Origin of the sequence: Pseudoalteromonas sp. S3178, assembly GCF_005886985.1 — a bacterium.
In the GTDB taxonomy this organism is placed as follows: domain Bacteria; phylum Pseudomonadota; class Gammaproteobacteria; order Enterobacterales; family Alteromonadaceae; genus Pseudoalteromonas; species Pseudoalteromonas carrageenovora.
The window spans coordinates 173,015-229,989 of record NZ_PNCW01000027.1 but is presented as its reverse complement, the minus strand read 5'-3'; the positions used below and the strand labels follow the sequence as shown (position 1 = coordinate 229,989).

Annotated in this window: 48 protein-coding genes and 2 tRNA genes (1 of these 50 cut by a window edge); 29 read left to right on the top strand and 21 right to left on the bottom strand. The window is 38.3% G+C overall.

Annotation, left to right across the window (positions count from 1 at the left end; genetic code table 11):
• Nucleotides 1-204: 204 nt before the first annotated feature.
• A complete protein-coding gene (locus tag CWC11_RS09145; protein ID WP_138682440.1) occupies nucleotides 205-1,257 on the bottom strand; it encodes a hypothetical protein in 1,053 nt (350 codons plus the stop codon).
• Between the two features lie 383 nt (nucleotides 1,258-1,640).
• Nucleotides 1,641-2,828, bottom strand: coding sequence for a PQQ-dependent sugar dehydrogenase (locus tag CWC11_RS09140; RefSeq protein WP_138682439.1), 1,188 nt, complete (start codon nucleotides 2,826-2,828; stop codon nucleotides 1,641-1,643).
• Between CWC11_RS09140 and CWC11_RS09135 the strand changes: the two genes are divergently transcribed.
• A complete protein-coding gene (locus tag CWC11_RS09135) occupies nucleotides 2,813-3,271 on the top strand; it encodes a hypothetical protein (RefSeq protein WP_138682438.1) in 459 nt (152 codons plus the stop codon). The genes CWC11_RS09140 and CWC11_RS09135 overlap by 16 nt on opposite strands.
• A 90-nt stretch (nucleotides 3,272-3,361) precedes the next feature.
• On the opposite strand, the gene CWC11_RS09130 is transcribed toward CWC11_RS09135, so the two are convergent.
• The 4 genes from CWC11_RS09130 to CWC11_RS09110 all read right to left on the bottom strand — a co-directional run bounded on the left by CWC11_RS09130 (nucleotide 3,362) and on the right by CWC11_RS09110 (nucleotide 9,300).
• Nucleotides 3,362-4,564: an Nramp family divalent metal transporter gene (locus tag CWC11_RS09130; RefSeq protein ID WP_138682437.1), complete on the bottom strand. Its 1,203-nt coding sequence runs from the start codon at nucleotides 4,562-4,564 to the stop codon at nucleotides 3,362-3,364.
• 433 nt (nucleotides 4,565-4,997) lie between these two features.
• Nucleotides 4,998-6,260 (bottom strand): valine--pyruvate transaminase, encoded by a 1,263-nt coding sequence (locus CWC11_RS09120; protein WP_138682435.1) that lies wholly within the window; start codon nucleotides 6,258-6,260, stop codon nucleotides 4,998-5,000.
• Nucleotides 6,261-6,339: 79 nt separating this feature from the next.
• Nucleotides 6,340-6,999, bottom strand: a complete 660-nt coding sequence (locus CWC11_RS09115) for a glutathione S-transferase (protein ID WP_138682434.1) — start codon at nucleotides 6,997-6,999, stop codon at nucleotides 6,340-6,342.
• Between the two features lie 9 nt (nucleotides 7,000-7,008).
• The gene (locus CWC11_RS09110; RefSeq protein ID WP_138682433.1) at nucleotides 7,009-9,300 is read right to left on the bottom strand and encodes a peptidase U32 family protein; all 2,292 of its coding nucleotides are present in this window, start codon (nucleotides 9,298-9,300) and stop codon (nucleotides 7,009-7,011) included.
• Between the two features lie 284 nt (nucleotides 9,301-9,584).
• Here CWC11_RS09110 and CWC11_RS09105 point away from each other — a divergent pair, with 284 nt between their 5' ends.
• The 3 genes from CWC11_RS09105 (at nucleotide 9,585) to CWC11_RS09095 (ending at nucleotide 13,819) form a co-directional block, all read left to right on the top strand.
• Nucleotides 9,585-10,664: an endonuclease/exonuclease/phosphatase family protein gene (locus CWC11_RS09105; RefSeq protein ID WP_138682443.1), complete on the top strand. Its 1,080-nt coding sequence runs from the start codon at nucleotides 9,585-9,587 to the stop codon at nucleotides 10,662-10,664.
• Between the two features lie 174 nt (nucleotides 10,665-10,838).
• Complete coding sequence (locus CWC11_RS09100; protein ID WP_138682432.1) at nucleotides 10,839-13,226, top strand: tetratricopeptide repeat-containing diguanylate cyclase; 2,388 nt, start codon at nucleotides 10,839-10,841, stop codon at nucleotides 13,224-13,226.
• Between the two features lie 173 nt (nucleotides 13,227-13,399).
• A complete protein-coding gene (locus CWC11_RS09095; protein WP_138682431.1) occupies nucleotides 13,400-13,819 on the top strand; it encodes an MAPEG family protein in 420 nt (139 codons plus the stop codon).
• 106 nt (nucleotides 13,820-13,925) lie between these two features.
• Here CWC11_RS09095 and CWC11_RS09090 read toward each other — a convergent pair whose 3' ends face one another.
• On the bottom strand, nucleotides 13,926-15,773 hold the full coding sequence (locus CWC11_RS09090; protein WP_138682430.1) for an ABC transporter ATP-binding protein: 1,848 nt from the start codon (nucleotides 15,771-15,773) through the stop codon (nucleotides 13,926-13,928).
• An 86-nt stretch (nucleotides 15,774-15,859) separates the two neighbouring features.
• Nucleotides 15,860-16,696, bottom strand: a complete 837-nt coding sequence (locus CWC11_RS09085) for a hypothetical protein (protein WP_138682429.1) — start codon at nucleotides 16,694-16,696, stop codon at nucleotides 15,860-15,862.
• A gap of 212 nt (nucleotides 16,697-16,908) precedes the next feature.
• Here CWC11_RS09085 and CWC11_RS09080 point away from each other — a divergent pair, with 212 nt between their 5' ends.
• Complete coding sequence (locus CWC11_RS09080) at nucleotides 16,909-17,313, top strand: GFA family protein (protein WP_138682428.1); 405 nt, start codon at nucleotides 16,909-16,911, stop codon at nucleotides 17,311-17,313.
• Nucleotides 17,314-17,316: 3 nt separating this feature from the next.
• On the opposite strand, the gene CWC11_RS09075 is transcribed toward CWC11_RS09080, so the two are convergent.
• Nucleotides 17,317-18,117 carry a class I SAM-dependent methyltransferase gene (locus CWC11_RS09075; RefSeq protein WP_138682427.1) on the bottom strand — a complete coding sequence of 267 codons (801 nt, stop codon included), beginning with the start codon at nucleotides 18,115-18,117 and terminating at the stop codon, nucleotides 17,317-17,319.
• 196 nt (nucleotides 18,118-18,313) lie between these two features.
• On the opposite strand from CWC11_RS09075, the gene CWC11_RS09070 reads away from it, so the two are divergent.
• The gene (locus tag CWC11_RS09070) at nucleotides 18,314-19,717 is read left to right on the top strand and encodes a M28 family metallopeptidase (protein ID WP_138682426.1); all 1,404 of its coding nucleotides are present in this window, start codon (nucleotides 18,314-18,316) and stop codon (nucleotides 19,715-19,717) included.
• A gap of 114 nt (nucleotides 19,718-19,831) precedes the next feature.
• Nucleotides 19,832-20,278 (top strand): DUF4826 family protein, encoded by a 447-nt coding sequence (locus CWC11_RS09065; protein ID WP_138682425.1) that lies wholly within the window; start codon nucleotides 19,832-19,834, stop codon nucleotides 20,276-20,278.
• Between the two features lie 53 nt (nucleotides 20,279-20,331).
• Here CWC11_RS09065 and CWC11_RS09060 read toward each other — a convergent pair whose 3' ends face one another.
• The 5 genes from CWC11_RS09060 to mnmA all read right to left on the bottom strand — a co-directional run bounded on the left by CWC11_RS09060 (nucleotide 20,332) and on the right by mnmA (nucleotide 25,126).
• On the bottom strand, nucleotides 20,332-20,790 hold the full coding sequence (locus CWC11_RS09060; protein WP_138682424.1) for a GNAT family N-acetyltransferase: 459 nt from the start codon (nucleotides 20,788-20,790) through the stop codon (nucleotides 20,332-20,334).
• A 9-nt stretch (nucleotides 20,791-20,799) separates the two neighbouring features.
• Nucleotides 20,800-21,945 carry a ribosomal protein uL16 3-hydroxylase gene (locus tag CWC11_RS09055; RefSeq protein WP_138682423.1) on the bottom strand — a complete coding sequence of 382 codons (1,146 nt, stop codon included), beginning with the start codon at nucleotides 21,943-21,945 and terminating at the stop codon, nucleotides 20,800-20,802.
• A 76-nt stretch (nucleotides 21,946-22,021) separates the two neighbouring features.
• Nucleotides 22,022-23,392: an adenylosuccinate lyase gene (purB, locus tag CWC11_RS09050; protein ID WP_138682422.1), complete on the bottom strand. Its 1,371-nt coding sequence runs from the start codon at nucleotides 23,390-23,392 to the stop codon at nucleotides 22,022-22,024.
• Nucleotides 23,393-23,423: 31 nt separating this feature from the next.
• On the bottom strand, nucleotides 23,424-24,026 hold the full coding sequence (hflD, locus tag CWC11_RS09045; protein ID WP_058550173.1) for a high frequency lysogenization protein HflD: 603 nt from the start codon (nucleotides 24,024-24,026) through the stop codon (nucleotides 23,424-23,426).
• Nucleotides 24,026-25,126 carry a tRNA 2-thiouridine(34) synthase MnmA gene (gene mnmA, locus CWC11_RS09040; protein ID WP_138682421.1) on the bottom strand — a complete coding sequence of 367 codons (1,101 nt, stop codon included), beginning with the start codon at nucleotides 25,124-25,126 and terminating at the stop codon, nucleotides 24,026-24,028. The genes hflD and mnmA overlap by 1 nt, the downstream gene beginning before the upstream one ends.
• Before the next feature lie 345 nt (nucleotides 25,127-25,471).
• On the opposite strand from mnmA, the gene CWC11_RS09035 reads away from it, so the two are divergent.
• The gene (locus tag CWC11_RS09035) at nucleotides 25,472-26,755 is read left to right on the top strand and encodes a sensor domain-containing diguanylate cyclase (RefSeq protein ID WP_138682420.1); all 1,284 of its coding nucleotides are present in this window, start codon (nucleotides 25,472-25,474) and stop codon (nucleotides 26,753-26,755) included.
• Here CWC11_RS09035 and CWC11_RS09030 read toward each other — a convergent pair.
• From CWC11_RS09030 to CWC11_RS09000, 7 genes are read right to left on the bottom strand one after another with little or no spacing between them, the layout of a single operon-like run.
• Entirely contained in the window at nucleotides 26,752-27,192 is a 441-nt protein-coding gene (locus CWC11_RS09030; protein WP_138682419.1) for an NUDIX domain-containing protein, read from the bottom strand. The genes CWC11_RS09035 and CWC11_RS09030 overlap by 4 nt on opposite strands.
• On the bottom strand, nucleotides 27,185-27,868 hold the full coding sequence (locus CWC11_RS09025; protein WP_138682418.1) for a pseudouridine synthase: 684 nt from the start codon (nucleotides 27,866-27,868) through the stop codon (nucleotides 27,185-27,187). Before CWC11_RS09025 ends, CWC11_RS09030 begins: the two co-directional genes overlap by 8 nt.
• The gene (locus CWC11_RS09020; protein ID WP_138682417.1) at nucleotides 27,868-28,197 is read right to left on the bottom strand and encodes a TusE/DsrC/DsvC family sulfur relay protein; all 330 of its coding nucleotides are present in this window, start codon (nucleotides 28,195-28,197) and stop codon (nucleotides 27,868-27,870) included. The genes CWC11_RS09025 and CWC11_RS09020 overlap by 1 nt, the downstream gene beginning before the upstream one ends.
• Before the next feature lie 3 nt (nucleotides 28,198-28,200).
• Nucleotides 28,201-28,467, bottom strand: a complete 267-nt coding sequence (locus CWC11_RS09015) for a DsrH/TusB family sulfur metabolism protein (protein WP_138682416.1) — start codon at nucleotides 28,465-28,467, stop codon at nucleotides 28,201-28,203.
• Nucleotides 28,464-28,820, bottom strand: a complete 357-nt coding sequence (gene tusC, locus CWC11_RS09010; RefSeq protein WP_058550166.1) for a sulfurtransferase complex subunit TusC — start codon at nucleotides 28,818-28,820, stop codon at nucleotides 28,464-28,466. Before tusC ends, CWC11_RS09015 begins: the two co-directional genes overlap by 4 nt.
• Nucleotides 28,817-29,170: a sulfurtransferase complex subunit TusD gene (tusD, locus tag CWC11_RS09005; RefSeq protein ID WP_138682415.1), complete on the bottom strand. Its 354-nt coding sequence runs from the start codon at nucleotides 29,168-29,170 to the stop codon at nucleotides 28,817-28,819. The genes tusC and tusD overlap by 4 nt, the downstream gene beginning before the upstream one ends.
• Nucleotides 29,171-29,225: 55 nt before the next feature.
• Nucleotides 29,226-29,891: a Bax inhibitor-1/YccA family protein gene (locus CWC11_RS09000; RefSeq protein ID WP_058550164.1), complete on the bottom strand. Its 666-nt coding sequence runs from the start codon at nucleotides 29,889-29,891 to the stop codon at nucleotides 29,226-29,228.
• A gap of 251 nt (nucleotides 29,892-30,142) precedes the next feature.
• Between CWC11_RS09000 and CWC11_RS08995 the strand changes: the two genes are divergently transcribed.
• From CWC11_RS08995 to rlmKL, 21 genes are all read left to right on the top strand, one after another.
• A tRNA-Ser gene (locus CWC11_RS08995) sits at nucleotides 30,143-30,233 on the top strand.
• Nucleotides 30,234-30,320: 87 nt separating this feature from the next.
• A tRNA-Ser gene (locus tag CWC11_RS08990) sits at nucleotides 30,321-30,411 on the top strand.
• A 271-nt stretch (nucleotides 30,412-30,682) separates the two neighbouring features.
• A complete protein-coding gene (locus CWC11_RS08985) occupies nucleotides 30,683-31,522 on the top strand; it encodes a LytR/AlgR family response regulator transcription factor (protein ID WP_138682414.1) in 840 nt (279 codons plus the stop codon).
• A 118-nt stretch (nucleotides 31,523-31,640) separates the two neighbouring features.
• Complete coding sequence (locus CWC11_RS08980) at nucleotides 31,641-32,444, top strand: CPBP family intramembrane glutamic endopeptidase (RefSeq protein ID WP_138682413.1); 804 nt, start codon at nucleotides 31,641-31,643, stop codon at nucleotides 32,442-32,444.
• Between the two features lie 20 nt (nucleotides 32,445-32,464).
• Nucleotides 32,465-32,713, top strand: coding sequence for a hypothetical protein (locus CWC11_RS08975; protein WP_138682412.1), 249 nt, complete (start codon nucleotides 32,465-32,467; stop codon nucleotides 32,711-32,713).
• Nucleotides 32,714-32,884: 171 nt separating this feature from the next.
• Nucleotides 32,885-33,265, top strand: coding sequence for a hypothetical protein (locus CWC11_RS08970; protein ID WP_058550163.1), 381 nt, complete (start codon nucleotides 32,885-32,887; stop codon nucleotides 33,263-33,265).
• 128 nt (nucleotides 33,266-33,393) lie between these two features.
• Nucleotides 33,394-33,852: a free L-methionine (R)-S-oxide reductase MsrC gene (gene msrC, locus CWC11_RS08965; protein ID WP_138682411.1), complete on the top strand. Its 459-nt coding sequence runs from the start codon at nucleotides 33,394-33,396 to the stop codon at nucleotides 33,850-33,852.
• Nucleotides 33,852-34,130 (top strand): hypothetical protein, encoded by a 279-nt coding sequence (locus CWC11_RS08960; RefSeq protein WP_058550161.1) that lies wholly within the window; start codon nucleotides 33,852-33,854, stop codon nucleotides 34,128-34,130. Before msrC ends, CWC11_RS08960 begins: the two co-directional genes overlap by 1 nt.
• Nucleotides 34,131-34,145: 15 nt before the next feature.
• Nucleotides 34,146-34,793: an RNA chaperone ProQ gene (proQ, locus tag CWC11_RS08955; protein ID WP_138682410.1), complete on the top strand. Its 648-nt coding sequence runs from the start codon at nucleotides 34,146-34,148 to the stop codon at nucleotides 34,791-34,793.
• A 26-nt stretch (nucleotides 34,794-34,819) separates the two neighbouring features.
• Entirely contained in the window at nucleotides 34,820-36,844 is a 2,025-nt protein-coding gene (gene prc, locus CWC11_RS08950) for a carboxy terminal-processing peptidase (RefSeq protein ID WP_138682409.1), read from the top strand.
• A gap of 179 nt (nucleotides 36,845-37,023) precedes the next feature.
• Nucleotides 37,024-38,487 carry a Na+/H+ antiporter NhaC gene (gene nhaC, locus CWC11_RS08945; protein WP_171038409.1) on the top strand — a complete coding sequence of 488 codons (1,464 nt, stop codon included), beginning with the start codon at nucleotides 37,024-37,026 and terminating at the stop codon, nucleotides 38,485-38,487.
• A 44-nt stretch (nucleotides 38,488-38,531) separates the two neighbouring features.
• Nucleotides 38,532-41,138 (top strand): aminopeptidase N, encoded by a 2,607-nt coding sequence (pepN, locus tag CWC11_RS08940; protein ID WP_138682408.1) that lies wholly within the window; start codon nucleotides 38,532-38,534, stop codon nucleotides 41,136-41,138.
• Nucleotides 41,139-41,360, top strand: a complete 222-nt coding sequence (locus CWC11_RS08935; protein WP_104642746.1) for a DUF2835 family protein — start codon at nucleotides 41,139-41,141, stop codon at nucleotides 41,358-41,360. It begins immediately after the preceding gene.
• Nucleotides 41,361-41,610: 250 nt separating this feature from the next.
• Complete coding sequence (locus CWC11_RS08930) at nucleotides 41,611-43,710, top strand: DUF1302 domain-containing protein (RefSeq protein WP_138682407.1); 2,100 nt, start codon at nucleotides 41,611-41,613, stop codon at nucleotides 43,708-43,710.
• A gap of 13 nt (nucleotides 43,711-43,723) precedes the next feature.
• Nucleotides 43,724-45,088, top strand: a complete 1,365-nt coding sequence (locus CWC11_RS08925) for a DUF1329 domain-containing protein (RefSeq protein ID WP_138682406.1) — start codon at nucleotides 43,724-43,726, stop codon at nucleotides 45,086-45,088.
• Nucleotides 45,089-45,220: 132 nt separating this feature from the next.
• Complete coding sequence (locus CWC11_RS08920) at nucleotides 45,221-46,216, top strand: WD40/YVTN/BNR-like repeat-containing protein (RefSeq protein ID WP_138682405.1); 996 nt, start codon at nucleotides 45,221-45,223, stop codon at nucleotides 46,214-46,216.
• A complete protein-coding gene (locus CWC11_RS08915) occupies nucleotides 46,216-48,537 on the top strand; it encodes an efflux RND transporter permease subunit (protein ID WP_058550153.1) in 2,322 nt (773 codons plus the stop codon). The genes CWC11_RS08920 and CWC11_RS08915 overlap by 1 nt, the downstream gene beginning before the upstream one ends.
• 209 nt (nucleotides 48,538-48,746) lie before the next feature.
• Nucleotides 48,747-53,588 (top strand): NAD-glutamate dehydrogenase, encoded by a 4,842-nt coding sequence (locus tag CWC11_RS08910; RefSeq protein WP_138682404.1) that lies wholly within the window; start codon nucleotides 48,747-48,749, stop codon nucleotides 53,586-53,588.
• Between the two features lie 118 nt (nucleotides 53,589-53,706).
• Nucleotides 53,707-54,717: a quinone-dependent dihydroorotate dehydrogenase gene (gene pyrD, locus CWC11_RS08905; RefSeq protein WP_138682403.1), complete on the top strand. Its 1,011-nt coding sequence runs from the start codon at nucleotides 53,707-53,709 to the stop codon at nucleotides 54,715-54,717.
• A gap of 127 nt (nucleotides 54,718-54,844) precedes the next feature.
• A complete protein-coding gene (locus CWC11_RS08900; RefSeq protein WP_138682402.1) occupies nucleotides 54,845-55,375 on the top strand; it encodes a cell division protein ZapC domain-containing protein in 531 nt (176 codons plus the stop codon).
• A 91-nt stretch (nucleotides 55,376-55,466) separates the two neighbouring features.
• A protein-coding gene (rlmKL, locus tag CWC11_RS08895) for a bifunctional 23S rRNA (guanine(2069)-N(7))-methyltransferase RlmK/23S rRNA (guanine(2445)-N(2))-methyltransferase RlmL (protein ID WP_138682401.1) crosses the window boundary here: on the top strand, nucleotides 55,467-56,975 show its 5' portion. 609 nt of this gene lie beyond the right edge of the window; only the first 1,509 of its 2,118 coding nucleotides appear in the window; it begins with the start codon at nucleotides 55,467-55,469; its stop codon lies off the right edge, out of view.

Below are 56,975 nucleotides of genomic sequence, written 5' to 3'. Positions count from 1 at the left end.
ATTACGCCCGTACATGGGTGGACTTGAAGTGATTGGTAAAGCGTAAAATACTAGCTGTCAGTTTTTAGTCATAAGCTTTAAGTAGAAAAGCCGCTGTTTGAAACGAACAGCGGCTTTTTTATTGAGTAAAAATTTATATCGGTACTAATTTTTACCGACACATATAAATTTTACTTAAGTGCCGTACTTTTAATGGCTAAGAGGTTACGAGCGATTTATTAATTTAAAATCTTTAGGTACTGCAAATTTACTATCGCGAACGTCTTTCATTTCAACAGACTTTATTTCGTAAACATAGCGCACTACAGGATCTTTACGCCAGTGATCCATTACCATTTCTTTACCCTTATCCATTAGCCCACCAAGCAGTTGTGAACCAACTTCATCTAATCCTGCGCTATAATCAACAGGTTCACGTGCAGTTTTACAGGCTTTTAGTTGTTGTTTCCATTCCAGTTTGATTGAAATTGGATAGCCTTTAATAGTTGCTAGTTTTTTACCAATTTCACCACCGAACTGACTATCTTCATTACTTATATCGCCTGTAAAACCTGCAATAGCCTTATAAGCTTGTGCACCTAGTAGGTTCATTAATGCATTGTCATCGCCAATAGCTTTAAGGTAACTATCTTGAAACTTCTCATGAACTTGTAATGCACGTTTGGTTTGAGCATTTTGTGGTGTTGTCCAAAAATCAAAAGTTACGATGTTTTTATCTTCTGCACCCGTGGTATCGTGGTAGCGAGTAGTCCAGTTAACAACGTACTGCTCTGTATCGAACCCATTAATTATTCGGCTTTTCCCTGTTTTTTCTACATCAAATGAATTTTCTTTCAAATCAACACTGCAACCAACTTCTTCGTATGTTTGATATTCTTCAGCATCTTCATCTTTCTCAAACATGCTGTCAGTAAAACTTACTTCATCACAACCTGCCATAGGGCATTCGCTATATGTCTCGTCATCATAATCGATGTAATAGCTTTTATTCTTAGGAGAATCAGCAACACGAGACTTATCAGAATTTGCCCAGCGCATTAGCCAGCTATCAAATGTATTTATTTCGTGGATAACTCGCTTTGATTCACGGGTTAGTACAGTCTGCTTTCCTGTGTAGTCAGGTACATATAAACCATTAATTGCATACTCAGCCTTGAGTACAGAAGTTGTATTTAGTGGAGTTGTATCTTCTACTTTAGTACTGGCACAACCGGCAACAGCTAAAGCAGCTATGGTAAGTGTAAATGATTGTTTCATTTTCAGTTTCTTCCTTATTAAACTTGTACGAATTGTAAACTAATTGGTTTGTTTGTAAATAAAGGACACTGCAAAAATGTAATTATTTTGGGAACGGTTGCTTAAGTATATTTACGAGCTTTATATTAAAAATTAAAAGGAACTGTTAATAATGGACTTAAGAAATAAATATAGAGATTGCTAGATAGGCAACAGGCTATAACAAATTCAGGGTGATGAGCTTATTAAATAAATTAAAATTATAAAAATTATTTTTTAAGGTTGAAGAGAAATATAGACTTCATACATTATAACTTTAATGACTAAAGCGGTTTACTAAAAACCGCTTTATTTAAACTGTTATGACTTTCTAGAAGCGAAGCGCCTCTAACCCTATTTGTAAACTACTTTGGCTTTATCAACATCAGCTTCGCATCTTTGCCATCGGTTAATATTGCTACATTACCTTCAGTGGTTACATACACGTCTCTTAATCGTCCTGTTGCTTCAGGAAATATATGGGACTGAGTGAACTCGCCATTAGCTAAATTAACGCTGTAGAGCTTTTTATCAACGAGTGTGGTGATGAGCGCATGTTTTTGAAGTGAAGGGAATGCAGTGTGTTTAGAGCCGTAATACGCCATGCCTGATGGGGCGATTGAGGGCGTCCAATCTACGCTAGGTTTTTGCATACCTTTATATTCGGTAAAAGGTGATATACGTGCTTGCGAGTAATCTTTGCCGTAGGTGATCACAGGCCACCCATAATTAGTGCCAGCGGTTAAATAGTTTAGCTCGTCGCCACCTGCGGGGCCGTGCTCGTGGCTAACAATTTGCTGCGTATCGTAATCATACACTAAGCCTTGCGGGTTACGGTGACCGAGCGAATAAACAGCGTGTGCATTTGGGTTTTTGTGATTAATAAATGGGTTATCTTTAGGAATGGTGCCATCTAGGTTTATACGTAATAGTTTACCAAGTTGGCTGGTTATCACTTGTGCTTGCTCTCTAAAATCAAAGCCATCACCGGTTGAAAAAAGTAGGGTGTTATCGGGTAAAATAAGGGCGCGGCCAGCGTAGTGCTGTGGGGTGTTTTTATCAGTGGCCACGGTGTAAATAATTACGGGCTTTGAAAATCCGCTGCCATTAAAGTTGGCTTTGGCAATTACAAGGCGATTAGCTTCAGCAGTGCCTTGTGCATAGGTAAATATGACTTCTTTGGTGCTGTTAAAATTAGGCGACAGCACTATATCAAGTAAGCCGCCTTGGCCTGCAACGTATAAGCCTTCAAGGTTTACATTTACTTTTGATTGCTGATTGTTATTTACAATAACAACGTGGCCGTCGCGCTCTGTAATTAGCCATGTGTTATTTGGCAGTTTAACCATGCTCCACGGCGAATTTAATTTTGTAGCGAGTGTGTGAGTGCTGTACTGCTCTTTAGGTAATGTAGCAGCGCTGGCCGTGGACGTAAAAAGCCCTACAAACAACCATAGCGCTAATTGAGAGAGTCGTTGTTTACATTGCAAGCCTTTGCTACTGTAAGAAAAAAGCTTTATTTTAAGTTGAGATAACCATGCCATTTTTAACACGTATACTCCCTTTATTTTTAGTTTCTTGGTTACTTACCTTTACACTTGCTAGCTTGTTTCATAGCCAATACGTTGTCAATCAATTAGTTAATGTAGGTGTAGTGGTGGGCTTTAGTGATCGTGCTAGTTTAACGCTTGATGATTGGCTCGGTTTATTACCTACCTACGGTGCTATTATTGCTGTTGCACTTGCCATTGCGTTTTTTGTTACCGTAAAGCTTAATAAAAAGATTCAAAAATACAGCACTCAACTATTTGTTATTGCTGGCATAGTCGCATTTGCTATTGTGTTAATTGCCATTGAATCGATTATGAATATTCATATTATAGCGGGCGCTCGAGGTTGGGGCTTTTATATGCAGTTACTTGCAGGTGCGGTTGGGGGTTATACGTTCTCACAATTAATTAAGACAGCTAGCAACTCGAAAAAGTTAGATGTGTGAATATAAATACGGCTCATACGTTATTTACTGATTAATCAATAAAGGCCGCTGTTTATAGTAAACATCGGCCTTTAAATATGATTTTAGAATTTAACTAAAAATCAAACTAATGAGTTTGTAGCTACTTAGCCCAAAAATTAGGATTAAAACGGGTAGAGTTACTAGGTTTAAAACCAAAGAGTTTGTGTAGTTTCCCATAACGCCTTTTTGATTAACCAGCCAAACAAGGTAGGTGCTTACAATTGGAAGTAATAACCCGTTAGCCGCCTGTGCGAATATAATGACCGCGAGAGGGTCTAAACCGAGAGACGCTACGCCTGCACCAAACAATAAGATAACAATAGCAACGCCTTTAAAGCGTGCGTTACTCATATTGTTAGACCAACCTAACATGCCACACACAGCATAAGCACCAGCAAGTGGCGCTGTAATGGCGCTTGTTAAGCCTGCTGCAAACAAGCCAATAGCAAAAAAGTAATGAGCTGCATCACCAAGCAACGGCTCTAATTGTACGGCCATGTTTGCTGCGCTGATTTGCCCCGCATCTGTACCATAAAAGGCGACCGATGCGGTAGATAAAATAGCGAGCGTGATCACACCGCCTAAGGTGATTGATAGGCCTGTATCAACATTTGTTTGTTTGATCACCTTTTTCATATCGCTATTACTGTCGTGCCTAGCAGCGAGTACGCCGGAGTGTAAAAATAAGTTGTACGGCACAATGGTAGTGCCAACTAAAGCGAGTATGGTTGTAATAGAACCCTCAGGCATACTAGGGATAAAACCAGCAAATACATCGCCCAGTGAAGGCGATGCCATTACAAGTGTGGAAATAAACACCAAGCTCATTAAGATAACGAGTAAAATCAGCGCATTTTCAACCACTTTATGTTTACCGCTATACAGTAATACAGCACTTAAAAATGCGATAAGAGGGGTCCATATTTGAGCGTTCACCTGCGGGAATATTTCAATTAATCCCATGCTAGCGCCACTTAAATTACCGGCTTCATAGGCTGCACTGCCCACGCCAATGGCGCTAATAACTAAAAATATAGCCAAAGATTTAAATAAAGGTGTTTGAATATTTGCTCTGAGTGCTTGAGCTAAATCTTGCCCGGTAGCAACGCCAAGGCGCGCCGCCATAGATTGTAATAATATAGTGGCAATTACTGAAAACAGTAATGTCCATATAAGTGCAAAACCAAAGTTTGCACCTGCCACACTTGCCGTAGTAATGGTTCCTGGCCCAATGAAGGCAGCGGTGACTAGTAGTCCTGGTCCTAATCGCATAATTGACCTTAATAGTGCTATTGCATGTTGCTATTTAAAGTTACATCTAACGTTTAAAACCAATAATTATACGCGATGCCTGTTGTGTTATTGCTGCCACTTAAAATAAGTGCCCTGCAGCGATAGTCGCTCCTTGACTGGTTCTTTTATAAGCATATGTTATACCAATCCGCAATAATACTTAATCAATTTGAGGGACTAAATCTGACGCTAACTGCGTTAAAAATTTCTGATATAGGACAACTAAATAACGAAATTTTTGCCTGGTTATCGACACGATTTTCTCACCTCAGAATAGATCACTTAATTAAGCGAATTGCTATTAAAAAAGGTCGCGTAGGATACCAATTTATATATAAATTTAAAGGGGATAGAATGCGTTTGCGTAAATTTCAAACGAATATATAAGCCCACCTAATGCTAATATGCATATTTACATTACAAGCGCTTTAATTGCCTCAAGCCCTTTTTTAAGTGTTGCTTCATCGTTGGCGTAGTTAATACGCACGCACTGGTGTTTGTGCTCCCAGCTATCTTCAATACCTATAAAAAAGTTATGACCAGGAATGATATACACGTCTTGCTCTTTAAGTTTTTCATAAAGCATTTCGCTGGTTATTTTTGAACCTTTAAACCATAGCCACATAAAAAATGCGCCTTCGAGTTTATGTAAATACACAGGAAGATCTGCAAAAATTTCATCAAACAAATTAATCGCTGTTTGGGCTTTATTTTTATAAAAAGGCAGCACAGTATTTTTACACAGAGGCAGTAGTTCGCCATCGTTAATTAAGCGCGTTACCAAGCTTGGGCCAATAGCATTAGGTGATAACACCATAGAGCCATTAACTCGTCCAATGGCTTTAATAATCTCGTTATTAGCAACTACAATACCGGTGCGCAGGCCTGGCAAGCCCAGTTTTGAAAGCGACATACATAATATAATGTTTGAGTTCCACGTTAGGTTTGCATCGGTGTAAATACAACCTGGGAATGGGTCGCCATAGGCGTTATCGATAATTAGGGGAATATTGTATTTGTGTGCAAGGGCGTCTAGGTGGCGTACTTCTTCATCGGTGATTACATTTCCAGTTGGGTTGGTAGGGCGCGATACGCACAGCGCACTTATGCTGCTGTCGTCGGCCAGTACTTTTTCAACCGCGTCAAAATCAATCACGTATTTAAATTGCTTTGAGCCATTAGAGGTATTTAAAATTTCGATGTCGGGCTTTATAGCCACAAACATATCATCTGTTAAACCTTGGTCGGCATAGCCGACGTACTCTGGCGCAAGTGGGAACAATATACGCTTGGTACTGCCATCGCTCATTTTACCTGCTAGCATATTAAACAATACAAAAAAGTTAGCTTGGCTGCCGTTACCTAGCGCTACATTATCGGCGGTTAATCCCCATGCAAACTCGCTATTAAGTTGTTTGGCAAGGGCTGTTCTAAATTCATCGTTACCGGTTGGGCCATCGTATAAGCCAAACACTTGCGACACTTTATTACTGGCTACTAACTTTTGTAATTCATCTAAAAATACGGCATTAACCTCTGGTACGTGTGCAGGGTTACCCCCGCCAAGCATAACAATGTTTGGGTTATTGCTGCTGTTGGCGCTGCCTAAATCTTCCATAAGCTGCGTTATACCATTGGGTTGTGTAAATTTAGTGCCAAAATTTGAGTAGTTCATAATACCTGTATTACGTTAATAACGGGGCAGGCAGTATAGCGTAAATAATGGGCCTAAATTGCATGATGAGAATAATTCATTAGCGCTTTTTAGAGCCATATAAATGCTCATTACCGGTGTCCATATATAGGTCGTATTTTGTCATTACTTTGGTAAACATAGGCGCTTGTAAAAAGTGGTTTAGCCATGCGCGCACCTTGGTATATTCGCTTTGAGCAAACCAGTGTTTATCTACGCGGGCAAATTGCCTAATAAACGGTAGTAATGCGTAATCGGCTAAACTTTTATTGTCGCTTATTAGGTATTTATGCGCAGTGAGTTTAGCTTCAAATTGCTTTATAAATTCTTCACATGCTTTGCGGAAATATAACTGCGCCATGTCTTTTGTGCGTGCGTAAAATTTATATTTTTCAAGGACGGGCTTAAATTGTGTGTCGTTTAATTTAATTAACTCAAGCATACGCCTAAGCGCTAACGGCTCATGAGTATGCAATAAATTATGCGGATCGTGCTCTTTAAGCGCCCAGAGCATTATATCTAGGCTTTCATCTATTACCTGGTGATTAGGTAATAATAAAACGGGTACTGTGCCTTTAGGCGATATGTGCAAAAGATGCGGTGGTTTGTTTTTGGTTTTTATAGCGCGCAGTAAAACGTGTTGCTCTGCCATTAAAATACCCATTCGCGCACGCATAGCGTAAGGACAGTGTTGTAATGAGTATAATAATGGCAGTTTCATTAAGTTACCTTAGCTATTTAGGCCTTCAACATATTGCTGGCGGGTTTGTACTTTAACCATGCTATTTAAGTGATCAACCGCGTGAGTTTGCCCACTAATTAAATCTTGAAAGTGCGCGAGTAATTCGGCTTTATCGAGTTTTTCTTTTGAGCCTGAGCCTATATCGGTTAAATCAATCATAAACTCGTCAAACTTATCGGCAAAGTCGCTCACAATATCCATGTTTAAAAATTGCTCGTGATTATAAATACTCGGATAGCCGCCTTTTTGTTTATCAATGGCAAAGCTAATGCCTTTTACATTAGTAACGGTTGTTTCTTTTTTACAGCTGAGCATACAACTAGCGTCAATACGTGGTTTTTTACAGCCAACGGTTTGCTGGAAAAAGCACTGGCGGCTGGTCATCATAAGTATTGGGTGATAAATGCTGTACATCAATTTAAAGTTATTAGGGCGTTTAATGTTACGCATTTGTGGTTTGTTTATTTCGTTGGAAATAAAGGCCCCTTTGGCGTTTAAATCTTCTTGTAGCGTAAGTAACGCATAAGAGTTTGTTGTATTAAGCAGTGGACCTGCTATCCACTCAATACCCATTTGCACAGCTTTATACGCTACGCCTGTGTTGTTACTAATTATAAGCTTAGGTTTTGCCACTTCTAGTAAACGCACAGCTTCGTCAAAATCTTTACCAATGAGCACAGCCGGAAACCACGGAATTAAATGTGGGTGCTCTAAAAATACATTTATGTATTTATCGTTATCGGTTCTAAAGCTTTCAGGTAATTTAAAGTAAACATCGCCCTTTGTTAAATCACATAAATGAACATCTTTTATGTCCGATATTAAAACAGACAGCGTTATGTCGTTATTGGCTTTAGGGTGGTTAACGAGTTTTGGTAATTCTACTGGTGCTATTACGTCTTTACCTTCGTTTAATAAAAACGCGACTTGTTTTTTAATACGGGCAAGCTCTTTAAACGGAATACTTAAGTTGCTACCAAGCTTTGAGTAATCCATATTCATAATTTCAAAATTAGCATTACTAAAGGTTTTAAAGCGCTTATCTATAGCTGCCATATCAACAATTGATTTATCAGCGGCTTGCATCATCATTTGCGATTTCACTTCAAAATGCTGAGGTTGCAAAGTGCTTTGCTCTGCTAGGGGGTTGTCGTGCTTATCATTTATTATAAGAGTTACTGTAAATGGCTGATTTAATTGGCCGCTAAACTCAAAGCGTAGCTCACGTTTAGAAATATCTAAACAGGCAATTTTGTTTTTAACAAGTAAGTCTATGTCGTTTTTTTCAGCTGCGAGCTCTTGTTGCGCATCGTAAATTTGCACAACCGAAATAGCGTTACTTTTTTCGTTTGCGTGATCAAAACTGTGATCGCGCGGGTTATCGGTAAACATGTTTTTGGTCATGTCACCTTGTAAAAACTTATTAGTAAAGTTACGGTTAAATACTTTGTATAAGCTTGAATCGTCTTCAATTAAATTACCGGTTTGTACAAAGGTGTCTATTTGTTTACGCCAACTATCAACTACGGTATGTACGTAGTTAGCGCCTTTAATGCGCCCCTCTACTTTTAACGAGTCAACACCTGCGGCTACCAATTCCGGTAAATCAAAATAGGCTGAATTGTCTTTTAAGTTTAATGGGTGTTTGTTACCCATGGCCGTTGGCTCATATTCGTCACGACATGCTTGCGAGCAGCGCCCACGGTTGCCCGAGTTGCCTACACTTACAGAGCTTGAATAACATTGCCCCGAAAACGCAATACATAAAGCGCCGTGTACAAATACTTCGGTTAAAACATCGCATTTGTGTGCTACATCGGTCAGTATTTTAATTTCAGTTAAGTTAAGCTCGCGCGACAAATTTACACGTGTAGCGCCAATGCGCGCTAAAAATTCAATTTGCGATTCGTTATGTGTCGTTAACTGAGTTGATGCGTGAATATGCAAAGTAGGAAAGTGCTTTTTAACAATATTGAACAGTCCTAAATCTTGCACAATAATGCCATCAAGGGTGGTATTTACGAGTTGGTTAAGTAGCTTAAAGAGCGCACCCATCTCGTGCTCTAATATAACAACATTTAGCGTTAAAAATATTTCACAGCCATATTCATGGGCTAGGCGAAGTGCGCCGCTAAGCTCATCAAACGAAAGATTAGATGCGCGGTTACGTGCATTAAAGGTATCTAACCCGCAATAAACCGCATTAGCACCGGCTACAATGGCAGCTTTTACTGCGTTTACATCACCGCCTGGGGCTAATAGTTCGATCTTTCTGCTCATTACAACTTCACTTTGCTCATATTTAATTGCCGCGAATATTATATGTTTAGCCACCTTAATGCTATTTATTGAAAAATATAATAATGACAAACAATAACGATTTTATAAAATTTAAAAGCGGACTGCTTTATTACGTGTACATGTAATACAATGATAATCTAGTAATTTAACGACCACTTTAGGCGACATCCATCAGTACATTCGATTCAAAACAACTAACTGCAGGTATATGCGTGCAAGACGATATAGTAACTAATACAGAGCTAAAAATAGCCACCTTTAACTTGTTTAATTATCTTGCACCGCCTAATGCGTATTATGATTTTGAAAAAATTTATACCGCGCAGCAATGGGCTAGGAAACAGCGTTGGATTATTGATTACTTAACACAGCACCAGCCCGATGTAATTGGTTTTCAGGAAGTCTTTAGCATTGATTCTTTAAAAGAGTTAGTGGGCGGGCAAGGTTATAATTACTTTGCAGTAGTTGATACGCCAGAAGTGATTGACGATTTTATTTATAAACGACCTGTGGTGGCTATTGCCTCTAAATACCCAATTATTGAAGTGGCTGCGGTTGAGCACGATAGCGACCTTGCAAGTGAGCTTGGCCTTAGTAGTGGTTTTACATTTAGTCGCAAAGTACTAAGAGCAACCCTAACGCTTCCACATATAGGCAATACCGATTGCTATGTGGTGCATTTTAAATCTAAGCGCCCATCCATTGAAGTTGATGAGCATAATAAAGAGCTAACGGCCGAGCAAAATATAATAGAAATATTAAAAGCCAATGTAGCGGGCGGGTGGGGCTCAACTATACAGCGCGGCAGCGAAGCCACACTATTAATGATACAAATGATTGCCCGTCGTGAAGCTACGCAGCAACCTATGGTATTAATGGGTGATTTTAACAACGAACTATCTGATGGTGTACTTAGCCATTTACTTACAAGTACGCTGCGGTTTGCTCCTGCGTTTGATGCAAAAACCTATCTTGCTAAATACTGCTTGAGTGACTCGTGGGATTTGTATAAAAAAGCAGAGCTTAACCGAATTAACGCAGTAAACTTAAATAGCACTGATACACCCGACAATGACCACTCTGATTGCATAGTTAAAAGCACTGAGAATGTAAATGTTGAAGCTCAGCTAATTAGGAAACCAACCCATTACTATGGTGCGAGTAGTTCGGTACTTGATTACATTTTGCTCTCGTGTGAGTTTGATACCGGCTACGATGACAGTTTTTTTGAGTTAAGCGGCCACCATACCTACGATAGGCATTTAATTAACCCCGAGTATGAGCGTGATGATTTAACGACTGATCATGGTGTAGTACTTGTAACGCTTAAACTAAGAAGTTAAGTTGTTTTAGGCGCTAATACATAAAGTGCACGTTAAAAGTATGCATATAGGCTATAAACTTGACCAAACGCACTAAGTTGTATATTTTATCGCCAGAATTTAGAGTTGAAACAATAATAAATTACTTAAATGGTAAATATGGAATTTTATACCTACTGCAATAATACTCGAAAGATGGACCTCACTTCTCAGGTGGGAGTCTTTGTTGCCAATCGAATTTACAATTCTAAATTTTTAATTAAAGCCTTACTTTTTACTTTTTTTATTACGTTAAGTGGCGTTGGCGCACAAGAAATCACCCCATATAGCTCAAGTAACGAATCTAATAGTGGGCTGCTAAAAAGAGCGGAGTTACTTTTAGATACTGATGTAATAACAAGTATCGAACTCAGTAAAAAGTTACTGTCAAAAGCTCAAAGCGCTAATGATGTGTTGTTAGCAGCAAAACTGCATAACTCATTAGGCAAAGCGTATAAAAAGAATAACAATACTGAAAAATCACTCCATCACTATTTACAATCTTCTCAAAACTACCGAACACTAAATGATGCGCGTAACCAAATAAAGGCATCAATTAATTATATAAAGATATTACTCGACGATAAACGCTACGATGAACTTGCCAGCAGTATTGAAACTCTACTCCCGACAACTCTTGTATATGATGATGCGTTTTTAATTGCGCAGGTGCTTATTATTAAAGCTGATTCTTTTTATAAACAAAAGCAATACAACGTTGCCAATACTCACTACACATCAGCACTAAAGTACCTAACTAACAAAAACGTAGAAATACAAAAGCAGCTTGGAGAAACATACAAAAAGTTAGCCCAATCGCATAAGCGCCTAAAAAATAGAGAACAAACGGCTCATTTTTATAAAAAAGCATTAGATGTTTACACTAGTTTAGGTGATTTAAAGTTAATGGCTCGTACACTAAATACCTTAGCAGAAGCGCAGCGATATTTAGACAACCTCGTTGTAGCTCTCGAGTACTCTAATCAGGCGATAGAAATACATAGAAAAATTGATGACCCTGATGGTTTAGCTAAAGCATTACTTGGGGCAGGAATTATATATCGGCATATTAATCTTTATGAAAAATCACTTGAGCATATCAATGAGGCATATATATATTATAAAAAAATGGATAACGCTCTTGGTATTGCTAAAACAGCAAACCAAATGGGATTGATATACACTCGTTTAAGGCAATTTGATCAGGCAGAAATTTTTTATCAAATAACCATCGATTTGCCCAAAGGAATGGTTGAAGAAAAAACACTGGCATCAGCCTTAAGAGAAATGGCTGTTATAAAGTTAGAATCTGATGATTTAAAAGCAGCAATGCAATTTGCAAAAAGGGCGTACGCAACTTATAAAACAAAAAACCTAACGTCGTACATTTCTACAACAGCGCGGATTATAGCTAATATTTATCGCTCGCAAGGTAACAAAGAGCGGGCATTAGAGTATTACAGAGAGTCATTATCGTTTGCTAAAAAAACGGGTAGTAAGCTTTATGAAATAAAGTCGCTAACAGCGCTTGCTTCGACTTTAGTAGGTATTGATACAAATGAAGCCATTACATTGCTAAAAAGGTCACTCGCTTTATCAACCCAAATAGATGATAAATTACATATGCTATACGCTTACCGTGAGATCCGTATAGCTGAAAAACTGCGTGGGCATATAAGTGAATCGCTGCGTTACGCAGAAGAAGAAATAGCGCTAACCGAAATTATTCAAAACGAAAGAGACGAAGATAAACTAGCGCTTGAAAAAGCCCATTTGCATTCTTACAAAATGGAAATGGAACTGGAGATGTTAAGAGAAAAAGAAAAGCTATATCAATTAGAGCTTGCTAAGAAAAACAATGAAATTGAAATTGCTGGCCAAGCAAGAGTTATATCTGAGTTAGAGCTTTCAAAAAATAAATATGCAAGTATTGCGCTTGCTTTTTTATTAGCAGCTTGCTTAACAATTGTTTTATTGGTTTATCGAAGTTTTATTGCGTCTAAAAAACGTAATGAAGAGCTGGACTATTTGGCAGCGAGAGACCCTTTAACTAATTGTTATAATCGTCGTATTTTATTTGAGGTAATGAATCGGGATTTTTTAGATTTACCTCAGATTGATGAGTACTGTATTTTAATGGTCGATATTGATCATTTTAAAGCAGTTAATGACACCTATGGCCACAGCATTGGTGACACAGTCCTCATTGGCGTTGCAAAGCTTTTACAAGCAAATGTTCGTGATGGTGATAGTGTCGCTCGTTTTGGTGGGGAAGAGTTTTGTATTATTTTACCTAATACCACTAAAGAGCAAGCAATACGTATTGCAGAAGCCCTTCGTATTAAAGTAGAAAAAGCGATGTTTGATGAAATTCCTGTTACATGCAGTTTTGGTGTTACGTCTATTAAGTTTAACGCAAGAACACCTTCTGAATTGATTGAACAAGCTGATTTGGCGCTTTATGAAGCAAAATCATTAGGGCGGAATCAAGTGATTTTATGGGATTCGTCGTTTGAAGATTTTAAGCTTTTCAGATCTGAGTAAAGCGTTTATTCATGCTATCTTTATACTTCATTATAAGTAAATTTTATACAAAATTGAGAGTTACTTACATATGTAACTACTGTTATTAAATTTACTACCGAAATATCAATGATTTATTTTGGGTCTCAAAATTGCAACAAGCATTTAGTTAAACACTAAACAAGGGATTAATAATGACTGAAGTTGCACTTTCGGCCTATTCGGCTTTTTACCTATACTTAATTATGTTGCTTGTGCAATGGGCGGTGGCTACATTTAGCAAAGCTAAAGAACCAAACGCTGTGCCGGGTAAAATTGATGAAGACTTATCTCACGACAGCTTTATTTTTAGAGCGCATCGTACATTTCATAATACACTTGAAAACAGTGCGTTATTTATAGGTACTGTGTTATTTGCATTTGTGATCAATTATCAAAGCCCTATATTTGCAATGTGTGTTTGGGTATATGTAATAGCACGCTTAATTCACATGGCGCTTTATTACGTTATAGCAACCGAGAAAAACCCAAGTCCGCGTTCTTACTTCTTTTTGATAGGTGTGCTGGCAAACGTAGTTATGCTAGTTATGATTGGTTTAAGATTAATTGCATAAAAAATCTTAAATCACGTAAATAAAAAAGCGAAGAGGCTAATAGCTTCTTCGCTTTTTTGTATTACATAGTAGTGCAATGTAAAGTCACGGCTTTATGGATATTAAGTTACTCCACCCCAATAAATCCGCCTGTTTGATGTGCCCAAAGGCCCGCATATATTCCACCTTTTGCAATTAATTCATCGTGAGAGCCTTGCTCAACTACGCCGCCATTATCGAGTACAATCAACCTATCCATTTGTGCAATGGTTGAAAGTCTATGTGCAATTGCGATAACCGTTTTGCCCGTCATTAAGTCATCAAGGCTTGCTTGAATTGCTGCTTCTACTTCTGAATCGAGTGCGCTGGTGGCCTCATCAAGTATTAATATTGGTGCGTTTTTAAGTAATACGCGTGCTATGGCAATACGTTGGCGTTGACCGCCCGACAGTGTTACACCGCGTTCGCCTACCTGAGCGTCAAACCCTTTATTACCTTTGCTATCTTCTAAATCGTTTATAAATTCAAGTGCTTTAGCTTGCTTAGCTGCATTTAACATTTCCTCATGGGTTGCGTCAGGGCGCCCATACAAAATGTTGTCTTTTACTGAGCGATGCAGCAAGGAAGTGTCTTGCGTTACCATAGCTATATAACGGCGTAGACTTTCTTGGCTTACATCCGTTATTTTTTGGCCATCAATTTTAATGCTGCCTGAGTCGGTATCGTAAAAGCGCAGTAGCAAGTTAACAAGCGTAGATTTACCAGCACCAGATCGCCCAACTAAACCTATTTTTTCACCCGGTTTTATGTTGAGATTTAATCCGTTCATTACCGGGCCGCGGTTTGTCTCGTTAGCGGCTTTTCCGTAGTTAAAATGTACGTTTTCAAACTCAATGCCACCTTGAGTTACTTCAAGTGTAGTGGCGTTTGGTTTGTCGTCTACTTTAATTGGGTTTGAAAGGGTTTTCATGCCGTCGGTTGCGGTACCTATGTTTTCGAACAGGCTGCTTATTTCCCACATTATCCACTGCGCCATGCCGTTTAATCTAAGTGACAAACTAACCGCCACGGCAATAGCGCCGGCACTAATTGCACTAAGTGACCATAAATAAAGTGATAAAGCGGCAACACTAAATACTAATAAATAATTTAGGGTATTTATTGCAAAGTTAAGGCTGGTTACCAAGCGCATTTGTTTATACACGGGCTGTAAAAAGACATCCATGCTTTGTTTGGCATATTGCTCTTCGCGTTGGGTGTACGAAAAAAGTTTAATGGTTGATATATTTGTGTAGCTATCGACAATTCGCCCTGTCATTTCAGATCGAGCGTCGGCTTGAGAGCTAGCAATTTTTTTAAGTTTTGGTACAAAATAAATTTGTATAGAAGCATATAGTACAAGCCATGCAAGTAACGGTAGCATTAAGCGCCAATCGGCTTCAGCAACTAAAAACACCATAGCGCCAAAATAAACCACTATGTACATGAGTACATCAAGCAGTTTCATGACAGCTTCGCGAACAGCTAAAGAAGTTTGCATTACTTTTGTTGCAATACGACCTGCAAATTCATTTTGATAAAAGCTAACACTTTGACGCAGTAAATAACGATGCGCCGACCAGCGAATCGACATTGGGTAATTACCCAATAATGCTTGGTGCAAAATAGCAGAGTGAAAAAACACAACAATTGGCAGTACAACTAAAAGCATAACAGCCATTTTTATCAGCTCAGACTTTTGCTCTACAAATAGTGTTTGCGGGGTATATGTGCCTAACCAATCAACTAGCTGGCCCATGTAACTAAATAGTGATACCTCTAATATAGCTAAAAGAGCTGCACTGATAGACATAAGCACTAACGATAGTTCCATGCCTTTGGTGTAATGGCGGCAAAACGCAAATAAAGTAGAAGGCGGCTGAGTTGGTTTTTCCTCAGGAAATGCGTTGGTCATTTTTTCAAATAATCGATACATTTTAAAAACTTAAATAGCAAATAATGGCGGGTATCATACCATTTTAGTTTTACCGCGTGTTTATGTTTATAGGATAAATGTTCTATTTAAAGTGGGCTTGAAAGGTTGATGCCGCGGCTCATGTATAAATCATCGTATTTTAGGCCACCGTTACCATATGGTTTTTTTAATGGGCCCGTATTGCAGTTAGCCAAAAAATAAATTAGAGGTAGCTCGCGCTTCATCCTAAATTTAGCATTTTTATAGACTAACGTTTGCGTTTTAAACTCTCCGCCTTGTACATACACATTATATTGTTGCCCCTGCATTTTTACTGATGCGTTATTAACAACATACCAAACGTTGTACCACGTATTTGTATTTAAAGGCTGTGCTGATTGCGCTGTTTTATAATTTTGAATGTTGCTGTAGCCAGTATCAGTTTTAACCATAAGCGCGCCATCGTTTATATGGCCGTTCGACTCAGCTTTATCGGTCACTCTAAGCGTGGGTTCAAATGCGTCATAGCCATATTTGTTTATTTCGTTTGGCTGTAAATTACTAAGTCCAAAAGCATGATTATTAGGAAAGGCGGCAACATTAATACGTGTATAAAAAGTATAAGTTTCACCAACGGGTACTGGTTTAGGCAGCTTTTTATAAGTAAGTGCTTTACGGTTACCAATTATGCCTTCAGCTGCTGGTTTTTTTAATAAATAGTGATTAGCGTGATCGCTGCTTTGTTCCAGCTCAATTATTGTTATTTGCGGGTTTGGCTGATGTGGCTTTGTTTGATTGTCGGTATCGGCTTTTTCCCAGTCACTAAGATTACTCTCAAAGTTATCTATGAGTAACCACTGCGATGAAGATGCATTGTGATGATTTTGATTACATGCAACTAACGAAACGAGAACAGATAGTAATAGGGTGTGTTTAATACACATAGGCGCTCTTTATGAGTTTTTGATTATCGCAAATTGGTTAACCAATTTATCGCTGGTTTATTTTTAAACTTAGCTACCTATGTAACCAATTTGTATTTTGTTAGTCAACAAGTATTTAAAGAGTACCTATAATGAAACTTAGCACTTACGTTTTATTTTTAAGTCGGTATTATTATTTTAAAATAGACGAATAAAAATAATTAAGGGATTTTATGTACACTGGAACCTGTTTATGTGGCGAAGTAACTGTTGAAATATCAGGAAGCATTAGCAGTATTATTCATTGTCATTGTTCGCTTTGTCGAAAAAACAGCGGTACTGCATTTGCTACTAATGGCTTTGTAAATACGTCGGAATTTAGTGTTACTAAAGGAGCAAATAAACTTAGTGAATTTAATTTTAAACCGGGGCGAGCACGATTTTTTTGTAAGTGCTGTGGTTCACCAATTTACAGCTCTAACAACGATGATAAAAGCCGGGTAAGAATTCGTTTAGGCTTAATTGATTCAGAAATTACCGAGCAAGTTGTGTCTCATAACTTTGTTACATCTAAAGCGAACTGGGAACAAATAGAAACAAGCCTGCCATGTTATGAGCAACACGAGCCAGGAAGGTAAAAGTTACTCTATGTGGTAAATACTGTTTATTTCTTTATACAGTAGGGGGGCTATCTGCTTAAAAACGGCGGAGTTTTGTATTTCCTCAACGTTAATGTGAATAAGCGTTTGCTGGCTCAAAATAACAACTATATTTTTGTATTCGTTAAACTCAATAATTGCAATACAGTTAAAGTGCTGCCTTAGTAAAACTAATAATGCTTGTAGCTCTTGTCCTGTTTGTGGATTTAAGTTTACCAAAATTTGACTGTGCTTTTCACTACAACGAGTAATGTTTTGCCAAAAGTCATTGCATGTTAAAAAAGGTTGATGATGCTCGCCGCTAAATATATCAATCGCAATTATATCAAAAGTATTTTTACATTGTTTTATATAGTGTTCAGCTGATTGAATATACACATTATGGTGACTTGGTAAATTAAAGTGTTGCTTAGCTATGGTGTTGATTGTTGGGTTAATTTCTACAGTATTGAATGTACTGATTGAATCTATGTAAGCAGTACAGTCATTAAGATAATACATGGCTCGCTCAAAGCCAGCGGTACCTAAACCTAAATTTAAAATATTCAAATTCGTTGTTTTAAGACTAAGCAAAAATAAAAACATGCACTGATTGATAGGTATTAGCACTTGCTCATTGTGTTTGAGGTTCATTATTCCTTGAATAACCACATCGTCGTTGGTGTTTTGGGCAAGGGTAAGCCATTTATACAGAGTGTTTTGATAAACACATACCGGGCCAAATTGGGTAGGTTTAAACTCAATTTGGTTTGCTTTTACGGTATCTTCTTTAAGCTGGCGCATATATTAACTATTTATAAAAACACAGCACTAGTGTGCCATGAAAGACACCTATCAACATAGACTAATTATGTAACAAGGTTTGTAATTTAGCCTGTTAATTGCACTTGGGCGCGCTCGTTTTAGTGTCTACCTCAAATGTATTGCCATCAAACCTAAGTTAAGTAATGGTTACCTTATAATAACTAGGAGCGATTAAATGCTTAAAACACCTTTTAAAATATCAACAAGATTACTTAAACTTAGCGTACTTTCCGGTGCATGTAGCGTTGCTATGTCAGCACATGGGCAAACACAATTACCATATACCGACCAACAAAAGTTACATGACATAGCAGCTCAAGTATCAGCTGAACGTATTGGCAGCGATATTCAAACGCTGGTGGATTTTGGAACTCGTCATACACTTTCTGATACTAAGTCGAATACTCGTGGTATTGGTGCTGCTAGGCGCTGGATCAAAAAAGAGTTTGAAAAAATATCAGCGCAATGTGGTGGTTGTCTTGAAATAATTGAAGTAAAAGACACTATATCTGGCGAAAAACGTGTACCTGATCCTGTTGAAGTAGTAAATATTGTTGCTATACAACGCGGCGCTACTGAGCCTAATCGAATGGTAATAATGTCTGGTGATATTGACTCACGTGTGAGCGATGTTATGGATTTTACGAGTGATTCCCCCGGTGCTAATGATAATGCATCGGGCGTTGCTGGGGTTATTGAAGCGGCTCGCGTACTGAGTAAATATAAGTTTAATGGGTCAGTTGTTTATGCTGCTTTGTCAGGTGAAGAACAAGGTTTGTTTGGCGGTAAAATACTCACAGCCTATGCGCAAAAGCATGATTGGCAAGTACATGGCGTGTTAAATAACGACATGATAGGCAATATTACAGGTATTAACGGCGTTACCGATAATACAACCGCACGTATATTTTCTGAAGGTACTCGTGTTGTTGAAACTAAAGAACAAGCAAGAACACGCCGATTTACCGGTGGCGAAGTAGACTCAGCTAGTCGTAATTTAGCACGTTATATTGATACAGTTGCCGATAGGTACATTGAAAATTTAGATACAATGTTAGTTTACAGGTTGGACCGCTTTGGTCGAGGCGGGCATCATCGCCCGTTTAACGATGCTGGTTTTGCAGCGGTGCGCATTATGGAAACTAATGAACATTACGATCGTCAGCACCAAGATTTACGAACAGAAGAGGGCATTGAGTATGGCGATACAATCGAAGGTGTTGATTTTGACTACACAGCAAAGCTCACTTCACTTAATGCAGTAACTATGGCCTCTATGGCATGGGCACCAGCACCTCCTAAACAAGTTAAAATATCTGGAGCGGTTACAGCCGATACGTCTTTTACGTGGGCAAGCAGTGATGATAATAATATTGCCGGCTATAAAATTTATTGGCGTTACACAAGCGAGCCACAGTGGCAGTTTAGTAAATACGTAGGGAATGTAACAAACTATACGCTTAAAAATGTTGTGATTGATAACTATTACTTTGGTGTGGCCTCTGTAAGCAAAGAAGGGGTTGAATCACCTGTTGTATTTCCAGGCGATGTAGGCTCTTTTGATCATAATATTAAATAACGCTTAAAAACCCAGCAAACAAATCTTATTAGGTGCAAAGCAGGTGTTTTATGCTTGCACCTTATTTGTTATGCCCTTAGAGTGTTAAAAAAGAAGTGATAAGGTTAATAAAAAATGCAGCAACAAGAAAAAAAACCGTTAACAGAAAAAGAGCAAGTTATAACACCAGAGCAGCGCATTGCATGGCAACGTGAGTGTTTTCAAAATGCACAAAAATATTTAGCAGAAAAAGGCATTATGCCAAAATCTGTAGTAGATAAAGATAGTCGCTTTTTGGCTCCTCTTTGCGCTATGTGGAAGTTTAAAGCGCAAAATGGCAAAACGTACTGGGTTGTTACTGGGCGTTTACCAACAGATCATGCAGAGGTAAGTGCAGCAAAAGATGCACGTGATGCTATGCGTTACTTTTCATTACAGTGGCAGTTAAAGGCTGATCAAATAATGAGTGTTGGTGCGAAAGACCAAACTCAAGTTAACTTTGCAAATTTACTTATAAATCGTGCACATGGTTTGTACGAAATGCATGAAAACGAACAGTTATGGGCTAATGAGCCTAAGTAATCAGCATTTAAGTTAAGTAAAAATTAAAAGGGCAAATTATGAATTGCCCTTTTTTAATGTACGAGTGTAAATGGCTTAGTAACAAAGTCGGCTACTTCACACTGCATTCTTTGCCTGGGTATACCGGCTTCCATAAACACACACCCTTGTTTTATAAAACCATTTTGATTGAAAAGTTGAACTTCGTTTAAAATACAGTTAATACAAATGGTATTAATACCTTGGCGTGCTGCAAGCTTAACAATAAAGTTTAAAAGTGATTGATATACAAGGCGGTTACGGTGCTCTGGTAGCACTGCAATACGGCCTATTAAGCCGTCACTGCATAATCTGCCCGTTGCTACGGCTTGCTCAGACTCGTCGGTAACGAGTACATGTTGGCATATTTCATCTAGGCTATCGAACTCTATTCTTTTGGGTATATGTAACTCGTATACAAAAACGCGTTCTCGTATTTGCTGTAACAAACTTTTTTGCCTGTTCCAATCTACTTCGTTAACTCGATAGCCCATAGCTCACCTCTAGTTATACCATATCCCTTCATTAACTAGTGTAGTAAAGGTTTTAATAAATTCTAGACTGGGTTGGTGAGCCATTAAATCATCGCTATTAAAATAGTTGGTATCGGTTAGTAATTTAACTGCATTTAAATCGCTCATTGGCAGTTCATAATTTTCACCATTAACACTTAATAATACTGTACTCTCAAGTATTTGGTAAATAGCTCTAACACCTCCTAAACGCTCAAACACATTGTTTTCATCGTTTAGTAATTGAGTTATATCATCGCTTGAAAGCTCATCTTCTAAAGGTGCTAAATCCATTTCGTGTTTGGCTTGGCTTAGCGTGTTTCCAAGCCATTGTTTAAAGAGTTCGTTATTCTCTAAAAGGGCGGCCATTAAGGTTTTAACTTTATCAACTTCAAGATTAGTTAGTTCACCTTTTGACTCTCTAAGGGTAAGGTTATGGTCGGTATAACGCTTTTGACCGCTTTCGGTATCAATAATATGATCGGCAAAACTTGATAGTAAATCTTGTTGGTTAGGCGCTCTAAAACCGACTGAATAGTTAAGTGCATTTTCAACAGCATAACCTTCATGTGGGCAACCAGGCGGAATATATAAAATATCGCCAGGCTCTAATATACAGTCTATTACGGCTTCAAAAGGCTCAACTTGAAGTAGTTTTTTGTTTTGAGCAAATTGCTTAAGTGTTGGGTCGGGTAGGCCAACACGCCAATGACGCTTACCTTCACCTTGAATAATAAACACATCGTACTGATCTAAATGAGGGCCAACACCGCCTTTAGGCGTTGAATAGCTAACCATTAAATCATCAATTCGCCAATTAGGAATAAATCTAAATGGCTCCAGTAATTGGGCTGCCTCACAATGCCAATGATCGACTGCTTGAACAAGTAATGTTGAATGTTCTTCGGTTAATAATTCAAAGTTTTCAAATGGACCTTGGTGTGCTTGCCAGTCGTTATTGTGGTTAGTGACAATGCGCGACTCTATGCTTTGTTCCATAGCTAGGCCTGCTAATTCTTCAGCTTCAATTGGATCGTTAAAATTACTAAAGCCTTGCTTTATTAGCAGTGGTTTTTTTTGCCAAAAATGGGTTAAAAACTCTTGCTCAGAGAGGTTGTTTATTTTTAGTTGGTACATAGAGTTGGCCTATAAATTTAAGACAAAAAAAGCGAAAGGGATTATCCTTTCGCTTTTTGTATGCGCAATTTAGTATTTAAACTAAATCGTCAATAAACTCAACAGCGCGGCCAATGTAGTTGGCAGGTGTTAGTTTTTTCATTTCTACTTTAGCGTGCTCTGGAAGGTCTAAACCGTCGATAAAGTCAGCCATAATTTCTTGATTTACGCGCTTACCACGGGTTAAATCTTTAAGTTTTTCGTATGGCTTTTCAATACCGTATTTACGCATTACCGTTTGAATTGGCTCTGCTAGTAATTCCCAGTTTTGGTCAAGCTCTTCAAGCAAACGTTGCTCGTTAACTTCAAGCTTGCTAACACCTTTAAGTGTTGACTGATACGCAATAAGGGCGTAACCCATACCCACACCAAGGTTACGTAAAACCGTTGAGTCGGTAAGGTCACGCTGCCAGCGCGATACTGGTAATTTTTGTGCAAGGTGAGCAAAAATAGCATTTGCTAAGCCTAAGTTACCTTCTGAGTTTTCAAAATCAATAGGGTTAACTTTATGCGGCATAGTTGATGAACCTATTTCACCCGCAATTGTTTTTTGCTTAAAGTGATTAAGTGCAATATAGCCCCACATATCACGATCAAAATCGAGCAATATAGTGTTAAATCGAGCGATAGCATCAAATAACTCAGCTATGTAGTCATGCGGTTCAATTTGAGTAGTAAATGGGTTCAGTGTTAAACCTAAGCTTGATACAAACTCATCTGCATGTGTATGCCAGTCGTAATCTGGGTAAGCGCTTAGGTGAGCATTATAGTTACCAACAGCACCGTTTACTTTACCTAGCATTTCAACTTGAGCAATTTGGTCGCGTTGACGCTTTAAACGCATGTATACGTTTGCAAACTCTTTACCCATAGTTGATGGTGTAGCAGGTTGTCCGTGCGTACGTGTCATCATTGGGATTGCTTTATACTCAACAGCTTTTTCTTTAATAGCGCTAAGTAAATCATCACAGTAAGGTAGTAAAACCTTATTACGAGCTTCAGTTAACATTAAACCATGAGATAGGTTATTGATGTCTTCAGAGGTACATGCGAAGTGGATAAATTCGTTAATTGCATGAAGCTCTGCGTTGTCGGCTACTTTTTCTTTTAGTAGGTATTCAACCGCTTTAACATCGTGATTAGTTGTACGTTCAATATCTTTAACACGCTGTGCATCTGCTTCGCTAAAGTTATCTACAATGGCGTTTAAAAGTGCATTTGCTTGTTCGCTAAATGCAGGTACTTCTTTAATTTCGCTTGCTGCAGCTAACGCTTGCAACCAACGCACTTCAACAATTACGCGGTATTTGATTAAGCCAAATTCGCTGAAAATACTGCGTAGTTCAGTGGTTTTGCTGCCGTAGCGACCATCCACTGGAGAGATAGCCGTTAACGCTGAAAGCTCCATAATAACTCCTAAATTTTAGTTTGAACGATAATTAAATTTTTGCTTTAGCAATGGCGATGATTTTTCTTTTTGCAAAGAAAAAATGACGGCGTTTACCGCCCATTTGTCGCCATAATACTGCACTTCTAATACCGGCAAGTAATAATGCACGGATTTTATTTTGAGTGAGTTGCTGTTTTAATAACTCGGGTTTACCATAAACCTGAATTCGGTGCCCAAGGGGGCTCAGCACCGACGAGTATATATCTGCTAGACCGGCAACAACGCTTTCATCGGTAATAGCAAAGTGGTCTAAACGACGATGGATATCATCTATTCGTTTACCTAATTCGTTTAAGCTTTTGTCGTTTGCACTCAGTGCGCGCTCAAGCTGCATTAAACCACCTACGTATTTTACTATTTCAACATCCTTTTGAGCACCAGCTGTTAGCTGAGCTAATAATGTTTTATAGCCATCACGTAAGTTGTGTGTACCTTGGTACACATCAACCGGTGACGCAGGTGATGTTTGTACAATACTTGCGAATAATACTTCTAGGTCGTGTTCGTTATTAGAACCGTATTGCGCAATTTTCTGAACTTGTTTAGCTACTTGACACATGGCGGCAAGCGCCATGACTTGGTGTTCATTCATTACTTGATCACCGAATCAATAATACCACCGCCTAAACAGATATCGTCTGCATAAAATACTGCAGATTGACCTGGTGTAACTGCTTTTTGTGGCTCGTCAAATAATACACGAGCCATGCCGTCTTCGCCTACAAGCAGGGTACAGCTTAAGTCTTCTTGGCGGTAACGTGTTTTAACTGTACAACGCGTTGACCCTTTTGGACCAATGCGGTCAACCCAATGTAATTGGTTTGCATTAAGACCATTGCTATAAAGGCGAGGGTGGTCTTTACCTTGGCCAACAACGAGTACGTTACGCTCTAAGTCTTTATCAACTACGTACCATGGCTCACCAGAGCCTTCTTTCATGCCACCAATTAACAAACCCTTGCGTTGACCAAGTGTATGGTACATTAAGCCTTCATGCTCACCTACGTTATTACCGTCCGTGTCTTCGATAACACCTGGTTGCGCAGGTAAAAACTTCTGTAAAAAATCTTTAAACTTACGCTCACCGATAAAACAAATGCCTGTACTGTCTTTTTTATCGTGAGTAATTAAATCTTGCTCTTCGGCAATGCGACGTACTTCTGGCTTTTCTATATCACCAACAGGGAATAAAGTTTGCGCGATATGCTCGTGGCTTAATGTGTATAAAAAGTAGCTTTGGTCTTTATTGTTATCTAGGCCACGGCACATTACGTATTTGTCGTCTCGTAGTTCACGGCGAACGTAATGACCCGTTGCTATAAAGTCTGCGCCAAGTGCTTGTGCAGCAAACTCTAAAAATGCTTTAAATTTAATTTCTTTATTACACATTATATCTGGGTTAGGCGTACGGCCTGCTTTGTACTCTTCTAAAAAGTACTCAAATACGTTATCCCAGTATTCTGCTGCAAAATTAACAGTGTGTAATTCTATGCCTAACTTGTCGCATACTGCTTGTGCGTCTTTTAAATCATCGGCTGCTGCACAGTATTCGTCATTGTCGTCTTCTTCCCAGTTCTTCATAAACAGGCCTTCTACTTGGTAGCCCTGTTGTTGTAATAAATATGCAGATACAGAAGAATCAACACCGCCGGACATACCAACGATGACTTTAATGTGACTATTTTCGCTCATGAATAATTTCGCTTATACAGATTGCTGTTAACTTGGAAAGGCCGCGATTATAGCATGTATTTTGTTTGTGCTTAAAGGGAGAGGGTGTGTAAAGAGCCTATTTTATGCTGATTTTATTTTTATAATAAATAGCAAACAGTGCTCAATAAAAATAAATAAGCCTTTGGCATTAAATGTACGAAATAATTATCATTTTAGATAAAAAACAAATACTTTAGTTTTTTGTACTTATTTACTAGTATTTTGTTTGAAAACTATTAAAGTAAATATACACTTAGGTAAAAGTATTAGAAGCAAACTTGGCAGTAATAACGTCATTAAAAATATAGTCAATGGAATGAATATATGAATTATGCCTATCAGGTAAGTAAAATAGAATCGTTTGTCGTACATTACATAGCAAAACCTGACTTTCAAATTAGCGATGTTTTAGCAAACCCAAAACATGAATTTAAGCAGTCAGCGTATCATTTATTCTACGAGTTAATTAAATTAAAAAACGCGCATGTATATCAAGAGCCAAATCCTGTTAATGAACTTTTTGGCTTAATAAAAAAGTCACTTTATCTGTCTGATCAAACCCAGAGCCTTGTGTTACAAACCGTTGAGGGATGGTGGCTCGAGTGGTATTTTGCTTTAATTATGGAACAAAAAATCAACAGTGATAAAGGTGATATGCCATCAAGCTACTTATCACAAAATATTTTAAATCCTATGCGAAAGCATGAGTTGAGCCATTACGCTAAGTTATTTACTAAACTACCCATGCCTATATGTAATGTATGCGCAAACACAGGTGACATACTTAAAGTAAATCAGAGGTTTGTAGATGTATTTGGTTATTCTGTTAAAGAGGTACCAAATTTAAAAGCCTGGTGGAAAAAAGCATATCCAGATCCTCAATACCGAGAGTTTGTAAAAAAACTTTGGCAGGAGTCTTTAGATGTTACACAAGAAAACAATAATGATATTCCTGCGAATAATTATAAAGTAAGTTGCAGCGATGGCTCGCAAATATTGATGGAAATCTCTGGTATAAATATTGGTGAAGAGTTTATTGCCGTTTTTAATGACGCAACGGAGCGAATGCAGGCAGAAGATATTCTTAGAGATATGGCATTTCTTGATTCGCTAACGCGAATAGCAAATAGGCGCCGATTTGACGAGAAACTTGTACAAGAATTTGACTGTGCTCGTGACAGAAATGGTGCGCTTTCTATTATTTTAATAGACATAGACTACTTTAAGCAATTTAACGATCGCTACGGGCATATGGCAGGAGATACCTGTTTATATGATGTAGCTCAAGAAATAGCTTCCACCGTTAGTCGCCCTGAAGATTTTGTCGCACGCTATGGCGGCGAAGAGTTTGTTGTTTTATTGCCGCAAACAGACAGGCAAGGCGCTTTGTTTATTGCCGAACAAATTGAAAAAGCAATTGAAAATTTAGCGATAGTCCACGAGGATAGCTACAGTGGTTTATTATCACTTAGTATGGGAATAAATACTATTGACGATAACGATACAGAGGACCGATTTAGCTTTGTTAAGGGGGCGGATAACGCTCTTTATTATGCTAAACGTCAAGGGCGTAATTGTATTGCACTTGCAAAAAGTGAAACTAGTTAATCGTCATAAATTGTATCTAGGCTTAAAGGCGCTTTGTTTAAACTATCTTGTATACATTTCAAAACAAGGTGGCTTCTAAGAGGAAGGTCTTTAATTTGCTCATAGCTGTGCCAATTAGCCGATATTATATCGCTGTCTTTTGGCTCAAGCACTGCGGTTTCAGTTGTTGTTTCAAATAAAAAACAAAACCTTAAATAATGCACGCCGTTAGCTGCGTGCAAATTATAAACACCTAAAAAGCCGCTAGGCTTTAAACTTAAACCCGTTTCTTCTAAAAGCTCTCTAGAGGCTGCTTGAGCCAGTGTTTCTTTTTCTTCAAGATGACCTGCAGGTTGATTATAACAAATTTGTTTAGTAAATTTATCTCGCTCTTTAACGAGTAAAAACTGCTGCTTATTTTTTACTATTGCAGCAACAGTTATATGTGGTTTATGCATCTAGAGCACCTTTAATGACGTTGTAATCGCCTGAATTAATATTATCTAAGGTGTAATTACCAATACTGTAGCGAATTAGGCGCAATGTAGGGTGGCCAATATGAGCAGTCATTCTGCGCACTTGCCTGTTTTTTCCCTCATTAATTGTAATACTAAGCCATGTAGTTGGGATTGACTTACGTTCACGAACGGGTGGGTTACGTGGCCATATATCAGGTTCGTCAATAATTTTAACATTAGCCGGAAGTGTTAGGCCGTCTTTTAGCTCAACCCCTTTGCATAATGCGTTGATCGATTCGCTAGTGGGCTCACCTTCTACTTGCACCCAATATGTTTTATTTGTTTTTTTATTAGGAGAGGTTAAGGTATTTTGTAATTTTCCGCAGTTTGTTAAAAGTAATAAGCCTTCACTGTCACGGTCTAACCTTCCTGCAGCATATACTTCTTTTATAGGGATAAACTGTGCGAGTGTTTGCCTGTTGTCATCGTCGGTAAATTGGCAAAGTACATCAAACGGTTTATTAAAAAGGACAATTTTTCTATCTTTAGAGGCAATTTGCGGCTTTATTTCTCGTTTCTCTGCAGGCTTTTTAAGCGCACTTCGCGAGTAAGTGCGCCCGGTATTACGTTTAGCTGTTGAATCAGGTGTGTTTTTATTGCTCGATTTGTTTTTCATTAAATACACCTAGCTGGCTTTGGTAGTCCGGCAATTTTAGTTGCTTGTTTAGCTGGGCCTTTAGGAAATAATTTGTATAAGTAAATACTATTACCTTTATCTTCTCCAAGCGCTTTAGCCATGGCTTTTACAAGCATACGAATAGCAGGGCTTGTATTGTATTCAAGGTAAAAATTGCGAACGAAGTTTATAACTTCCCAGTGTTGCTCACTCAGGGTTATATTTTCTTGCGCGGCAATAACAGGGGCTAACTCTTTAGTCCACAGTGTGTGATCAAGTAAATAACCTTGTTTGTCGGTGTCAATGTGTACATTATTAAATTCAAGCATGGGTTACCAAGTAATAGATTGATTGGTTGATAAGGTAAGCGCTACAAATTCTTCATAGCTTATTGCTGTATCGTTATCTGATAAAGTTACTGCACGCACTTGAATGTCTTGTGCTAGTAATAAAAGCGAATCTGAAAATTGTCTAAATTGTTTTTTAGCAAAACAGGCATCGCCTAATAAAAGTACTTTATCTGTGGGCTGAATTAAGTTTTCAAGTTGATTTGCGCAGTAATTATTTAGCGTTTTAGAAAAAATATGTAGGGTACTCATATGTTCACCACATGTTTTTGGTTTTTAATTAAGGTTTGCTGCTCGCTAAAATTAAGTGTTTGAGCTGCGATGAGTAAATCATGTTTATTTAAACCGTAATCAAAAAGCGACTTTTCACACACATAGATATTTTCAACATCATAGATTTCTAGGGTTTTAATATTTTTAAAGAAATCTTTTATACCAATAGAGTTTGGTTGTTGGTGTTTCTTTAAAGCAAGCACAGCCGGGCCGCTAAACAACCAGCTAACGTTTTGATCGACAGCGGCAAATATTAATGTCATGTCGAGCGCATCACGAATATTTAAATCATCAAATGGGCTGCTTTGGCTTATCACTAAAACGTTAATCATTTAAATTGTATCCACTTATCAGCGTCGCTTGCGAGCATTGCAAATTCGGCTAATCCCGCAACTGCAAAGACACTGGTGTTTTTTATATCTAACCCGCGTTTTTCTGCAGCGGTTACACATAGCATTAAGTTTATATTTTGATCTGCTAATTGCTGCCAAAGGTCTGTTATTTGAAGCTCATCTGAGGGTAAATCAAGATTGTTTGAAGCGTGATAAATGCCTTGCTGATATAAAAATATCGCATCTATAGTATGCCCTTGTGCTAAACAAGCTTGAGCAAAGCTAACCAATCGTTGTGTTGTGTCGTGATCAGATGGTGGTGTATGCAATGAGAGTACGAAACGCGGCAAAACAATTCCAATAAAAAAGCCCCAATTAAGGGGCTATTTTAACAGAACTTTTTAATTAGTCATCACTTGCGCCAAGTAGAGCAAGTAAAGACGTAAATAAGTTATATACATTTAAGTATAAAGACACTGTAGCGCGAATGTAGTTTGTTTCGCCGCCGTTGATGATTCTGCTTGTATCAAACAAAATCAAACCAGACATAATTAAAACTACAGCTGCGTTAAGCACCATAAACATTAGCGAGCTGCCAACGAAAATATTAACAATGCTTGCAACGATTACGACAATTAAGCCAACAGTTAAAAAGCCACCCATAAATGAGAAGTCTTTCTTAGTGTTAAGTGCATAAGCAGATAAACCAAAGAAAATAAGTGCTGTAGAACCTAACGCTTGCATAATAAGCATTGGGCCATTAGGCATTGCAGCGTAGTGATTTAATAGTGGGCCAAGGCCAGCTCCCATTAAGCCTGTGAACGCAAACACCCAAAACACACCAGATGCAGACTCTGCTTTTTTATTTACAACAAATAATAAACCGAACGAAACCAGTGTAAACACAAGTCCCATAAAGTAAGGTAATTGTAGTGCCATTGAAATACCAGCTGTTACTGCACTAAATGCAAGTGTCATAGCAAGTAAAAAATAGGTGTTTTTAAGTACCTTATTTGTTTCAATGGTCGACATTACCGGTTTAGCGGTATTGTACGATTGATTAAACGCCATTGTAGAGCTCCTTAAAGTGAAACAAGTCTGTTTCGATAATTTAACTAAAATTAGATTACCAACTCTTATATGTTTGGGCAAACCTTTGTAGATCAATAGAGTGTTATTTTTAAATTTAAGTTCCTGAATCTTATAAAAAGTTATAATTTGCTTTAAGTTTAAACAAATTAATTGTTTTTTAAGCACTTAAACAATTAATTTAAAAAAAAGCTTCACAAAGGCAATGGCTTTCCCTATTATGCAGGCCGTGCGGAGAGATGGCAGAGTGGTCGAATGCACCGGTCTTGAAAACCGGCATGGGTTTATAGCCCATCTAGGGTTCAAATCCCTATCTCTCCACCACTTATTTAATAAGTGTGTGGTATTAATTAAATATCATTCATTTAAAATAAATATTAGTACACTCTTACTAATATTTATAATAGTTTTGGAGAGATGGCAGAGTGGTCGAATGCACCGGTCTTGAAAACCGGCATGGGTTTATAGCCCATCTAGGGTTCAAATCCCTATCTCTCCACCATTATATTAAAGCCCGCTATTTAGCGGGCTTTTTTGTGTTGGAAACAAAATTCCTCACTTAATTATGACCCGCTTTTTATCCACGAGTCATATCTAAAGTTCATTGAACGCTAATATGTATATTTTACATCACGAAACAATGTTTATTTAGCTTCATGTTTGACTTTCTTGCCGATTAAAAATCACTATAAAAAGAGTTTAAATGCAATAGAATGCGCATATTAATGTGTGTTACTTTTAAATATCTTAAAACTAAAGGTATATAAAATAGGATGTTGTGGCTAAAAGATGACTTAGAATCAAGGAAGTTAGTTATATATCGTGCTGTTATGTTCTCGTTTATAACACTTTTTGTACTTTTTATTTTTCAACCGTTTGGTACTTCAAACGATAGCGAACCCTATAAGTTACTCCGGCTATCTGGATATGGGTTAGTCACCTTTTGTGCTTTGCTCCTATCGGGTGCAATTGAAATCGCATTACTCAAAATAAACTTTAATGATAAGTTAAAACATTTAACTATTATTCCTTTTACATATTTACTGATAACAGCATTATTTAATCACGGGTATTTTGTGGTTGCAGTGCTGGGGTCTTGGCACTGGCAAAATCAATTACTCTTCGTGGGATATATATTTTGTATTGGTGTATTTCCCCTTATATTTTTACTTCTGGTAAACCGGCACGTAAAAAATTTAATACCCTCAAGCGCAGCTGATGAAAATCAAACGCGGTTAGAAGAAACTGCGTTAGAGACAATCTCACTTAAAGGCGAAAATAAAAATGATGAGGTTAAAGTTGCTCACCATCACATCTTATTTATTAAATCTGCTGATAATTACTGTGAAATCACCATTTTTGATGGTGATAAAATAGTTCAGAGTTTATTACGAACATCACTTACAGGATTGTTAAGACAACTACCTCACAATACATCTGTTATAAAATGCCACCGTTCTTATGCGATCAACTTACAAAGCGTTAAGCATTATAGTGGTAACGCAGGTGGGTTACAGTTATCACTTAATGAATCAAATATTACAATACCAGTGTCTCGCACCTACGTTAAAACAATAAAAGACGCTTTGTTGTTAGCCCCAAAAACATGTTAACCACCCCAAAACAGTGAGTTTTATACCTTAAACTGCAGCTAAGCCCTAATGAGTCGCTTTGTGCTTATGCTATTGCCAGGATTAAGTTGAATTTAACAACTTAACGAGGAAAAGAGGTATGAAACACGCTATGCATGCGTTTCTAATAATTACTATATTTATATTTTGTCACTACGTAATGAGGCATTTTTGGGGAGATGGTTGGTCTAGCTGGTTATCTAATATTGATAACCAAACTGATATTTTATTCATTCCCGCTAAATTTACCTTTTTATATGGTCCGTTAGTTGCTGCTGCCATTGTTTTGTTTAAACAAGAGAGGTTGTTTGAGTCAATAGGACTTAGCTTTGATGGATTCATTAATTATACACTTGCAGCGTTGCTCTGTTGTATTCCTATGACTCTAGGGTATGCATTTTTAAGTAGTAAACTTCATCTTTCGATATCAGCGATCATTACGGGTTCGGTTTATGCCGGTTTTTTTGAAGAGGTTATCTTTAGAGCTGCATTATTTGGTGTGCTATTTAAATACTGTCGTTGGGGCTTTATACCTGCAGCGTTAGTTAGTTCTGTGATATTTGGTATGGGGCACATTTATCAAGGCAATGACCCTTTATCTGCAGTGATGGCAGTTACGGTAACAACGATTGCAGGGACTTGGTTTGCGTGGCTGTATTGTGAATGTGGATACCGTATTTGGTTCCCAATGTGGATGCATATTTTTATGAATGCGGCTTACGGGATCTTTGGGATGTCAGGTGGGGCAGCAGGGGATTTACAAGGTAATCTATTTAAGGCAACAGCAATTATATTAAGTATTGTGTATGTAGAGATGCTAATTCGAAAAGGTAAACCACGCGAAGTAGTTTTATCTAAATTGCTTCAAACCCGAGTTCATTCAGCTGCGTGTGCAGTAAATTAATATTAAATGCAGGAATTATTATGTTCGAATTATTTATGGTTATTATTGTATTTAGCTCACCCGTTCTGTTATTGGCATCCCTTAAGCGTTACTTCAGTTATAAAACCTCAAAGGTTGAGACACAAGCAAAATTGCAAAGTGCTATTGATGCTTCAAAGATCGTAGCATTAGAAAAACAAACAAAAGTGTTAAACGAAAGGCTGGCGGTGCTAGAAGAAATTGTAACTTCTCGTAGTTTTGAACTCTCAAGCCAAATAGCTCAGTTATGACAACTGAGCTGTTTTGAGCTTAAAACTTTACGCTTATAAAAAGTGATGAGTTGATGGCGTAATGTGGTTTATTTTTATCCATAAATTACGACCATAGTCTCTGTTTCTAACCTCAAGATCTTGGTGCATGCTTAATACATAGTATTTAGGCTTGTGTATTAAGGATTTTAAATGAAACATCAACTAGCAAAAAGCGTAGGGCTTTCGTTATTATCGCCTGTTATTGTAGGCAGTTTACTTGGTGTTTACTATTCACTTACGCTGGAAGGTGAGTTTGTATCAATATTTTTAAACTTGTTGATGACTGCTATATCAAATGCACACATTGTAGGCTTAACAATGGCGGCTTTCGTGGTTCCGGGGTATTTACTTATGTTTAAGTATTCAAAGGTTAATTACTCTGGAGTGCTAACGCTAGGTTTGTTAGGTGGGGCTATTTTTAGTTACCTATTAAGTGCCACCACAGGCGAAATATTTTTAATTAATAGTGTCATGTCGGCATTCGCTGCGGGGCTATTTTTATTTGGTCTTCGTAAATCAGCAAAATCATAATTGCAGCTTTATTAATCAAGGGCGCTGATAAACGGCGTAAATTCCTTTTTTTTACCCGCAAAAGGTTCCAATTTTTCACCACAAAGAGTACCTTTAGCTACTGTATGTTTAATAAGAAGTAGTTTGGTATGCAAAAGCACGATTTTTACCAGTCATTAGTTAAGCAAACTGAATCGCTGATTGCCGGTGAATCGAATGTAATTGCTAATATGGCAAATATAAGCGCGCTGTTATTTACCTCTTTAGAAGATGTAAATTGGGCGGGTTTTTACTTTATGGATTCACCGTCAGAATTGGTACTAGGCCCGTTTCAGGGTAATCCTGCATGTATTCGTATTCCAGTAGGAAAAGGTGTATGTGGAACGGCTGCGGCTACATTGCAAACACAATTAATTGAAGATGTGCACGCATTTGATGGGCATATTGCCTGTGATGCGGCGTCAAACTCTGAGATTGTTGTACCTATCATGAAACATGGTAAAATATTTGCGGTGCTAGATATTGATAGCCCTAGTATCTCGCGGTTTGATACTGATGACAAAGCAGGTTTAGAAGCATTAGTTAAGTGCTTTGAGGCTAGCTTGTAATGAAAGATTTGCTAAATGTTCAAGACTACCTATTTGCCATACAAGATGTTGGCGATTGGGAAGGCGATGAAGAACATGTAGCGGAAACGCTCAATGATTTGATTCACATAGCCTGGGACCGTCTACCAGACGACTCCGAGTGTGAATTTATTGATGAAACAATTAATGGTATTTGGGAACACCTTCGAGGTGATATGGCTGTAATTGAAGCTGACTTCGAAGAGTTGGTCGACTGGGTAATACACTACGTCGATTCGTCCCTTGATGAAAAGATGTGAAAAATAGGTTCTAAAATGGAAACCACAAACAAGCTAAAAGATATTAATGAAGTACTGGAATTCTTATACCAAGAATTTCCTCAGTGTTTTAAACAAAAAGACGGGATCAAACCGCTTAAAGTAGGTATTTTTAAAGATATCGCTGAGCGTATTGAAGGGTCTGAAAAAGTAAGTAAGACTCAAGTACGTCAAGCACTTAGAAAATACACGTCAAACTGGCGTTATTTAGAAGCTGTGACTAAGTCAGAGTTTCGTATTGACCTTGATGGTAATCAAGGTGAAAAAGTTGAGCAAGAGCACATCGACCATGCACAAAAAGCATTGGAAGAAAGCCGCGCTAAAATGGCTAAACGTAAAAAACAACAGCGTCCGCGCCAAGATTCAGATTCAAAAACTTTCAAAAAGAAACCAGCTCACGCAAATAAAGCGGGCGAGCTTAGTTCTTCAGCTAACAAACCAGCTAAAGCTGCACCGGCTAAGCGTTCAGGAAAAATTGAACCTTTACCAGCAGACGAGGTCAAGGTTAATAACAAGGTTAAGGTTAAACTTGGCCAAGCACTTGTAAATGCAGTAATTACAGAAGTGAACAAAGATGACGTTCACGTTGAATTAGTGACAGGTATGCAAGTTAAAACTAAAGCTGACAGCTTATACATCATATAAGCTGTAAATAAATTAAGGAGTTGTGTATGAGTAAAAAGTTTACGCTCATTCCGTTAGTTGCTGCCCTGTTTTCAGGTTCATTATTTGCTGCTGTAGAAGACGTTACAATCGACGATTTACCTCAGCTCAAGCAAGAAAGCCAACATGGAACTGCCAGCAAACGAGTGGCTAGCTTATTTACTCGTTCACATTACACACCGGTTCGATTTAACGATGAGCTTTCTAGTAAAGTCTACGATCGTTATATCGAATCCCTTGATTTTAATAAAAGCGTTTATTTAGCAAGCGATGTTGCGTCTTTTGATCAATACCGTGACGACTTTGATAACGCTTTGACTACCGGCAAGTTAGGTTTCACGTTTGATATTTTCAACTTAAGCCTTAAGCGCCGCTTTGAACGTTATGAATATTCACTTACATTGCTTGAAAAAGAAATGACGTTCGATAAAGAAGACGAATACTTTTTTGATCGAGAAGATGCAGCGTGGCCAACATCTCAAGCTGAGCTTGATGAAATTTGGCGTGAGCGTGTTAAATACGATGCACTACGTTTAAAAATGACCGGTAAAGATTGGGAAGGCATTAAAGAAGTACTGACCAAGCGTTATAAAAATGCGCAAAAACGTTTGGTGCAATCAAATTCAGAAGATGCATTTCAAATTGTAATGAATTCACTCGCACGTAGTATTGAGGCGCATACGTCTTATTTATCGCCACGTCGTGCAGAGCAATTCAAAATGGACATGGACTTAGAGCTTGAAGGTATAGGTGCCGTATTAAGTCCAGATGAGGATTATACTGTTATTCGCAGCTTAGTGCCGGGTGGCCCTGCTGATAAAACAGATCAAATTAAAGCTGATGACCGTATTATTGGTGTTGCCCAAGATGGCGAAGAATTTGTAGATGTAATTGGCTGGCGTTTAGATGACGTAGTTGATTTAATTAAAGGCCCTAAAGGCACTAAAGTACGCTTACAGTATTTAAAAGGTGTTGACGCTCATGGCGCACCTAAAGTAGTTGAAATCACGCGTGATAAAATCCGCTTAGAAGATAGAGCAGCTAAGTCAGAAGTGTTTGAGGCAAAATATTCTGATTTAACAAGTAAAATTGGGGTGATTGAAATCCCAGGTTTTTACAACAACCTGTCGAAAGACGTAAAAGTTGAATTAGCAAAGCTTAAAGAAGAAAAAGTGGATGGCATTATCATCGACTTACGTCAAAATGGTGGTGGTTCTTTATATGAAGCAACACAGCTGTCAGGCTTGTTTTTTGACCAAGGTCCAGTTGTTCAAATTCATACTTTAAATAACCGTATTGAAGAGCAAAAAGACCGTGATGGTATTACTTATTACGACGGCCCATTAACTGTATTAGTCGATCGCTATAGTGCATCTGCGTCTGAAATATTTGCAGCCGCTATGCAAGACTATGGCCGTGCAGTTATTATCGGCGAGCAAACGTTTGGTAAAGGTACTGTACAGCAACATAAAGGCTTAGGCCGTGCTTACGATTTGTACGATAATGCGCTGGGCAGTGTGCAATATACAATTGCTAAATTTTACCGTATAAATGGTGGTAGCACGCAGCACAAAGGTGTTATTCCTGATATTTCGTTTCCATCAGCAATTGACCCAGCAGAGTGGGGCGAAAGTAAACAAGATAATGCTTTACCTTGGGATAGCATTGTAAAAGCGAAATACAAAAAATTAGGTAATTTGACGCCTATTATTACTTATTTAGAAAAAAACCATGAGCAACGCATTAAAGCAGAGCCTGAGTTTAATTATGTATTTGATGATATAGCGCGTTATAACGAAGAAAAAGATCGTAAAACGATTTCTTTAGTTGAAGCTAAGCGCATCAAAGAGAAAGACGAAGGCGAAGCACGTGCACTTGTGCGTACAAATGAGCGTCTTAAACGTTTAGGGAAAGACCCAATTGAAAACCTTGACGATGTACCAGAAATAATCGAAGAGTTAGACCCGTTTTTAGAAGAAGCGGCGTTGATCACTCAAGACTATATTAAATATGGACGTATCGCTAAAAAGTAACCACTGGTTTTACCTCTATAAAAAAGGCGCTTTAGCGCCTTTTTTACTACCTATAATTTAGTAAATTGTTATAATCGCCTATTACTTTAAGTTGGGTTACCTTATTGTGCTCAATTTATGCGTTAACCGTTCAAAAATAATAATTAAACACGCAGCGAATGTGTGTAGGAGTCTCTATTTTGAAGCCATTGGAAGATAAACCAATTAAGCCCGCCTCGTTTTTTGATGCACTAATTCCCATCTCTGTATTAATCTGCTTACTCGGTGCCGCTGTATATTTATTTGGTGATAACTCATCATCAGGTCCTAACCAAATTGCACTTTTATTTGCTACTTTTGCAGCCGCTTTAATTGGCCTAAAAAATGGTTATACCTGGAAAAAACTTGAGCAAGCAATGATTGAGGGAATTACACTTTCACTTGGTGCAATTTTAATATTATTGATGGTGGGTGCTTTAATTGGTACTTGGTTACTTTCGGGTACTGTACCCACTTTAATTTATTATGGCCTACAGGTTATTAACCCTAGTTGGTTTTATGCAGCGAGCTGTTTAATTTGTGGCATTGTAGCTATGAGTATTGGTAGTTCGTGGACGACAGCAGCTACTATAGGTGTTGCCTTGTTAGGTGTAGCAACTGGCCTCGGGCTTGAGCAAACAGTTACCGCAGGTGCAGTTATATCGGGTGCTTATTTTGGCGACAAATTAAGCCCACTATCCGAGACAACAAACCTAGCACCAGCAGTTGTTGGCGCTGATTTATTTGAGCACATACAACACATGCTATGGACAACCGTTCCTAGCTTTGTAATTGCATTGATTATATTTATATTTATGGGCTTTAATGCCACTGCTTCGAGTGAAGCAGGGCGAATAGAAGAAATAACAGTAATTTTACAACAAAACTTTAATATTGGTTTTGAAATGCTCATCCCACTTATTGTCCTATTAGTATTAGCAATTAAAAAAATGCCAGCTTTTCCTGCTATTTCCATTGGAGCTGTTGTTGGTGCAGTATGGGCAATGTTGTTTCAATCAGACTTAATTGCGAGTCAAATTGATGTATCACAGGGTCAGTTAGTGGGTTACTTTAAACTAATTTGGACAACCTTTTTTGATGGCTTTAGTGTAGATACCGGCGATGACAAAATGGACTCATTATTAAGCGGCGGTGGTATGGCAGGAATGCTTACAACGACATGGCTTATAATGACTGCGCTTATGTTTGGCGCTATTATGGAAAAAACAGGGTTGTTAGACATTTTTGTTAAGAGCATATTAAAAGTTGCTAAAAGTACAGGGTCTTTAATTGCCTCTACTATTGCTACGTGTGTGGGTACAAACATTATTGCAGCTGATCAATATATAGCTATAGTTGTACCTGGACGTATGTTTAAAGACGAGTACGAAAAACGTGGCCTAAAGCCCGTAAATTTATCTCGTACGCTTGAAGATGGTGGCACAATTACAAGCCCGCTGATCCCATGGAATACATGTGGTGCTTATATGCAAAGTGTTTTACTAATAAACCCATTTGACTATGCATTGTATGCTTTCTTTAATTTGATTAACCCATTCTTAGCGATTGTTTATGCCTATTTAGGTATTAAAATTTTACGTATTAAACCTAAACAATCAGCTTAAACTAAACAGCTCCTTTATTTAAAGGAGCTTTTTTTGGAGTATTTATGACTGCATCGACTAAGCCGCAAGCGCAATATTTAAAAGACTATAAAGCCCCAAATTTTTTAATTGAGCACACTGAGCTCACTTTCGACTTGCAACCACTCACAACGAGAGTGACGGCTTTACTTACCCTTAAGCGTGCCGATAATAACAATACGCCGCTAGTGCTTGATGGTATAGATTTACGCTTAGTGTCTTTATCTGTAGGGGGAGCTGCCATAACGGATTACCAAATAGTGGGTGAGCAACTTATTATTAATAATCTGCCAGAGCAGTGCCAATTAAGCATTGTGACTGAAATATCTCCGCAAACTAATACCTCACTAGAGGGGTTGTATTTATCCGGTGGTGCTTATTGCACCCAGTGTGAAGCTCAAGGCTTTAGAAAAATAACCTACTATATGGATCGACCAGATGTGCTTGCTACATTTGATGTAACTATTATTGCAGATAAAAAATACCCGCAACTACTATCCAATGGTAACCAAGTAGACAGTGGAGAAACACCAGATGGCCGCCACTTTGTTAAGTGGCAAGACCCATTTAAAAAGCCAAGTTACTTGTTTGCACTTGTAGCGGGTGATTTTGATGTACTTAAAGACACCTACAAAACTAAAAGTGGTAGGGATGTTGAGCTTGCACTATTTGTTGATAAAGGTAATTTATCTAAAACACCACATGCTATTGCGTCACTTAAAAAAGCAATGCAGTGGGATGAGGAGCGATTTAATTTAGAATATGATTTAGATATTTACATGATTGTAGCCGTAGATTTTTTCAATATGGGTGCAATGGAAAATAAAGGGCTAAACGTATTTAACAGCAAGTGTGTATTAGCAAATCAAGAAACAGCCACGGATAAAGATTATCATACGATTGAGTCAATCGTGGGCCACGAATACTTTCACAACTGGACGGGTAACCGTGTTACTTGCAGAGACTGGTTTCAGTTATCGTTAAAAGAAGGTTTAACGGTTTTTAGGGATCAAGAATTTAGCAGTGATATAGGCTCTCGTGCCCTTAACCGTATTGATGCAGTAAAAGTAATGCGTACTCACCAGTTTAGTGAAGACGCAGGCCCAATGGCACATCCAATACGCCCTGAAAAAGTAATAGAAATGAATAACTTTTACACCGTTACCGTTTACGATAAAGGTGCTGAAGTAATACGCATGATGCATACCTTATTAGGCGAAGAAAACTTTCAAAAAGGCATGACTCTGTATTTTGAAAGACATGATGGGCAAGCTGTCACCTGTGATGATTTCGTAAGTGCCATGAGTGATGCCTCAGGTGTCGATTTACAGCAATTTAAGCATTGGTACAGCCAATCAGGAACTCCTCGATTAAATGCAGAACAAAGCTTTGATAGCGACACAAATACATACTCGTTAACAATAGAGCAGTGTGCACCTAGCAATCAGCCTGAAAATAAGCCTGAAAATAAGCCTCTGCATATTCCTTTTGCCATTGAGCTTTTAGATGCCAATGGACAAAGTATTGAGCTTGAGTACAAAGGGGAAACGCAAGATCACGTACTTAATGTTACAAGCAAAATACAAACGTTTAGTTTTGATAATATCGCCACTAAGCCTGTTGCCGTTTTACTTGAGGATTTTTCTGCGCCTTGTATTTTGACTCAACAAACTACGCAAACCGAGCTGCTGCATATAATGCGCTTTGCTCGTAGTGACTTTTCTCGTTGGGATGCGCAACAACAACTGTTTATTAAAGCAGTAAAATCACAAATTAGTGATGCGAGTAATAGCGCCTTAAGTGTTGATATAATAAATGCACTTCGTGTACTTATTAGTACTAAAGAGGGCGATTTAGCGTTAATTGCTGAATTACTTAAAATACCAAGCTTTGACACATTAGCTGCTGAATTTGATGTAATTCCTGTTGATGAAATAATAAAAGTAACCCATACATTTGAGCAGCAAATTGCTGATGAGCTAAGTGATGAGTTTGTTAATTGCTATAATTCGCTTCAAGATGATGGCAGTGTAAGCGCAAGTGCTGTTGCAAACCGTGCTTTAAAACAATTATGTTTGCATTACCTTGCTAAAACACAAAAAACGGAAGCTATTACGTTTATTAATGAAGCTGCAAACTCAAATAACATGACCAATGTGCTAAGCGCCTTAAGTGCTGCTGTAAAAGCATCAAATCCAATTCAACACACTCTTTTGAGTCATTTTGATAGCCAATGGCGCCATGATGTATTAGTTATGGATAAATGGTTTGCGCTTCAAGCAATGCAGTCGGGCAGTGATGCCATAGATAACATTAAAGCGTTGTATGAACACCCATGTTTTGATTTTTCAAACCCAAACCGCGTACGTGCCCTTGTAGGCAGCTTTAGCCATTTTAATACTGCACAATTTCATCGTGCAGATGGTAAAGGGTACGAACTATTAGGCGATTTACTGATAAAGCTTAACGCTATCAATCCGCAGAATGCATCACGAATGCTAACACCATTTATGTCATGGAAGCGCTATGATGATGCACGCTCTCAAGCAATGAAACAGCAGTTACAACGCTTAGCTGACCTTAACGGGTTAAGTGACGATCTTTATGAAAAGGTAGAAAAAGCACTCGCGTAAATGATTGAATATTATTTTAGCATTAGATTGAGCTATAACGAATGTATGGATTACTACCATGGTCGTTTTAGCTCATTGCAGGTAGTTGAAGATAGCGGCAAGACAATTCGTTTTGCTGCTACTCATTTAAGGCCCTTTATATCAAGCATAGGTATACGAGGCCGTTTTAGACTTTTGCTCACCCCTGAGAATAAATTTATCCGCCTTGAACGAGTGGCCTAACACTCGGTTTTTATGTTATAAAACAATAAAAATATTATCTTTTTGTTAATTTCAATTTGTTCTATTGTTAATTTACGTGTATAAATTATCTGGTATGACGTCTTACCAATACGTAAACGTCAGCTAAGAAATATAAATAACTGATTGAATGCGACCATTTGTAATTTGTTTAATTCGCTTCTATCGTTACGATTACACTAAAAACAATAACTTGATCACACAAAATGACCCGCGACAGGGGGGAACCACAATGATAAGAAGATCGCTTTTTGTTAAAAACAAAATCGCTATAGGTTTAGCAGCCGCTAGCTTAGGTTTATCAGCAGCAAGTTCACACGCTGCAACATTTGAAGCTGGAGGTTTTGATATCACCTTCGATTCAACCTTTTCATATGGCCAAAGTATCCGTGTTGAAGATAGAGACTTCAGTCTTATTGGTAAAAGTAACAATCCAGCATTTGACTGGTCGGGTTACAACCCAGCACTAAATAACACTATATATTCATCACAAGACGTTTGGGCCCAATCAGGCTCTTATTCTAACAACGGTGATGCTGGTAACTTAAACTTTGATAGCGGTGATTCATTCTCAAAATTATTAAAAGGAACACACGACCTTTCAATAACTAAAGATAATTACGGTTTGTTCACCCGTTTTATGTACTTTTATGATTTTGAGTTGATGGATGGCGATCGCGCTTATTCAAACCCAACTTCTGGTGAAGGTGTTGACCCGTGTGACGATAAAGATACAAAAGAGCAAAGCTGTGCAGATATCCGTTTACTAGATGCATACGTTTGGGCTAATTTTGATTTAAACGACGGGAATAACCCATTATCAATTCGCTTAGGTCAACAAGTAGTTAACTGGGGTGAAAGCACACTTATATCTCATGGTATTAACGTAAACCCTGTTGATATAGACCGTTTAAAAGCCCCAGGTGCTGAGCTTAAAGAAGCATTTATTCCGGTAGGCATGCTTTGGGCTTCACTTGGTATTACCGAAAACATTACACTTGAAGGTTTTTACCAGTACCAATGGCATGAAACTCGTCTTCCTGCAGCGGGTACGTATTTTTCTACTAATGATTTTGCAGCCGAAAATGGCTATCAACAAAACGTTCAACTTGGGTTTACTTCAAACCCAGATATTGATGTTGCATTTTTAACTGACAGCTTAAATAACTTAACGTCTGATTTTGCAATGGCAGCTGCAGCGCAGGGTATTGATCCTGCAAGTGCGCAAGGCCAAGCATTACTTGCAAGCATGTACCTTTCTTATCCAACGAAAGTTGCGCTTAAAGGCAAGGGCGATAATGGCAAATCAGAACCAGATGACGGCGGCCAATATGGTTTACGTTTAGGTATGTTTTTACCTGAGTGGAACGATACAGAAATTGCACTTTATCATGTAAATTACCACAGTCGTCGTCCACTGATCTCAGGTCGTGTATCAAACTTTTCTAATGCAGCTATTGCGCAAGATTTAGCGATGATCATGACTACAGAAATTACCTCAGATAATGTAGCTGATTTAACTGCGTTTTCTAAAGCTGAAAATGAATACCCAGAAGATATTAAACTATACGGTTTAAGCTTTAACACCACTATTGGTGAAACAGCTTTTGCGGGTGAGTTTGCATTTAGGCAAGATGAACCTCTACAAATTGATGACGTAGAGCTTCTGTACACAGCTATGCCTGAGCAATTGGCTGTTGCTGGTATTCGTCCTGATTTTGCGGGTATTTCGCAAATGAGTATAGGCGATGCGGTAAGTTCTGTTGCTGCAGGCGAAGTTGCTAAAGGTTATATTGAACGCGATACATCGCAAATTCAGTTTACGGCAACACATTTATTTGGCCCTTCACTAGGTGCTGATAGCTGGGCTGTAGTTGGTGAAGTGGGTGCAGTTAAAATTCACGATATGCCAGGCTACGACGAAATGCGCTTGAATGTGTCGGGTACCGGTCGAAGTGGTGTTATTACAGGCCCAGGAACAACTGATTACTCTACGTTACAACTTGGTCTTTCAAACGGTGCAGAGCAAAAGTCATTTGCAACAGCATCATCTTGGGGTTACCGACTGATTGCTAAAGGTGATTATTTTAATCTTTACAACGGTATTAACTTCTCTCCACGTTTTGTATTTTCTCATGACGTAAATGGTAATACGCCAGATCCTATGTTCTTATTTATCGAAGATCGTAAATCTTTAGGCGCTACTATGAACTTTAACTACCAAAATGCTTGGTCATTAGATGTAAGCTATAACTCATTTTGGGGTGGCGGTGGTATTAATACCTTCTCAGACCGCGATTACGTTTCTTTTAACTTAAAATATTCAATCTAGGGGTAACATTACTATGATTAAAAAACCTACCCTCATCGCTACTGCATTTTGTAGCTTATTTGCAAGCAGTGCCGCATTGGCAAAAATGAGCGCTGACGAAGTTGCTCGTTTAGGACAAGACTTAACCCCATTGGGTGCTGAAAAAGCAGCTAATGCAGATGGCTCTATTCCAGCTTGGAACAACGGAATTACAACTGCACCAAAAGGCTATGAGCCTGGCATGCATCATTTAGACCCATATACTGCAGACAAAGTACTTTTTACTATTGATAAAACAAATATCGATAAGTACAAAGCTAACTTAAGCCCCGGTCAAATTGCATTATTTGAAGCATACCCTGACACTTTTAAAATGCCTGTGTATGAAACTCGCCGTTCTGCGTCATACCCTCAGTTTGTATATGATGCGACTAAAAAGTTTGCTGCTACTGCTGAATTAGTTGAAGGTGGGAATGGGATTAAAAATACTGCAATAGGTATTCCTTTTCCAATTCCTAAAACGGGTTTAGAAGCAATTTGGAACCATTTATTGCGTTATCGTGGGCAGTCAATTGAACGCTTTGGCGGTCAAGCGGCGCCAACAGCATCAGGCTCTTACAACTACGTAGGTTTTGATGAGCAGTTATTAGTTAAATACTCTGATCCAAGTGCAACACCTGCAGAGCTTCAAGACTCAAACATTTTGTTTAAATTTAAACAAAGCGTTACAGAGCCTGCGCGTTTAGCGGGTACAGCGTTATTAGTTCATGAAACAATGGACCAAATTTTAACACCTCGTCAAGCATGGACTTATAACTCAGGGCAGCGCCGCGTACGTCGTGCACCTAACGTAGCTTATGATGCACCAGGTACAGCGGCTGATAGCTTACGTACAACTGATGACTTTGATATGTTTAACGGTTCTCCAAATCGTTACAACTGGACGTTAAAAGGTAAGCAAGAGTTATATATTCCGTATAACAGCTATAAACTTCACAGCGACAAGCTTGAGTATGATGACATCTTAAAACCAGGTCATATCAACCCAGAACATACACGCTACGAAAAACATCGTGTATGGGTTGTAGAAGCAAACTTAAAAGATGATACGCGCCATATATACAAAAAACGTGTATTTTATATTGATGAAGATAGCTGGCAAGTACAGGTTACGGATATTTATGATAACCGCGACCAACTTTATCGTGTAGCTATGGCTTATGGTCTTAACTATTACGAAGTACCTACACAGTGGAGTACACTTGAAGTTTATCACGATTTGAATTCTCGTCGTTATTTAGCGATTGGTTTAGATAACCAAGAAAAAATGTACGATTTTTCACAGTCGTTTAACGATAACGAATTTACATCAAGCGCTTTACGTCGCGCTGGTAGATAGTAATAAATTAGGCACTTAACTTTAGTTAAGTGCCTTTTCCTTTCACATCGCGTTTGTCTAATATCAAATCGCGCAACGTTTTCCTCAGTATATAAAGACAAACAATTATCTCGTTCAAGGCGATTAAAATTTATGAAGTATTTGGTATATGCCAGCCTGATTATAAGCGGTGCGAGTGTTGCACAAGAAGCTCCTAAAAATGCAATCAGTGCAATTAATGCAAATAAAACGCTATTAACTGATATTACAGATACAGGTAATGGCTTAATTGCAGTTGGTAAACATGGCACAGTAATAAAGAGCCTATCAGGCGATAAGTGGCAACAAGCTGAACTTGTACCAACTCAAGTGCTATTAACAGCTGTTGATTTTAGCAGTGAAAAAAAGGGTTGGGCTTGTGGGCACGACGCTACAATTATTAATACGACTGATGGCGGTAATAACTGGCAGTTACAACAAGTTAAACCTGAATTAGACAAACCTTGCCTCGATATTTTATTTGAAGACGATTTAAACGGTTTTGCAGTCGGCGCATACGGCATGTTTTATCATACTAGTGATGGTGGAAAACATTGGCAAAAACGTTTTTTAGACTCGCTATTATTTAGTGAAGATAGAGACTATCTAAACGATTTAAAAGAAACTGACCCTGAAGGTTATGAAGCTGAAACGGCCTCTATTTTACCTCATTTTAACCGTATAGAAAAAACAGATAATGGTTTAATGCTCGTTGGTGAAATGGGTTTAATGGCTACAAGCTCCGATAATGGTCAAACTTGGGTGCGACTTGAAGAAATATACCCAGGTTCATTTTTTGCGCTTGCCTCTGATAGCGAACAAGAAATTGTAGCAGGACTTCGTGGCAATGTTTTTGTTAAGCAAAATAATGAACAGCAATGGCAGCATTTCGAAAATATTAAAACAGCCACCATCAACAGCATTATTAATTACAATAATAAACAATGGCTGATGCTTGCTAACAGCGGTGTTATTTTTCATCTACAGGATGGATTATTAACGCATGAACAACTCGCCGACGGTAAAGCCATTCTTGATGGCGTAATTTTAAATAATAAACTAATTATGGCGACTGAAGACGGCATTAAAGTGAAGGAGTTAACCCCTTAATGCATAAGTTACTCGATTTTATTGAAAAGGCGATTTTTAGACATCGCTTAATTATGCTTATAAGTTTTGCACTTATAACGTGTTTGCTTGTATTTAAAGCGACTCAGATTCAACTTGATGCGTCATTTAATAAAAACATCCCGTTAAATCACGACTATATGAAAGTGTATACCAAACACGAAAAACAGTTTGGCGGCGCAAATAGTATTTTAATTTCTGTATGTGACGACAGCGGTAATATTTTTAACCCTGAGTTTTTTACTCAATTAAAAGCAGTACACGATCAACTTTATTTCATTCCTGGTGTTAACCGTCCATTAGTAAACTCTATATTTTCTCCAAGTGCTCGTTTTGTTGAAGTGGTAGAGGATGGTTTTGCTGGCGGCCCAATTATTCCTGCAAACTTTAAGGCTGATGCACGTGGTTTAGGTGTTGTTAAAGAGAACATCGAAAAAGCTAAAGTAGTAGGGCGCATGATTGCAAGTGACTACTCTTGTGCCATGGTGAGCGCTCAATTGCTCGAAACTGATCCGCAGACTCAGCAAAAACTAGACACCTTAGCGTTTGCTCAAAAACTTGAAACCGACTTACGAGAGCCGTTAAGCACTGATAAAGTGAGTATTCATATTATTGGTTTTGCAAAAATGGCAGGCGATATTGCTGAGGGGGCAAAAGGGGTTGTCTTATTTTTTGCAATTGCGATTGCTTTTACCTTTATTATGGTTTGGTTATTTTGCGGTAGCTTAAAGCTGACTATTTTACCTATAGCGTGTTCAATTATTGCTGTAGTGTGGCAGTTAGGATTGCTTTCTAGCTTAGGGTTCGGACTAGACCCAATGTCTATTTTGGTCCCGTTTTTAGTATTTGCCATAGGTGTGAGCCATGGCGTGCAGATGATAAATGCGATTGGCAAAAAAGTGGGTGAAGGAAAAACTACGCGTGTTTGCTGTCAATCAAGCTTTAGAGCTTTACTAGTACCGGGTGGTATCGCACTACTTTCAGACACAGTTGGCTTTTTAACGTTACTTACCATTGATATTGGTATTATTCGCGAGCTGGCTATAACAGCAAGCTTAGGTGTTGCTGTAATTATTTTTACTAATTTAATCTTGCTGCCTGTATGGGCTTCATATATGAATTTTGAAAACAGCGTCCATATTCAATCGGGCGATGCCGAAAAACCAAATATGCTAGATAAAATTAGAGACGTTTTAGTTAAAGCAACCGATCCTAAAATAGCTAAAATGATCATTGGATTTACGCTTGTATTGTTTGCTTTGGGTTATTGGCAGGCAGATAAGATGCGTATTGGTGATTTGCATGCTGGCGCGCCATCATTACATCAAGATGCTCGTTATAACCAAGATACTTTTTTAATTTCTGATAAATACACAATTTCATCAGATATTTTAAAAGTGATTGTAGAGGCGTACCCAGCCGCATGTACTGAACACGATGTTATGCAGCGTATTAGTCGTTTTCAATATAAAGTTGAAAATGTAACTGGGGTGCAATCTGCTGTGAGCTTAAGCTCTGTAGCGCAATCTGTTAACGCAGGTTATAACGAAGGAAATTTAAAATGGCAAAGCCTACCACGTAATTCTGCAAGCTTAGTTCAATCAACAGCGCGTGTAGAAACCAGTACCGGGCTTTTAAATGGTGATTGCTCTGTTATGCCAGTGATTATATTTTTAGATGATCACAAAGCACAAACAATCGATACGGTAATTCAAAGCGTTAAGCAATTTGCACAAGAAGAGGGTACAGACAAATTAGCCTTTAGATTAGCTTCAGGCCCTGTAGGTGTTATGGCGGCAACAAATGAGTCAGTATCAGCGGCGCAAATTCCTATGATGCTTTATGTGTATGGCGCTGTAATCATTTTGTGTTTACTGAGTTTTAAAAGTGTAAAAGCAACGATAGCAGTTGTTCTGCCACTTTATATTGTATCAACCCTTGCACAAGCTTTAATGGTGCAGTTAGAAATTGGTTTAACAGTATCTACATTGCCAGTAATTGCACTAGGCGTTGGTATTGGTGTTGATTACGGTATTTATATATTGTCGTCGATGATGGGGCAGCTTAAGCAAAATGTACCGCTTAGTGTCGCTTATCGAAATGCACTTGTAGAGCGAGGCAGTGCAGTACTCTTTACGGGGATTACACTTGCTATTGGTGTGAGTACTTGGATTTTCTCAGATCTTAAATTCCAAGTTGATATGGGCATACTGCTAACCTTCATGTTTTTAGTGAATATGTTAGGAGCAGTGCTGTTATTACCTGCAATTGGTAGCTTGCTCTGGACTGACCAGAAAAAATAATGTGAATAATTTTGCTCCTAAATGGCCTGTATAGGCCATTTATATCTATAATTTGTGAATAGATGACCAAATAGCTGAAATGCTTAAAATGTTTTCATCGAAAAGGCTGTTTATTAGCTGTAAAAGGGTTAGAATTTAGCTGACTCCACACTAATAAATCGCTGTACAAATATTCTGCTTTTTAGCAGCAATAGATTAAGGAACATACAATGACACGAAATGAAGGCCAAGCCTCGGTTATCCTAGATAATGTCTGTAAGTTTATCCAGAAAAAAGTTCACGCTGATAATGTGTTACTCGTTGAAAAATTCGCCAAAGCCTTGTACAGCAATATGTCTAAAGAGGATTTGGCACACCGCAACGATAGTGACCTTTATGGCGCAGCACTAAGCCTTTGGAATTCGCTAGAAAAAAATACCACTGATGACGCTTTTATTCGCGTTTTTAATCCTGAAGTGGCAAAAGATGGCTGGCAATCGTCACACACTATCGTAGAGATAATTACGAAAGACATGCCATTTTTAGTAGACTCAGTGCGTATGGCCATGACGCGCGAAAATATTGCCTCTCACTTATTACTTCACTGCCCATTAAAAATTCAACGCGATAGTGATGCAAAAATCTCTGGCTTATCAAATTTAAAAGCTGAGCAAGAATCAACATCAACCAAAACTGTTTTCTTCATTGAAATTGACCGTCAAACAGATACATCTGTGATTGAGTCTTTCAAAAAAGAACTCGAGTCTGTATTAGTTGATGTCTCTATTGCTGTAGATGACTGGCAGCCAATTCGTAAAAAGTTAGTTTCGGTAATTAAAGAGTTACCTAAACGTCATCATAAAAAAAGCAAACACGAAATATCAGAAACAACAGAGTTTTTAGACTGGTTAGCTAAAGATAACTTTACGCTAATGGGCTACCGTGAATATGAATTATGCCCAGTTCAAGGTGATTACCAATTAAAAGGTAAAATGGACACAAGCCTAGGCTTGATGAAAAACTCTACAGAAGAGCATTCACGTTTATTATCAGAGTTACCTGAAGTCGCTCGTCAAGAAGCTCGCAGCAGCAATTTACTTATTCTAACAAAAACTAACTCCGTTTCTCGCGTGCATCGCCCGGCTTACATCGACTACGTAGGTATTAAACGTTTTGACGATGAAGGGAATGTTATTGGCGAAGACCGCTTTATTGGTTTATTCTCTTCAAGTTTTTACAATAACAGTGCAGCTGATGTACCTGTATTAAAAAGTAAAATTAATCGTATTATGGATATGTGTGACTTTGCTAAAGGCACTCATGCTTATAAAGCGGTATTAAATATTTTAGAAACCTACCCACGCGACGAACTAGTTCAAGCACGCGAAAGCGAACTTTTAGAAGTTGCTATGGGTGTTTTACAAGTACAAGAGCGTGACATGTGTCGCTTATTTGTACGTAAAGATGCATATGGCCGTTTCTTATCTTGTATGGTTTACGTTCCGCGTGAGCGTTATAACACCGCTCTGCGTCGTGAAACCCAAGATATTTTAGCTAATGCATTTAATTCTGACGATAAAGTCGAATTTACTACTTATTTCTCTGAGTCAACACTTGCGCGTACTCATTACACCGTTCGTGTGACCGACAACAATATCGAATATAACGTGAAAGACATCGAAAACAACTTAGTAGAAGCTGCGCGAACGTGGGAAGACAAACTACAATCTGCACTATTAGAATCTGCAGGCGAAGCACGCGGTAACGATTTAAACCGTAAATACTGCAATGCATTTGCACGCTCATATAAAGATGAAGTATTGCCAAGTGCTGCGGTTGTAGATATCGAAAAGTTAGAATTACTTAGTGACGAAAACAAATTAGAAATGCTGTTTTACCGTCCACAAGAAGAAGCTAACAGCAATATTGTACGTTTGAGCTTATTTCATAAAGATGAGCCAATTCATTTATCTGATGTTATGCCAATGCTTGAAAACTTTGGCTTACGCGTTGTTGGCGAAACGCCGTATTCAGTTAAAACAAGCGATGGGCGTATTAATTGGATCATGGACTTCTCGATGCTGATCGATAGTAAAGGGATGGCTGACTTTGATAAAATTTCAGCACGTTTTCGTGCTGCGTTAACTAACGTTTGGGGCAACCGCTTAGAAAATGACGGCTTTAACCGTTTAGTGTTAATGGGCGGCTTAACAGGTCGTGAAGCCTCTATTTTACGTGCTTACGCTAAGTACATGCGCCAAATCGGTGTTACTTTCTCGCAAAGCTACATTGAGAGTACGTTTGCAAATTACCCTAATATTGCAGCGCAAATTGTAAATTTATTTGCTAAAAAGTTCTCAGTTAAAAGCCCTGCGAGTGCTAAAACTCTCGAAAAATTAAGTAATCAAATATACCTAGAGCTTGAAAACGTAGCAAACCTTGATGATGACCGTATTATACGTTTATACGTAGATATGATTGTTGCTACGTTACGTACTAACTATTTCCAAAAAGATGATGCAGGGCAGTTTAAATCGTATGTGTCGTTTAAAATACAGCCAAGCCTAATTCCAGATGTACCACTTCCGCTTCCTGCGTTTGAGATTTTTGTATATTCTCCGCGCGTTGAAGGTGTGCATTTACGCTATGGTAAAGTTGCTCGTGGTGGACTTCGTTGGTCAGACCGTCGTGAAGATTTCCGTACTGAAGTACTAGGCTTAGTTAAAGCGCAACAAGTTAAAAATACAGTAATTGTACCTGTAGGCTCTAAAGGTGGTTTTGTATGTAAACAGCTACCAAGTGAACGCGAGGCGTTTATTAAAGAAGGCCAAGAGTGTTATAAAATATTCATTCGTGGGCTTTTAGATATAACTGATAACATTGAGCGCGGTGAAATTGTGCCTGCTAGAGATGTTGTTCGCCACGATGAAGACGATGCTTATTTAGTTGTTGCAGCCGATAAAGGAACCGCTACGTTCTCTGATATCGCAAATGGCATAGCCAATGAATATAACTTCTGGTTAGGTGATGCATTTGCTTCAGGCGGCTCTGTAGGTTACGACCATAAGAAAATGGGGATTACCGCCAAAGGCGCGTGGGAGTCTGTTAAACGTCATTTCCGTGAAATGGATATTGACTGTCAAACTACCGATTTTACTGTAGTGGCAATTGGTGACATGGCGGGTGATGTATTTGGTAATGGTATGTTGTTATCTAAACATATTCGTTTACAAGTAGCATTTAACCACATGCACATATTTATTGATCCGAATCCTGATGCAGCTACGTCTTACCCAGAACGTGAGCGTTTATTTAATTTACCGCGTTCGTCGTGGGAAGATTACAATAAAGAATTAATTTCTGCTGGTGGTGGTGTTTTCTCTCGTGCTGCTAAATCAATTACGCTTAGCCCAGAAATGAAAAAAATGTTGGGCACTAAAAAAGCAAGCATGACGCCTAATGAGCTAATGAAAGCATCATTAATGATGAACTTCGATTTATTATGGAATGGCGGAATTGGAACATACATTAAACACTCTAAAGAAACCGATGCTGATGTAGGGGACCGTGCAAACGATGCACTACGTATCAACGGTAAAGAGTTAGGCGCTAAAATAATTGGTGAAGGTGGTAACTTAGGTGCGACTCAATTAGGTCGTATTGAGTTTGCAGCTAAAGGCGGACGTGTAAATACAGACTTTATTGATAACGTTGGCGGTGTAGCGTGTTCAGATAACGAAGTTAACATCAAGATTTTATTAAATGGTTTAGTAGCCGAAGGTGATTTAACGCGTAAACAGCGTGATGAGCTGCTTTATTCGATGACTGATGAAGTGTCTGAATTGGTACTTAAAGATTGTTACCGTCAAACGCATACAATTTCTATCACGCAGTCTAAAGGGGCTTCAACTCTTAAAGAAAAAATTCGCTTTATTCATGCTCTTGAAAAAGAAGGCAAGTTAAACCGCGCTATAGAGTTTATTCCGAGCGATGAAGAATTAGCAGAACGTGCAGCAGCGGGTAAAGACTTAACTCGCCCTGAGCTCTCTGTACTTGTATCTTACGCAAAAATGGTATTAAAAGAGTCATTAGTAACAGAAGAAATTACTGAAAACCCTTATTACCGCCAATTACTTGTTAAATCGTTCCCACGTCCACTACGTGAAAAGTTTAACGATGCGATGAATAATCATCCACTGCGTAAAGAAATTATAGCGACTAAACTTGCTAATAATATCGTTAATGACATGGGCCTAAACTTCATGGTACGTATGCATGAAGAAACAGGCGCTAACGAAGCTGAAATAGCATTGTGTTATTCAATTGCCAGTGAAATATTTGAAATGCGCGATACTTGGTCTTCTATCAGTGCGCTTGATAATAAAATTCCAGCTTCAGTTCAAACAGAAATGCTTTACCAACTTCGCCGCACAGTTCGCCGCGCAACACGTTGGTTCTTACGTCATCGTAATAAAGCCCTCACTATTGAACAATCAATCGAATACTTTGCACCAGTATTTAAAGACTTGAGTGAAAACTTAAATTCTTACATGGTCGAAAAAGAGAATGAACGTATAGTTGTTGAGTCAGATAAGCTAGTTCAAAGCGGTGTACCTAAAGATATCGCTATGCGTATTGTGTCTTTATCTAGTTTATTCTCTGTAATGGATTTAGCCGAAATAGCTAATAGCTCAAGTAAAAATATTTCTATGGTATCAAACACCTACTTTAAACTAGGTGCGCGTATGGGCTTACATTGGTTCTTAGATCAAATAACGCATCAGCCTGTTGCTAATCATTGGCAAGCGCTGGCTCGTTCTTCATATCGTGAAGAACTTGATTGGCAGCAACGTACATTGTCAGAAGTTGTTCTTAATAGCTTTGAAGGCGATGACAACGATGTTGATAAACAAATTGATCAATGGATGGATAGCCAAGATTTATTGCTTCAGCGCTGGAAGCAAATGCTTGCTGAGTTTAAAACATCGCAAAGCCATGACTTTGCTAAGTTCTCAGTAGCACTGCGTGAATTGATGCTGTTAAGCCATAACTGTGATACTCCATGCAAATAATCTAACTTTTAACGGTTATTTATTTAGTAAATAATCAGTTAATTTTTAAAATTGCTATATAATACCTCGGCCTTGTCTGAGGTATTTTTTTGTCTGCAATTTAAAGAGGATTATATTGATGTTTTATGATTTAGCTCGCCGTTTTATGTTTACCCGTGATGCGGAGTGGGCACATGAGTTTGCACTTAATAATCTTCGTCGTTTTGCTAATACACCGCTTAATGCAGCTTGGTCTCAAAGCATTGCAGATAAACCGGTAAATTTTTTAGGACTAGAGTTTAAAAACCCTGTTGGACTTGCAGCTGGCCTTGATAAAAACGCTGAATGTATTGATGCTTTTAGCCAAATGGGGTTTGGCTTTGTAGAAGTAGGTACGGTTACACCTCGTCCACAAGCTGGCAACGATAAGCCACGTATATTTAGACTTCCTCAGTCAAATGCGATTATTAACCGCATGGGTTTTAATAATAAAGGCGTGGATAATTTAGTTAATAATGTTAAAGCTGCTAAATATACGGGCATTTTAGGCATTAATATTGGTAAAAATAAAGATACGCCTAATGAGCAAGGTAAAGATGATTATATTCATTGTATGCGTAAGGTTTTCGAACATGCTTCGTATATTACCGTAAATATTTCATCACCAAATACACCAGGACTTCGTGACTTACAATATGGCGCAGCACTGGATGACTTATTGCAAAGTTTAAAAAATGAGCAGCTTGATTTAATTGCAAAGCACAATAAACAAGTGCCAATGCTTGTAAAGATAGCGCCAGATCTTGATGAGATCCAAATAGCACAAGTAAGCGAATCATTATTAAGTAATAAAATTGATGGTGTAATTGCAACAAATACCACACTAGAACGCAGTGCCGTAATGGGTCAACAATACGCTGATGAAGCGGGTGGCTTATCTGGATTACCTGTAAGAGAGCGCTCTACGCATGTAGTTAGCGAATTAAAGCGCCTAACCACAGGTAACTTACCAATAATTGGGGTAGGGGGTATTGATGACGCCCAATCTGCAAAAGAAAAGTTAAATGCCGGTGCAAATTTGGTTCAAGTTTATACTGGGTTCATCTATAAAGGTCCACAATTGGTCAAGTCGATCGTTAACGGCTTATAAGGATCAGTTATCTAAGCTTTTGATCGTTCAATAAATGTTCTAAGCAGGCATTTATAAAATGGTCAAAAGCGGTTATACTTTAAGTCTATTGCATTATTTATTTACTACGTTATCCAAGGAGGAGCACATGTTACAAGCATCAAAGCAATGGCAGTGGATTGCTTGTCCTAAACAAAATCGTTTATTACTCGATTTAGATGATAATATGCAATTACGCACACCTTATAAATTAAGACAACTTACCGACTGCGTATTTAGTAATCCTCGTTTTAGCCTTGAAGATGCTGCATTTTATGAACAAGTCTATAATTACTTGGATGGTTTTAATTTATATAAGCCTGCTCAAATATGCCAGATAGCGTTAAATGCTACAGCTGTAAAATTTCATTTAAAACCTGTACTTTCTAAAAGTTGGTTCTTTCAAGAATATACCGGAAATGAGCCAAGCGTTGAGGCAATAATTAAGCTTTCATCTAAAGTACAAATTGGTGAGTTTTTAATTGTAGAGCATTGCCCTGATGCTTCTATTTGCATTAATTTAAGCGAAAACTTTAAACTTGATGATAATTTATCTCTTGAGCAGTTTGAAGTGATACGTGTACTAAACAATCGTGTTCACCCACTATTAAATCAGCAATATCAAAGCCAAACAGCATAACCAAATTTAACGTTTATACGTGTGTTTATGGCGCGTTTGTCCCCCAACCTATGTTATAATCCTGCGCAATTAGCTATTAAGGGTTATTACTTTGCAATTTATCGCACTTACTTCTATCGGAATCGAAAATTTATTGGTTGATGAACTAACAGAGCTTGGCGCAGTTGTGTCTAAGCAAACTGTGGGTTCTGTTCGTTTTGAGGCTGACTCATTACTGGCGCAAAAGGTGTGTTTATCAAGCCGTTTTGCTACGCGTGTGCTTATGCTTATCGAAGAAAAAGAAGGCGTTAATGACAAAGATAGCCTATACAAATTTGCTCGCTTGCAACCTTGGCAAGAGTGGTTTGGTCCTACCCAAACGTTCGCTGTAGATTTTAATGGTACAAATGACTCACTGAAAAACACGCAGTTTTCAGGATTAGTGATTAAAGACGCCATTGTAGATTATTTCAATGATTTATATGAACAACGCCCAAATGTTGATAAACAAGATGCAAACGTACGCGTTGTTGCGCGCCTTAATCGTCATGGCGTTTCAATGTACATTGACTATTCTGGCCCGCGTTTATCTGAACGTGGTTACCGTCAAGGCCAAGGTAAAGCGCCAATTAAAGAACATTTAGCCGCTGCACTTATTAAACGAAGTGGCTGGCTTGATAATGTAAACCAACCTTTATTTGACCCATGTTGTGGTGCCGGCACTATTTTAATAGAAGCTGCGGGTATGGCACGCAATGAAGCCCCGGGCTTATTTAGAGAAGGGTTTGCATTTGAGCGTTTGCCAAGCTTTAGAGCGGCTAAATTTAAGCAACTTCGTGAAGAGTTATTAGCGCAAATCACCGATCCTAAATTATGGTTAATTGGTCACGATTACGACGCTCTAGTACTCGATAAAGCTATAGCAAACGCAGAGCGAGCTGAGCTTGATACGGTTATTAAATTTAAACAAAGTGATGCGACAAAATTAACACCCGTTGCTAAGTTACCAGGGGTCGTTATTTCAAACTTACCTTATGGCGAACGGATTGGCTCTATGGCTGAGCTTGTAAATTTACACCGTAATATGGGTGTTGGTTTTAAAAAGCACTTTAACCATTGGAAACTTGCTTTACTGGGCTTGGATGAGAGCTTATTTAAACTGTTAAAACTAGTCAGGCTTAAACGTTACAAGTTTAAAAATGGACCCCTTGACGTTGAGCTTAATCTGTACCAATTGGATGATAAGCAAGTTATTTTAACGACTGAAGATAAGCCAGCACTTAACTTTGAAGGCTCTATGTCGTTTGCTAATCGTTTGAAAAAGAACAAGCAAGGGTTAAAAAACTGGCTGAAGCAAAATGAAGTTCAGGCGTATCGTGTATATGATGCTGATATTCCAGAATACAACGTAGCCGTAGATGTGTATGGCGATTCGGCTGTTATTTTTGAATATGCAGCACCAAAAGAAATCGATGAAAAAACATCAGATAAACGTCTTCAAGATGTGATTAGTTTAACTGCACAACAGTTAAATATCGCACCAGAAAACATTGCGGTAAAAGTACGTAAAAAGCAAAAGGGTGAAGAGCAATATACACCTATGGCAAAGCAAAATCGTACT

Coding starts and splice junctions, on each gene's coding strand:
- CWC11_RS09145 (WP_138682440.1), bottom strand. CDS start 1,257: ATGAAACAATCATTTACACTTACCATAGCTGCTTTAGCTGTTGCCGGT.
- CWC11_RS09135 (WP_138682438.1), top strand. CDS start 2,813: ATGCCATTTTTAACACGTATACTCCCTTTATTTTTAGTTTCTTGGTTA.
- CWC11_RS09130 (WP_138682437.1), bottom strand. CDS start 4,564: ATGCGATTAGGACCAGGACTACTAGTCACCGCTGCCTTCATTGGGCCA.
- CWC11_RS09120 (WP_138682435.1), bottom strand. CDS start 6,260: ATGAACTACTCAAATTTTGGCACTAAATTTACACAACCCAATGGTATA.
- CWC11_RS09115 (WP_138682434.1), bottom strand. CDS start 6,999: ATGAAACTGCCATTATTATACTCATTACAACACTGTCCTTACGCTATG.
- CWC11_RS09110 (WP_138682433.1), bottom strand. CDS start 9,300: ATGAGCAGAAAGATCGAACTATTAGCCCCAGGCGGTGATGTAAACGCA.
- CWC11_RS09100 (WP_138682432.1), top strand. CDS start 10,839: ATGGACCTCACTTCTCAGGTGGGAGTCTTTGTTGCCAATCGAATTTAC.
- CWC11_RS09095 (WP_138682431.1), top strand. CDS start 13,400: ATGACTGAAGTTGCACTTTCGGCCTATTCGGCTTTTTACCTATACTTA.
- CWC11_RS09090 (WP_138682430.1), bottom strand. CDS start 15,773: ATGTATCGATTATTTGAAAAAATGACCAACGCATTTCCTGAGGAAAAA.
- CWC11_RS09085 (WP_138682429.1), bottom strand. CDS start 16,696: ATGTGTATTAAACACACCCTATTACTATCTGTTCTCGTTTCGTTAGTT.
- CWC11_RS09080 (WP_138682428.1), top strand. CDS start 16,909: ATGTACACTGGAACCTGTTTATGTGGCGAAGTAACTGTTGAAATATCA.
- CWC11_RS09075 (WP_138682427.1), bottom strand. CDS start 18,117: ATGCGCCAGCTTAAAGAAGATACCGTAAAAGCAAACCAAATTGAGTTT.
- CWC11_RS09070 (WP_138682426.1), top strand. CDS start 18,314: ATGCTTAAAACACCTTTTAAAATATCAACAAGATTACTTAAACTTAGC.
- CWC11_RS09065 (WP_138682425.1), top strand. CDS start 19,832: ATGCAGCAACAAGAAAAAAAACCGTTAACAGAAAAAGAGCAAGTTATA.
- CWC11_RS09060 (WP_138682424.1), bottom strand. CDS start 20,790: ATGGGCTATCGAGTTAACGAAGTAGATTGGAACAGGCAAAAAAGTTTG.
- CWC11_RS09055 (WP_138682423.1), bottom strand. CDS start 21,945: ATGTACCAACTAAAAATAAACAACCTCTCTGAGCAAGAGTTTTTAACC.
- purB (WP_138682422.1), bottom strand. CDS start 23,392: ATGGAGCTTTCAGCGTTAACGGCTATCTCTCCAGTGGATGGTCGCTAC.
- hflD (WP_058550173.1), bottom strand. CDS start 24,026: ATGAATGAACACCAAGTCATGGCGCTTGCCGCCATGTGTCAAGTAGCT.
- mnmA (WP_138682421.1), bottom strand. CDS start 25,126: ATGAGCGAAAATAGTCACATTAAAGTCATCGTTGGTATGTCCGGCGGT.
- CWC11_RS09035 (WP_138682420.1), top strand. CDS start 25,472: ATGAATTATGCCTATCAGGTAAGTAAAATAGAATCGTTTGTCGTACAT.
- CWC11_RS09030 (WP_138682419.1), bottom strand. CDS start 27,192: ATGCATAAACCACATATAACTGTTGCTGCAATAGTAAAAAATAAGCAG.
- CWC11_RS09025 (WP_138682418.1), bottom strand. CDS start 27,868: ATGAAAAACAAATCGAGCAATAAAAACACACCTGATTCAACAGCTAAA.
- CWC11_RS09020 (WP_138682417.1), bottom strand. CDS start 28,197: ATGCTTGAATTTAATAATGTACACATTGACACCGACAAACAAGGTTAT.
- CWC11_RS09015 (WP_138682416.1), bottom strand. CDS start 28,467: ATGAGTACCCTACATATTTTTTCTAAAACGCTAAATAATTACTGCGCA.
- tusC (WP_058550166.1), bottom strand. CDS start 28,820: ATGATTAACGTTTTAGTGATAAGCCAAAGCAGCCCATTTGATGATTTA.
- CWC11_RS09000 (WP_058550164.1), bottom strand. CDS start 29,891: ATGGCGTTTAATCAATCGTACAATACCGCTAAACCGGTAATGTCGACC.
- CWC11_RS08985 (WP_138682414.1), top strand. CDS start 30,683: ATGTTGTGGCTAAAAGATGACTTAGAATCAAGGAAGTTAGTTATATAT.
- CWC11_RS08980 (WP_138682413.1), top strand. CDS start 31,641: ATGAAACACGCTATGCATGCGTTTCTAATAATTACTATATTTATATTT.
- CWC11_RS08975 (WP_138682412.1), top strand. CDS start 32,465: ATGTTCGAATTATTTATGGTTATTATTGTATTTAGCTCACCCGTTCTG.
- CWC11_RS08970 (WP_058550163.1), top strand. CDS start 32,885: ATGAAACATCAACTAGCAAAAAGCGTAGGGCTTTCGTTATTATCGCCT.
- msrC (WP_138682411.1), top strand. CDS start 33,394: ATGCAAAAGCACGATTTTTACCAGTCATTAGTTAAGCAAACTGAATCG.
- CWC11_RS08960 (WP_058550161.1), top strand. CDS start 33,852: ATGAAAGATTTGCTAAATGTTCAAGACTACCTATTTGCCATACAAGAT.
- proQ (WP_138682410.1), top strand. CDS start 34,146: ATGGAAACCACAAACAAGCTAAAAGATATTAATGAAGTACTGGAATTC.
- prc (WP_138682409.1), top strand. CDS start 34,820: ATGAGTAAAAAGTTTACGCTCATTCCGTTAGTTGCTGCCCTGTTTTCA.
- pepN (WP_138682408.1), top strand. CDS start 38,532: ATGACTGCATCGACTAAGCCGCAAGCGCAATATTTAAAAGACTATAAA.
- CWC11_RS08935 (WP_104642746.1), top strand. CDS start 41,139: ATGATTGAATATTATTTTAGCATTAGATTGAGCTATAACGAATGTATG.
- CWC11_RS08930 (WP_138682407.1), top strand. CDS start 41,611: ATGATAAGAAGATCGCTTTTTGTTAAAAACAAAATCGCTATAGGTTTA.
- CWC11_RS08925 (WP_138682406.1), top strand. CDS start 43,724: ATGATTAAAAAACCTACCCTCATCGCTACTGCATTTTGTAGCTTATTT.
- CWC11_RS08920 (WP_138682405.1), top strand. CDS start 45,221: ATGAAGTATTTGGTATATGCCAGCCTGATTATAAGCGGTGCGAGTGTT.
- CWC11_RS08915 (WP_058550153.1), top strand. CDS start 46,216: ATGCATAAGTTACTCGATTTTATTGAAAAGGCGATTTTTAGACATCGC.
- CWC11_RS08910 (WP_138682404.1), top strand. CDS start 48,747: ATGACACGAAATGAAGGCCAAGCCTCGGTTATCCTAGATAATGTCTGT.
- pyrD (WP_138682403.1), top strand. CDS start 53,707: ATGTTTTATGATTTAGCTCGCCGTTTTATGTTTACCCGTGATGCGGAG.
- CWC11_RS08900 (WP_138682402.1), top strand. CDS start 54,845: ATGTTACAAGCATCAAAGCAATGGCAGTGGATTGCTTGTCCTAAACAA.